Annotated in this window: 52 protein-coding genes and 2 pseudogenes (2 of these 54 running past the window's edge); 26 read left to right on the plus strand and 28 right to left on the minus strand. The window is 71.2% G+C overall.

The genetic code is table 11. The annotated features are described in order from the left end of the window. A protein-coding gene (locus H489_RS31130) for a glutamyl-tRNA reductase (protein WP_017887730.1) crosses the window boundary here: on the plus strand, window positions 1–1259 show its 3' portion. Its footprint begins 64 nt before the window's first position; only the last 1259 of its 1323 coding nucleotides appear in the window; its start codon lies off the left edge, out of view; its stop codon occupies window positions 1257–1259. Window positions 1260–1294: 35 nt separating this feature from the next. After that, window positions 1295–1693, plus strand: a complete 399-nt coding sequence (locus H489_RS31135) for an NUDIX hydrolase (RefSeq protein ID WP_017887731.1) — start codon at window positions 1295–1297, stop codon at window positions 1691–1693. 3 nt (window positions 1694–1696) lie between these two features. On the opposite strand, the gene H489_RS31140 is transcribed toward H489_RS31135, so the two are convergent. Continuing rightward, window positions 1697–1972 (minus strand): hypothetical protein, encoded by a 276-nt coding sequence (locus H489_RS31140; RefSeq protein WP_017887732.1) that lies wholly within the window; start codon window positions 1970–1972, stop codon window positions 1697–1699. Between the two features lie 99 nt (window positions 1973–2071). Here H489_RS31140 and H489_RS31145 point away from each other — a divergent pair, with 99 nt between their 5' ends. From H489_RS31145 to H489_RS31155, 4 genes and pseudogenes are all read left to right on the plus strand, one after another. After that, a complete protein-coding gene (locus H489_RS31145; RefSeq protein WP_017887733.1) occupies window positions 2072–2749 on the plus strand; it encodes a DUF4232 domain-containing protein in 678 nt (225 codons plus the stop codon). 191 nt (window positions 2750–2940) lie between these two features. After that, window positions 2941–4212: an SGNH/GDSL hydrolase family protein gene (locus H489_RS31150; RefSeq protein ID WP_017887734.1), complete on the plus strand. Its 1272-nt coding sequence runs from the start codon at window positions 2941–2943 to the stop codon at window positions 4210–4212. A gap of 228 nt (window positions 4213–4440) precedes the next feature. Beyond that, window positions 4441–4668, plus strand: a pseudogene (locus tag H489_RS0119485) (GNAT family N-acetyltransferase); the annotation flags it as partial. Between the two features lie 60 nt (window positions 4669–4728). Then, entirely contained in the window at window positions 4729–6099 is a 1371-nt protein-coding gene (locus tag H489_RS31155; protein ID WP_017887736.1) for a hypothetical protein, read from the plus strand. 130 nt (window positions 6100–6229) lie between these two features. Here H489_RS31155 and H489_RS31160 read toward each other — a convergent pair whose 3' ends face one another. Beyond that, window positions 6230–7168 carry a serine hydrolase gene (locus H489_RS31160; protein ID WP_017887737.1) on the minus strand — a complete coding sequence of 313 codons (939 nt, stop codon included), beginning with the start codon at window positions 7166–7168 and terminating at the stop codon, window positions 6230–6232. After that, window positions 7168–9132 carry a M13 family metallopeptidase gene (locus H489_RS31165; RefSeq protein ID WP_031260081.1) on the minus strand — a complete coding sequence of 655 codons (1965 nt, stop codon included), beginning with the start codon at window positions 9130–9132 and terminating at the stop codon, window positions 7168–7170. Before H489_RS31165 ends, H489_RS31160 begins: the two co-directional genes overlap by 1 nt. Window positions 9133–9213: 81 nt before the next feature. Between H489_RS31165 and H489_RS31170 the strand changes: the two genes are divergently transcribed. From H489_RS31170 to H489_RS31185, 4 genes are all read left to right on the plus strand, one after another. Beyond that, window positions 9214–10551, plus strand: coding sequence for a uracil-xanthine permease family protein (locus H489_RS31170; protein WP_017887739.1), 1338 nt, complete (start codon window positions 9214–9216; stop codon window positions 10549–10551). A gap of 181 nt (window positions 10552–10732) precedes the next feature. Then, window positions 10733–12043: an MATE family efflux transporter gene (locus tag H489_RS31175; protein WP_017887740.1), complete on the plus strand. Its 1311-nt coding sequence runs from the start codon at window positions 10733–10735 to the stop codon at window positions 12041–12043. 83 nt (window positions 12044–12126) lie between these two features. Next, the gene (locus H489_RS31180; protein ID WP_152427293.1) at window positions 12127–13332 is read left to right on the plus strand and encodes a lipopolysaccharide biosynthesis protein; all 1206 of its coding nucleotides are present in this window, start codon (window positions 12127–12129) and stop codon (window positions 13330–13332) included. Beyond that, a complete protein-coding gene (locus tag H489_RS31185; RefSeq protein ID WP_017887742.1) occupies window positions 13329–13754 on the plus strand; it encodes a hypothetical protein in 426 nt (141 codons plus the stop codon). Before H489_RS31180 ends, H489_RS31185 begins: the two co-directional genes overlap by 4 nt. 93 nt (window positions 13755–13847) lie before the next feature. Here H489_RS31185 and H489_RS31190 read toward each other — a convergent pair whose 3' ends face one another. Further along, entirely contained in the window at window positions 13848–15296 is a 1449-nt protein-coding gene (locus H489_RS31190) for a phospholipid carrier-dependent glycosyltransferase (protein WP_017887743.1), read from the minus strand. Window positions 15297–15694: 398 nt separating this feature from the next. Between H489_RS31190 and H489_RS36965 the strand changes: the two genes are divergently transcribed. Next, window positions 15695–17341 (plus strand): hypothetical protein, encoded by a 1647-nt coding sequence (locus H489_RS36965; RefSeq protein WP_152427294.1) that lies wholly within the window; start codon window positions 15695–15697, stop codon window positions 17339–17341. Between the two features lie 263 nt (window positions 17342–17604). Here H489_RS36965 and H489_RS31195 read toward each other — a convergent pair whose 3' ends face one another. From H489_RS31195 to H489_RS31205, 4 genes are all read right to left on the minus strand, one after another. Then, complete coding sequence (locus H489_RS31195) at window positions 17605–17988, minus strand: hypothetical protein (protein WP_152427295.1); 384 nt, start codon at window positions 17986–17988, stop codon at window positions 17605–17607. Window positions 17989–18349: 361 nt separating this feature from the next. Continuing rightward, window positions 18350–19330, minus strand: a complete 981-nt coding sequence (locus tag H489_RS31200; RefSeq protein ID WP_235045688.1) for a RelA/SpoT domain-containing protein — start codon at window positions 19328–19330, stop codon at window positions 18350–18352. Further along, window positions 19330–20367, minus strand: coding sequence for a nucleoid-associated protein (locus tag H489_RS37410; protein WP_152427296.1), 1038 nt, complete (start codon window positions 20365–20367; stop codon window positions 19330–19332). The genes H489_RS31200 and H489_RS37410 overlap by 1 nt, the downstream gene beginning before the upstream one ends. A 267-nt stretch (window positions 20368–20634) precedes the next feature. Continuing rightward, window positions 20635–21768 carry a substrate-binding domain-containing protein gene (locus tag H489_RS31205; RefSeq protein WP_017887746.1) on the minus strand — a complete coding sequence of 378 codons (1134 nt, stop codon included), beginning with the start codon at window positions 21766–21768 and terminating at the stop codon, window positions 20635–20637. A 105-nt stretch (window positions 21769–21873) separates the two neighbouring features. Here H489_RS31205 and H489_RS31210 point away from each other — a divergent pair, with 105 nt between their 5' ends. Next, window positions 21874–23172, plus strand: coding sequence for an MFS transporter (locus tag H489_RS31210; protein ID WP_017887747.1), 1299 nt, complete (start codon window positions 21874–21876; stop codon window positions 23170–23172). 12 nt (window positions 23173–23184) lie between these two features. Here H489_RS31210 and H489_RS31215 read toward each other — a convergent pair whose 3' ends face one another. The 6 genes from H489_RS31215 to H489_RS31240 form a co-directional block, all read right to left on the minus strand. Next, window positions 23185–24708 (minus strand): helix-turn-helix domain-containing protein, encoded by a 1524-nt coding sequence (locus H489_RS31215; RefSeq protein WP_017887748.1) that lies wholly within the window; start codon window positions 24706–24708, stop codon window positions 23185–23187. Then, window positions 24705–25799 carry a DUF917 domain-containing protein gene (locus H489_RS31220; RefSeq protein WP_017887749.1) on the minus strand — a complete coding sequence of 365 codons (1095 nt, stop codon included), beginning with the start codon at window positions 25797–25799 and terminating at the stop codon, window positions 24705–24707. Before H489_RS31220 ends, H489_RS31215 begins: the two co-directional genes overlap by 4 nt. Before the next feature lie 39 nt (window positions 25800–25838). After that, window positions 25839–26963 (minus strand): DUF917 domain-containing protein, encoded by a 1125-nt coding sequence (locus tag H489_RS31225; protein ID WP_017887750.1) that lies wholly within the window; start codon window positions 26961–26963, stop codon window positions 25839–25841. Beyond that, window positions 26960–28144, minus strand: a complete 1185-nt coding sequence (locus H489_RS31230) for a DUF917 domain-containing protein (RefSeq protein ID WP_017887751.1) — start codon at window positions 28142–28144, stop codon at window positions 26960–26962. Before H489_RS31230 ends, H489_RS31225 begins: the two co-directional genes overlap by 4 nt. Beyond that, on the minus strand, window positions 28141–29697 hold the full coding sequence (locus H489_RS31235) for a hydantoinase/oxoprolinase N-terminal domain-containing protein (RefSeq protein ID WP_017887752.1): 1557 nt from the start codon (window positions 29695–29697) through the stop codon (window positions 28141–28143). The genes H489_RS31230 and H489_RS31235 overlap by 4 nt, the downstream gene beginning before the upstream one ends. Window positions 29698–29847: 150 nt before the next feature. Beyond that, window positions 29848–31236: a purine-cytosine permease family protein gene (locus H489_RS31240; RefSeq protein WP_017887753.1), complete on the minus strand. Its 1389-nt coding sequence runs from the start codon at window positions 31234–31236 to the stop codon at window positions 29848–29850. A 175-nt stretch (window positions 31237–31411) separates the two neighbouring features. Here H489_RS31240 and nucS point away from each other — a divergent pair, with 175 nt between their 5' ends. The 4 genes and pseudogenes from nucS to H489_RS38655 all read left to right on the plus strand — a co-directional run. After that, window positions 31412–32107, plus strand: a complete 696-nt coding sequence (gene nucS / locus H489_RS31245; RefSeq protein WP_017887754.1) for an endonuclease NucS — start codon at window positions 31412–31414, stop codon at window positions 32105–32107. 101 nt (window positions 32108–32208) lie between these two features. Next, window positions 32209–32883 (plus strand): HAD hydrolase-like protein, encoded by a 675-nt coding sequence (locus H489_RS31250; RefSeq protein ID WP_017887755.1) that lies wholly within the window; start codon window positions 32209–32211, stop codon window positions 32881–32883. Beyond that, a complete protein-coding gene (locus tag H489_RS31255; RefSeq protein WP_017887756.1) occupies window positions 32880–34160 on the plus strand; it encodes a CynX/NimT family MFS transporter in 1281 nt (426 codons plus the stop codon). The genes H489_RS31250 and H489_RS31255 overlap by 4 nt, the downstream gene beginning before the upstream one ends. 361 nt (window positions 34161–34521) lie before the next feature. After that, a pseudogene (locus H489_RS38655) lies at window positions 34522–35067 on the plus strand (ArnT family glycosyltransferase); the annotation flags it as partial. A gap of 1401 nt (window positions 35068–36468) precedes the next feature. On the opposite strand, the gene H489_RS37415 reads toward H489_RS38655, so the two are convergent. Both H489_RS37415 and H489_RS31270 read right to left on the minus strand, forming a co-directional pair. Next, the gene (locus tag H489_RS37415; RefSeq protein WP_081612319.1) at window positions 36469–37302 is read right to left on the minus strand and encodes an SDR family oxidoreductase; all 834 of its coding nucleotides are present in this window, start codon (window positions 37300–37302) and stop codon (window positions 36469–36471) included. A gap of 73 nt (window positions 37303–37375) precedes the next feature. Continuing rightward, a complete protein-coding gene (locus H489_RS31270; protein WP_017887759.1) occupies window positions 37376–38017 on the minus strand; it encodes a nucleoside/nucleotide kinase family protein in 642 nt (213 codons plus the stop codon). A gap of 54 nt (window positions 38018–38071) precedes the next feature. Here H489_RS31270 and H489_RS31275 point away from each other — a divergent pair, with 54 nt between their 5' ends. The 3 genes from H489_RS31275 (at window position 38072) to H489_RS36970 (ending at window position 39416) form a co-directional block, all read left to right on the plus strand. Next, window positions 38072–38440, plus strand: coding sequence for a VOC family protein (locus H489_RS31275; protein ID WP_031260093.1), 369 nt, complete (start codon window positions 38072–38074; stop codon window positions 38438–38440). Window positions 38441–38514: 74 nt separating this feature from the next. Beyond that, window positions 38515–38703 (plus strand): hypothetical protein, encoded by a 189-nt coding sequence (locus tag H489_RS31280; RefSeq protein WP_017887761.1) that lies wholly within the window; start codon window positions 38515–38517, stop codon window positions 38701–38703. After that, on the plus strand, window positions 38700–39416 hold the full coding sequence (locus H489_RS36970; protein WP_017887762.1) for a hypothetical protein: 717 nt from the start codon (window positions 38700–38702) through the stop codon (window positions 39414–39416). Before H489_RS31280 ends, H489_RS36970 begins: the two co-directional genes overlap by 4 nt. Before the next feature lie 9 nt (window positions 39417–39425). On the opposite strand, the gene H489_RS31285 is transcribed toward H489_RS36970, so the two are convergent. From H489_RS31285 to H489_RS31295, 3 genes are all read right to left on the minus strand, one after another. Further along, the gene (locus tag H489_RS31285; protein WP_017887763.1) at window positions 39426–39866 is read right to left on the minus strand and encodes an NUDIX hydrolase; all 441 of its coding nucleotides are present in this window, start codon (window positions 39864–39866) and stop codon (window positions 39426–39428) included. Window positions 39867–40145: 279 nt separating this feature from the next. Next, window positions 40146–41468, minus strand: a complete 1323-nt coding sequence (locus H489_RS31290; RefSeq protein WP_031260097.1) for a carboxylesterase family protein — start codon at window positions 41466–41468, stop codon at window positions 40146–40148. 110 nt (window positions 41469–41578) lie between these two features. Continuing rightward, entirely contained in the window at window positions 41579–42877 is a 1299-nt protein-coding gene (locus H489_RS31295; RefSeq protein ID WP_017887765.1) for an MFS transporter, read from the minus strand. A 250-nt stretch (window positions 42878–43127) separates the two neighbouring features. Between H489_RS31295 and H489_RS31300 the strand changes: the two genes are divergently transcribed. After that, window positions 43128–43928, plus strand: a complete 801-nt coding sequence (locus H489_RS31300) for a sugar phosphate isomerase/epimerase family protein (RefSeq protein ID WP_031260100.1) — start codon at window positions 43128–43130, stop codon at window positions 43926–43928. Next, the gene (locus tag H489_RS31305; RefSeq protein WP_017887767.1) at window positions 43925–45040 is read left to right on the plus strand and encodes a Gfo/Idh/MocA family protein; all 1116 of its coding nucleotides are present in this window, start codon (window positions 43925–43927) and stop codon (window positions 45038–45040) included. The genes H489_RS31300 and H489_RS31305 overlap by 4 nt, the downstream gene beginning before the upstream one ends. A gap of 127 nt (window positions 45041–45167) precedes the next feature. Here H489_RS31305 and glgX read toward each other — a convergent pair whose 3' ends face one another. The 4 genes from glgX to H489_RS31325 all read right to left on the minus strand — a co-directional run bounded on the left by glgX (window position 45168) and on the right by H489_RS31325 (window position 48731). Beyond that, window positions 45168–47186, minus strand: a complete 2019-nt coding sequence (gene glgX / locus H489_RS31310; protein WP_017887768.1) for a glycogen debranching protein GlgX — start codon at window positions 47184–47186, stop codon at window positions 45168–45170. 59 nt (window positions 47187–47245) lie between these two features. Continuing rightward, entirely contained in the window at window positions 47246–47860 is a 615-nt protein-coding gene (locus H489_RS31315; protein ID WP_017887769.1) for a TetR/AcrR family transcriptional regulator, read from the minus strand. A gap of 133 nt (window positions 47861–47993) precedes the next feature. Further along, window positions 47994–48530, minus strand: coding sequence for a MarR family winged helix-turn-helix transcriptional regulator (locus H489_RS31320; protein WP_017887770.1), 537 nt, complete (start codon window positions 48528–48530; stop codon window positions 47994–47996). Window positions 48531–48548: 18 nt separating this feature from the next. Then, window positions 48549–48731, minus strand: a complete 183-nt coding sequence (locus tag H489_RS31325; protein WP_017887771.1) for a hypothetical protein — start codon at window positions 48729–48731, stop codon at window positions 48549–48551. Window positions 48732–48957: 226 nt separating this feature from the next. On the opposite strand from H489_RS31325, the gene H489_RS31330 reads away from it, so the two are divergent. Together H489_RS31330 and H489_RS31335 are read left to right on the plus strand one after the other, a co-directional pair. After that, a complete protein-coding gene (locus H489_RS31330; RefSeq protein ID WP_017887772.1) occupies window positions 48958–49416 on the plus strand; it encodes an Hsp20/alpha crystallin family protein in 459 nt (152 codons plus the stop codon). Between the two features lie 11 nt (window positions 49417–49427). Continuing rightward, window positions 49428–49754 carry a hypothetical protein gene (locus tag H489_RS31335; RefSeq protein WP_017887773.1) on the plus strand — a complete coding sequence of 109 codons (327 nt, stop codon included), beginning with the start codon at window positions 49428–49430 and terminating at the stop codon, window positions 49752–49754. Window positions 49755–49823: 69 nt separating this feature from the next. On the opposite strand, the gene H489_RS31340 is transcribed toward H489_RS31335, so the two are convergent. Beyond that, window positions 49824–50705 carry a manganese catalase family protein gene (locus tag H489_RS31340; protein WP_031260104.1) on the minus strand — a complete coding sequence of 294 codons (882 nt, stop codon included), beginning with the start codon at window positions 50703–50705 and terminating at the stop codon, window positions 49824–49826. A 112-nt stretch (window positions 50706–50817) separates the two neighbouring features. Further along, the gene (locus H489_RS37820; RefSeq protein WP_139179578.1) at window positions 50818–51024 is read right to left on the minus strand and encodes a hypothetical protein; all 207 of its coding nucleotides are present in this window, start codon (window positions 51022–51024) and stop codon (window positions 50818–50820) included. Window positions 51025–51201: 177 nt separating this feature from the next. On the opposite strand from H489_RS37820, the gene H489_RS31345 reads away from it, so the two are divergent. The 3 genes from H489_RS31345 (at window position 51202) to H489_RS31355 (ending at window position 54018) form a co-directional block, all read left to right on the plus strand. After that, complete coding sequence (locus tag H489_RS31345; protein WP_017887776.1) at window positions 51202–51888, plus strand: SDR family NAD(P)-dependent oxidoreductase; 687 nt, start codon at window positions 51202–51204, stop codon at window positions 51886–51888. Between the two features lie 250 nt (window positions 51889–52138). Beyond that, the gene (locus H489_RS31350) at window positions 52139–53350 is read left to right on the plus strand and encodes a sensor histidine kinase (RefSeq protein WP_017887778.1); all 1212 of its coding nucleotides are present in this window, start codon (window positions 52139–52141) and stop codon (window positions 53348–53350) included. Next, window positions 53347–54018 (plus strand): response regulator, encoded by a 672-nt coding sequence (locus tag H489_RS31355; RefSeq protein ID WP_017887779.1) that lies wholly within the window; start codon window positions 53347–53349, stop codon window positions 54016–54018. Before H489_RS31350 ends, H489_RS31355 begins: the two co-directional genes overlap by 4 nt. Here H489_RS31355 and H489_RS31360 read toward each other — a convergent pair. The 3 genes in view from H489_RS31360 to H489_RS31370 are tightly spaced (each overlapping or abutting the next) and all read right to left on the minus strand, a layout consistent with a single transcriptional unit that may run on beyond the window. After that, entirely contained in the window at window positions 54015–54773 is a 759-nt protein-coding gene (locus H489_RS31360) for a triose-phosphate isomerase family protein (protein ID WP_017887780.1), read from the minus strand. The genes H489_RS31355 and H489_RS31360 overlap by 4 nt on opposite strands. Beyond that, complete coding sequence (locus H489_RS31365) at window positions 54770–56476, minus strand: dihydroxyacetone kinase family protein (RefSeq protein ID WP_017887781.1); 1707 nt, start codon at window positions 56474–56476, stop codon at window positions 54770–54772. The genes H489_RS31360 and H489_RS31365 overlap by 4 nt, the downstream gene beginning before the upstream one ends. Beyond that, window positions 56473–56524 carry the final stretch of an MFS transporter gene (locus H489_RS31370; RefSeq protein WP_017887782.1) on the minus strand. 1340 nt of this gene lie beyond the right edge of the window, so 52 of the gene's 1392 nt are visible here — the last part of the coding sequence; the start codon falls outside the window, past its right edge; the stop codon is at window positions 56473–56475. Before H489_RS31370 ends, H489_RS31365 begins: the two co-directional genes overlap by 4 nt.

Below are 56524 nucleotides of genomic sequence, written 5' to 3' on the forward strand. Positions count from 1 at the left end.
TCGGTGCACCCGCGGCAGCCAGCCGACTCGTCACGGATGCCGGCGTCCTCGACGGTGCAGTGGTCCTCGCGACCTGCAACCGCTTCGAGGCGTACCTGGACATCGCGGGCGACGAGAGCGACTCCGCCGTCTCCGCCACCGTGCAGGCCGTGGCCGCCGCGAGCGACCTCGACGCGACCGAGGTCCTGGACTCCGTCAACGTGCTCGGCGGCAAGGACGTCGTGCAGCACCTGTTCGCCGTGTCGAGTGGTCTCGAGTCCGTCGTCGTCGGCGAGACCGAGATCTCCGGCCAGGTCCGTCGCTCGCTCGAGGACGCCCGGTCGAACGGCACCACCACCTCGGACCTCGAGCGCCTGTTCCAAGAGGCCGCGCACACCTCGCGCGGCGTCAAGACCCGCACCCGCATCGGCGCCGCCGGCCGGTCGCTCGTGCGCCTCGGCCTCGAACTCGCCTCGTCGCGCGTCACCGACTGGGCCCGCACCCGCGTGCTGCTCGTCGGCACCGGCAGCTACGCGGCGACCACCATCGCCGCCCTGCGCGACCGCGGTGCCACGAACATCCAGGTCTTCTCGCCCTCGGGTCGCGCGTCCTGGTTCGCCGCCAAGCACGACCTCGTCGCCACCCGTGACCTGCGCCAGGCCATCGGGGCGAGCGACGTCCTGATCACCTGCACCTCGAGCGAGGTCCCGGTCGTCGCACCGGCCGACCTCGACGACGGGGTCCGCCGCATCGTCATCGACCTCGGGCTCCCCCGCAACGTCGACCCCGCGGCCGCCGGCGTCGACGGCGTCGAGCTGCTCGACCTCGAGACGATCAGCATCCACGCCCCGATCTCCGAGCTGAACGCCGAGTCCGAAGCGCGCGCGATGGTCGACGACGCCGTGTCCCGGTTCCGCGCGCAGGCGATGGAGCAGTCGACGACCCCGGCGCTCGTGGCGTTCCGCAAGCACGTGTTCGACATCCTCGACGACGAGATCGAGCGGGCCAAGCGCCGCGCGGACGCCGACGGCGAGTCCGTCGAGCACACCGAGCGGGCGCTCCGGCACCTGGTCGGCGTCCTGCTGCACCGTCCGTCGGTCCGCGCCCGTGAGCTCGGTCGCGCCGGTCGCGGCGAGGAGTTCGTCGGGGCGATCGACTCCCTGTACGGCGTCCGTCCCGACGCCGAACCGGAGCTGCCGTCGCCCGTCGTCCCGCTGGCCGACCGCACGGCCCTGGACCCGACCACCCCGGGTCGCGACGACCAGGCGGACGCGAGCTGAGCCTCCAGACAGGCGCCCAACCACCCACACTGCGCGTGAGTGCGCTGCTGCTGGTGCGTGACCGACGTGTCCTGATGGTGCGCGCCCGGGCGCGCGACGTGCTCTACCTGCCCGGCGGCAAGGCGGAGCCGCACGAGACCGACGTCGAGGCCGCCGTGCGCGAGGCGTACGAGGAGACCGGCCTGCGGCTGACCGCCGCCGACGTTGAACCGTTCGGCGTCGTGTTCGAGCCCGCCCACGGGCAGGCTCCGGGGACGATGGTCGCGATGACGCTGTTCCTGGTCCGGCCGGGAGGCCCGCTGGACTCCGCCACGCCCGTCGCCTCGGCCGAGGTGGACGAGGTCGAGTGGGTCACCTCCGCCGACGCGGGTCGCTGCCCGCCTGCGGGCGTGGAGACGCTCCGCCGCCTGGTGGCGGCGGAGCTGATCGACTGACCGTCAGGCCTTGTCGGTGTCGGTGTACTCCCCGACCTCGCCGTTCTGTGCCGGCTCGGCCTCGCCGGGGATGTCCGAGTCGACGTACTCGCCATCGGGCCCGGCGCCGTTCGGACGCGCCTCGCCGGGGATGTCGCTCGAGACGAACTCGCCGACGGGCTCCGTCGACTCGACGTGCTCCTCGCCCGGGATCTCGCTGTCGGTGAAGGCTCCGGCGCGGGGCTCGACCCCGTCCGCGCGACCCTCGTCGCCTCGTGCCTGTTCGTGCTTGCCCGTCATGTCCGACCTCCGCTGCTCGGGTTGCTTGCCTCGGAGTGTGCTCGGGGTCCCTGGACGCCGACCGAACCGGATGCGGCGTTCGGTGGTTGCCTGTGCAGCATGCAACGCAGCAGCCGATCCAAGTTCCTGCTCGTCGTGACCGGGCTCGTCGCCGTCGGGACACTGGCGGGGTGTGCCTCGGACGGGCAGCCCGCTGCCACCGAGACGGTCACCGCGCCCGCGCCGTCGCCGTCCGCGTCCGCGCCGGCGTCCGCACCGCAGTCGTCGGACGAGTCCGCCTCGACGGCACCGTCCACCGGTTCCGGGTCGTCCGCCGGTTCCGGTTCTGCTTCCGGTGACCGGTGCCCGGTGTCGTCGCTGGCAGGACGCATCGAGGCCGGCAGCGGTGGTGCCGCCGGCAGCGTCATCGTGCACCTGGTGCTCGAGAACACCGGGTCGACGACCTGCACCGTGCAGGGGTGGCCGGGCGTCTCGTTCGTCGGGGGTGGCACCGGCAAGCAGATCGGTGCGGCCGCGACGCAGGAGAAGAACGCGCCGCACCCGACCGTGACCCTCGCACCCGGCAAGACCGCCGTCGCACCGCTCAAGATCGTCCGGGCCGAGAACTACCCGTCGGGTGACTGCTCGGCGAAGACCCCGGACGGCTTCCGTGTGTACCCGCCCGGGTCGAAGCAGTCCCTGTTCGTGAAGGACACGGACTACAAGGCGTGCGCGTCCGCCGACGCCTCGCTGCTGTCCGTGCAGGCGTTCGTGCCGGAGGGGCAGGCGACGTCGTAGCGGTCGGACGTTCGACGACAGCTGTCGGACGATCCGCGTGCACCGATCCCGGGAGTGGACAGGTCTGTTGCTCACGACGGAACTGACCTATGGTCGTCGTGGGATGGGGGTTCTCTCAGGTTGCCGCAGGTCGGCAGGACCGGAGAGTGCGCTCGTGCCGTGACCACCGCATCGATGCTCTTGGGGGAAACATGACGGATCACAGTTCGAAGAGCGGCCGGGGGATCTCGAGGCGAGGTCTGCTGCAGGGCGCTGCCGTCACGATCGGCGGATCAGCCCTGGCCGGCGCTGCGGCGTCACCGGCGACCGCGGCAGCCACCAAGCCGTTCATCCCGTCGGGACTGACCTACTCCGCGAGCGACCCGCTCGCCGGGTTCTTCCGCAAGGTCGCCGCCGGCACCGCGACCATCGTCACGGCGGGCGACTCGATCACGGAGGCGTTCGGCGCGGCCTCGCCGCAGAAGGGGTACCCGGCACGGGTGCGGGCACGACTCCGCAACGGTGCTGGGCAGGCACCCGGCGGGTTCGACTACGTCCCCGCCCGCTCGCAGTACGCCACGGTCGACAAGCCGCCGACCACGGTGACCTACGTCTCGTACACCGGAGCGAACGGTGCCGCGATCGACCTCCGCTCCGCCACGTACGCAGGCGCGCGGAGCACGAAGTCCGGACTCGGCCGACGAGCCGTCGCGCTGACCGGCACCGGCGTCCGGTCGGCGACGTTCACGCAGCGCTGCACGTCCTTCGTGCTGTCGTGGCGGGCGACGAGCACGCGAGACGCCGTCTCCGTCGCCATCGACGGCACCAAGGTCACCCTGCCGGCGGTCTCCACCGGTGAACAGACCTGGACCAGCCCGAAGTCGGCCTCGGCGGTCCGCACCGTCACGGTGACGTGGCAGAGCGGCGAGCCGTTCCTCGAGGGCTGGCAGCTCTTCGACGGCGACGAGGGCGGTGGGTTCCACGTCCTCGAGGCATCGCAGTCGACCTCGCGCACCGAGGGGTTCTCCCTCGCGTCGTCGGCCGCCAACGGCAACGACACCTGGGCCGATGCGCTCCGTCGCTTCTCGCCCGACCTGATCACGTCGATGTGGGGGACGAACGACTACGGCGTGGTCACCCCCGCGGTGCTGACGCAGCAGACGGTCAACTACCTGGACCTGGTGCACGACCGCAGCCCGGACTCGGCGTTGCTCGTGATCATGCCGTACCAGCTGGGCAAGGCGTCGACCACCGAGTGGGCGAAGTACCGCGCCGCACAGCAGCAGGCGGTGACCACGTTCCGGTCCGCGAACCCGGGTGTCGCGATCGGGTTCTTCGACCTCGGTGCCTACGTGCCACCGTACTTCGGGCAGACCGGCACGACGGGCAACACCTACATGTACGACGGGATCCACCCGAACGACACCGGCTACGACGTCATCGCGGCGATCCTCTACGCCTACCTGACGTCGACACCGGCCTGAGCTGGGGCCCCGTCCGCGTGGTGATCGCGGGCGGGGCGCAGTCCGTGACGAGCGGGAGCTCCGGAACGTGGGCACCGCGAACCGCAGGTACGGACAGGCCAAGGAGCGCCGTCGTGGGGATTCGGGTCGACACGACGGCGCTCACACCACACGTCATCGTGTGCCAGGCGACGCTCGCCCCCGCGCGTCGCCAGCAGCGATGCTCGTCCGGATCCGACCGGGCGTCAAGGAACGATCGTGTACGTGCAGGACGTCCTCGTCATGCCGTCCGCGCACCGGTCGGGCGTCGGTGGTGCACTCCTCGACGCAGCCCTGCAGCGGTACGCCGACGTTCGCCAGACGGTCCTGCTCACCGACACCGAGGCGGGGCAGCGGGCGTTCTACGAGTCGCGTGGCTTCGTCGAGGCCCACGACGTCGAACCCCAGCCGCTGCGCTCCTTCGTGCTCCTGCGCTGAGCGGGGATGGGTCCCGCGACCGATTCCGTGCGGCACCACGGCGTTCCTAGACTCGGACGCATGGGGGCTCGCGCACGGACACGTTCAGCAGGAGCGCTCGCGACCGCGCTCATCGTCGTGCTCACACTCGCCGCGTGCACGTGGTCACCGCCACCGCCGACCGGATCGGAATCGGCACTCGCGAAGCTCATCACCCGGATCGAGCGGTTGCCCGGCGTCGACACGGCCGAGGGCGAGGTCCGTCAGGTCGACGCGAAGGACGACCCGCACAACTGGATCACGTCGCTCGAGGTGCGGGCCGACTCGAGCGACCTCGCCGTCGCCGAACGGATCCGGCACACGGCGGCGCGGGGTGTCAGCGGCACGACGCTGTCGGTGACCCTGGACGTGCCTCGCGGCCGCGCGTCGGCACCGGTCGTCCTCGATCCGATGGACCGCGACGTCGTCGACCTGGCCGGACGGCTGCGTGCGGAGCCCTTCGTGCGCAGGCTCTGGGTGACCCCGTCAGGTTCCACGATCTGGCTCGTGCCGGGCGTCAGCTTCACCGACGCCGTCACGCAGGCCCGTCCGATCGTCGGCGACCACCCGGCCTCGCTGGACCGGGGTGACGTTTCGGTGGGGATCACGGCGACGCACCCCGGGCGAGCACTCCTGCGCACGATCGACGCGTTGGACGGCGACGGTGACCACCACGTCGAGCGCCTGTCCTACTCACCGGGCACGACCTACGCCGACGCTGCGCAGGCCACCACCGACGCCGCCGCTGAGTCCGCCACAGCTGGGGAGGCCGAACGCCCCTCCCTGTCGGTGTCGGGCGGAGGACTCGGCGCCGTCGCCGACGTCCTCGTCCGGACGAAGGACGAAGCCGCCGACGCACACCGCGCTCCGCGCACCGCGTTCTCCGTCGGCCTCGACGGGACGAGTGGCTGGCTCGGACTCCCCCTCGACGCGAAGAAGCCGCAGGACGCCACCGCCCCGGGCACCCCGAGGACGAGCCCCACGCCGGCCCCCTGGGTGCCCGCCGACGTGAGCGACCACGCTGCGACGCTCCGGGCGTTCCTCGAGCGCTCGGCCGACGCCGCCGGGGTCCCCGCGACCGTCACCACGGGCACCGAACAGTGCGCGCCGTCCGGGTCGACCTGGTCGCCCGACGCGACCGGCACCCGCGCGACGGCGTTCAGCATCGTGCCCGTGTTCCAGATCGTCGACGACGCGCAGGGGCCGTTCGACGCCGTGACCGCGCTGTGGACGTCGGAGGGCTTCGAGGTCAGCGGCCGGGCGATGGGCCGGGACTACTGGTCGTCGTCTTCGGATGCGGATCCTGCCACGGCGAGCATCCGGGGCACGGTCGACGGGCTGAGCCTGAGCGCCGAGTCGGTCTGCGTCCCCGGCCCTGACACGGCGACACCGCGTTCCGGCACCCGCCCGTAGCGTCCACGGGTCCGCGGGTCCGCGGGTCTCGGCTCCGCGGACAGTTTCGCCGTCGTGAACCCCGCGAACCGTCCGCCGGACCGAGACTCGGCACGAGCAGCGGCAACAGCAGCGGCAGCGGCAAGCGCGCTCAGCGACGAGCCGGGGCGTGCACCGCCTCGAGCACCTCGGTGCCCATGGTCCGCAGCGCCTCGACCACGGCCAACCGCCGCTGCAACGAAGCGTCGTCGAACGTCACCGTCACGGCGTAGCTGACCGACGAACCGGGCCCCCGCAGGATCCCCGCCTCGGCCCGCACGCCGGTGCTCGACCCGGTGACCGCGACGACCTGCAACCCGTGGTCGAGTGCCCGGTGCGCCAGGGGGTCGAGGCCGAAGGAACCGGCGACCAGGTTCAGGTCGCTCGCCAGGGACAGCCAGCCGAGCACCCGGTTCGACACCGCCTCGTCGACGACCTCGCCGAGTGCCAGGCCGCGCATCACCCACGACAGTTCCCCGGTCGGTGCGACGGACGCGTCGGGGGCGTCGTCCGGCCCGCGGCGGTCCCGCACGCGATCGATCAACGCCGTGCGCTCGATGCCCAGGGACTCCGCGCGCTCGCGGACGGCGTCGATGCCCACCGTCGTCAGCAGCGCGTTCATCGCCCAGGCATCGGCGGTGGCCCCGACCAGGGTCGCCAGGTCGGGTACCTGCATGGTCGGCTCCTGCAGGAACTGCCACAGGCCGGCGCCGGTCGCGGTGTCGCGGGCCATGCGCTGCAGCCGGTCACCGTGCAGGCGGCCGTCCTCGAGCTGGGCGGCGACCTCGATGAGCAGCAGGACGCGGCCCAGGCTCGCGACCGGCTGCACCAGGGTGTCGTCGATCCCGAGCAGTGCCTTGCCGCTCGACGTGTCGATCACCGAGGCACTCACCCCGGCGCCCTCGAGCGCGAGCGCACCGAGGGCCTCGGTGGTGGCGGTGAAGCGGTCGTCGGCCCGGCCGCTGTGCCGCCCACGACCGCGGCCGCCACCCGCTGGGCGGTCGTCCGGTCGCCGGCGGCGCGACGACCGGGCCGCGTCCGACTCCGTCATCACCAGATGGCGACGCGCTCGGCGGGGTCGAGGTACATCGCGTCCTGCTCGGTCACGCCGAAGGTGTCGTACCAGACGTCGATGTTGCGGACCACCTGGTTGCAGCGGAACTCGTTCGGCGAGTGCGGGTCGATCGACAGCAGACGCGCAGCCTCTTCCGGTCGGATCGCCATCCGCCAGGCCTGTGCCCAGCTCAGGAAGAAGCGCTCGGCGCCGGTCAGTCCGTCGACGACCGGGGGCTCCTGACCGTCGAGCGACAGCAGGTACGCCTTCCACGCGATCGACAGGCCACCGAGGTCACCGATGTTCTCGCCGATCGTCAGGGCACCGTTCACGTGGCTGTCGGGCACCTCGGTCGGCACCAGGGCGTCGTACTGGGCGATGAGGGCCTTCGTGCGCTCCTCGAACGCCGCGCGGTCCGCTTCGGTCCACCAGTTCTCGAGCTTGCCGTCGCCGTCGTACTGCGAGCCCTGGTCGTCGAAGCCGTGACCGATCTCGTGCCCGATGACGGCACCGATCGCGCCGTAGTTCGCGGCGGCGTCGCGGTCCGCGTCGAAGAACGGGAACTGCAGGATGGCGGCCGGGAAGACGATCTCGTTGAAGCCGGGGTTGTAGTACGCGTTGATCGTCTGCGGGGTCATGAACCACTCGTCGCGGTCGATCGGCTTGCCGATCTTGCCGAGCTCGCGGTCGACCTGGAACGAGGCGACGGCGCGGACGTTCGCGACCAGGTCGTCGGCGCGGACGGGCAGCGCCGAGTAGTCGCGCCACTTCACCGGGTAGCCGATCTTCGGCGTGAACTTGTCGAGCTTGTCGAGCGCACGGGCACGGGTCTCGTCGGTCATCCAGTCGAGCGCCGTGATGCTCTGCCGGTACGCCTCGACCAGGTTGGCGACGAGGTCGTCCATCTTCGCCTTCGAGGTCTCGTCGAAGTGCTCCTGCACGTAGATGCGGCCGACGGCCTCGCCCATCGCACCCTCGACCAGCGAGACGCCACGCTTCCAGCGCTCGCGCTGCTTGGGCGCACCGGTGAGTGCGGTGCCGTAGAACGAGAAGTTCGTGGCCGAGAACGCGCTCGTCAGGTACGCGGCGGAGCCGCGGATGACCTGCCAGCGCAGCCAGTCCTTCCAGACCTCGAGCGGCTGGTCGTTCAGCAGGTCGGCCAGGCCGGTGATGAACGAGGGCTCGCGCACCACGACGGTCTCGAACGCACCGGCGGGGGCGTCGATGGCCTGCCACCAGGTCTGCAGGTCGACGCCCTTCGCGAGCGCGGCGACCTCGGCCCACGGCAGCTTGTTGTAGGTCTTCTGGCTGTCACGGGTGGTGACGTTGTCCCAGTGCTTCGACGCCAGCGCCGTCTCGAGTGCGACGACGTGCTCGGTGCGGGCGCCGCCGTCGTCGAACCCGGCGAGCGGGAACATCGCCGCGACGAACTCGCGGTACTTCTCGCGGATGTCGGCGAACCGCTCTTCGCGGTAGTACGACTCGTCGGGCAGCCCGAGGCCGGACTGCTCCAGGAACACGACGTAGGACTCGGGGTCGCCCGGGTCGTTGTCGACGAAGAGTTGCAGGAAGCTCGGCAGGCCGAGGCGCTCGAAGCGGCCCACGGCGGCGATGACCTCGGGCACGGAGTCGATGGCGGTGATCTCGGCGAGCAGGTGCTCGATCGGCGCGGTGCCGAGCTCCTCGAGGCGCGCTTCGTCGGTGAACGAGGTGAAGAGGTCACCGACCTTGCGCTCCTCGGTGCCGGGGGCGGCCTGCTGCGAGCGCTCGATGATGTCGCGCACGGCGATCTCGGCGGCTTCGGCGAGCACCGTGAAGGAGCCGTACCGGGCCTTGTCGTCGGGGATCGGCGTCGCCTCGATCCAGGTCCCGTTCACGTGGCGGTACAGGTCGTCCTGGGGGCGCACCGCTGGGTCGAGTTCGTCAGTGTGGATGCCGGAGGCACGTGCGACGTCGGTCATGCGGTCCACGATAGCCACCGACCCCATGGGGCAGGTCGATCCGGGTCGTCACCGGCACACGGCTGCCGGTACGGTCATCGCATGGGACTTCCGTGGAAGCTGCACGGCGACGGCAAGACCGTCTCCGCGACGACGATCGTGGCACCCGACGAACGGCTCACCTGGCCCCGGACGATCGGCCTCGGTGTGCAGCACGTCGTCGCGATGTTCGGCGCCACGTTCCTGGTGCCCCTGATCACCGGCTTCCCGCCGTCGACGACGCTGCTGTTCAGCGGCATCGGCACGATCCTGTTCCTGCTCATCACGGGCAACCGCCTGCCGAGCTACCTCGGCTCGTCGTTCGCGTTCATCGCCCCGATCGGTGCGGCGACCAAGATCGGCGGCATCCCGCTCGCCCTGTCCGGCATCATCGTCGTCGGTGCGCTGCTCGCGATCGTCGGGCTCGTCGTGCACCTGGCCGGTGCCGGCTGGATCGACCGGCTGATGCCCCCGGTGGTCTCCGGCGCGATCGTCGCCCTGATCGGCTTCAACCTGGCTCCGGCGGCCCGCGACAACTTCACGGCGGCCCCGGTCATCGCGCTCATCACCCTCGCGGCGATCATCCTGGTCACGGTCCTGTTCAAGGGCCTGATCGGCCGGCTGTCGATCGTCATCGGTGTGCTCGTCGGGTACATCGCGGCGCTCATCGGTGGCCAGGTCGACTTCTCGAAGGTCGACGCAGCACCGTGGATCGGTCTGCCGGAGTTCACCGCTCCCGCGTTCGACCCGTCGCAGCTCGCGATCTACCTGGCGTTCGTGCCGGTCGTCCTGGCACTGGTCGCCGAGAACGTCGGCCACGTCAAGGGCGTCGGGCAGCTGACCGGCCGTGACCTCACGCCGCTCACCGGTCGCGCGCTCTTCGCCGACGGCATCTCGACCGTGCTGGCCGGCGTCGGCGGCGGCTCCGCCACCACCACCTACGGCGAGAACATCGGCGTCATGGCCGCCACCCGCGTCTTCTCCACCGCCGCCTACTGGGTCGCCGCGATCGCGGCCGTCCTGCTCGGTCTGTCGCCGAAGATCGGCGCCGTCATCTCCTCGGTGCCGGCCGGCGTACTCGGCGGCGCCACCACCGCGCTCTACGGCCTGATCGGCGTCATCGGCATCCGGATCTGGGTCGAGAACCGCGTCGACTTCTCGAAGCCGAAGAACCAGCTGACCGCCGGCATCGCCCTGATCATCGGAATCGCGAACTTCACGTTCACCTTCGGCCAGGCCAGCTTCGGCGGCATCATCGTGGGCACCATCGCCGCGATCGTCGTCTACCACGTGATGGACGTCATCGGCCGGGTCCGCGGCACCGACGAGCCCTCGACCGAGGCCGCCGACCCCGCACACGCCGCCACCGGCGCCGTCCCCGCGGAACCGCGCGCCGACTGACGCGAGTCGTCGGCCGGAACGCGCGTCCGGCCTGACGACGTGGGACCACCGGACTGGAGGCCCGTGGCGGCGCCGCCACTGGCCTCCAGTCCGTCACGGGGTCGCGCCCACCCGCCTGGTGACCACGACGGGTCGGCATCGCCGACAGAATGGGTCGGTGCACCGACCGACGCGACCCGCTGTGACCGCTGAGCGGCGCGCGGTCGACCGCGACATCGTGCGGCTGGCGGTGCCGGCGCTCGGAGCGCTCGTGGTCGAGCCGCTGTTCCTGCTGACGGACACTGCACTCGTCGGGCACCTCGGGGCGACGCCGCTGGCGGCCGTCGGGCTCGCGAGCGCCGTGCTGTCGACGGTGACCGGGCTGCTGGTGTTCCTGGCGTACTCGACGACCCCGGCCGTGGCACGGGCGCTCGGTGGTGGCGACCGTCGCGGAGCCGTGCACGCGGGCATCGACGGGATGTGGCTCGCGCTCGTGCTGGGGGTGGTGCTGGCGCTGGTCGGGTGGCCGCTCGCCGGGCCGCTCGTCGACCTGTTCGGCGCCTCGGCCGAGGTGTCGGCCGCCGCGACCGCGTACCTGACCATCTCGCTGATCGGGCTGCCCGGCATCCTGGTGGTGACCGCCTCGACCGGGCTGCTGCGTGGGCTGCAGGACACGAAGACCCCGCTCGTCGTCGCGACCATCGGGTTCGTCGCGAACGGGCTGCTCAACGCCGTCCTGATCTACGGCGCCGGCTGGGGCGTCGAGGGATCCGCCGCCGGCACCGTCATCGTGCAGTGGGCGATGGCCGTCGTCTACGTGCGCATCGCGGTGCGGGCCGCTCGGTCGTCGGGGGCGCCGCTGCGACCCGGCGCCTCGGGCGTCGCACGAGCACTGCGGTCGGGGGCGTGGCTGTTCCTGCGGACCGCGTCGCTGCGGATCGCGATGCTCGCGACCGTCGGCGCAGCTGCCGGGCTGGGAACCACCGGGCTGGCGACGACGCAGGTCGGGCTGACCGTCTTCTCGACGCTGGCGTTCGCGCTCGACGCCCTGGCGATCGCCGGGCAGGCGCTCGTCGGGCACGGGCTCGGCGGGCGTGACCCGGAGCGGGTGCGACTGGTGACGCGACGGCTCGTGCTGCTCGGGATCGCCGGCGGTGTGCTGCTCGGGGTGCTGACCCTGGCGGTGAGCGGCGTGCTCGGGCCGGCGTTCTCGGACTCGCAGGCGGTGCGGGACGCCCTGCCCGTCGTGCTGGTGCTCATCGCCGTCGGGATGCCCGTCGCCGGGTACGTCTTCGTGCTCGACGGGGTGCTGATCGGCGCCGGCGATGCGCGGTACCTGGCCATCGCCGGAGGCGTGAACCTCGTCGTGTACCTGCCGCTGCTCTGGTGGGCCGGCGGCACGCTCGCGGGGCTGTGGGCGGCCTTCGCCCTCGGGTACATCGGGGTCCGGGCGGTGACGCTCGGGGTGCGGGCGCACCGGCGCGGCTGGGTGGAACAGGCGTTGGCGCGGTGAGCGGGTCTTCTCCGGCTGGGCCCGCTTCGACCGCCGGGTCTGATTCTCCTGCGGCGCCGTCGTCTTCGGTGGCCTCGTCCGCCGTGCTCGCCACGGTCGGCATCGGGGTGCAGGGCGTCGCGAAGCTGCTCGTGACCGTCGTCGTCGGGCGGGTGTTCGGCACCGAGACCCTCGGGCAGACCACGGCGCTGCTGTCGCTCTCGGTGTTCGTCGCGCTGCTCTGGCCGAACGCCGCGGGCAACACTGCATCGCGGTTCCTGGCGATCGCGCTGCGGGGTCGGCGGTCGGACGCCGCAGTGAACCGGCTGCTCGGGGTCTCGATGTTGGTGTCGAGCGTGGTGCTCGCGGCGGTCACCGTGCCGATCGCGCTGGCCTGGGGCAACGGCCCCGGCATGGTGCTCGGTGGTGCCGCGGTCGTCGTCGGCTACGGCCTCTACTGCTACGCCCGCGGCGCGCAGCTCGGCTACGACCGGGCACCCCGGGTCGCGCTGTGGGACTCCGTGACGAGCGTCCTGGCGCTCGGGCTGCTCGTCGTGGCCTGTGTCGCGCGGCTCGAGCCCTTCGTGCTGCTGCCCCTGGCCATCGGGTACACGGTGTTCGCGATCGCCTGCTGGCCGCGGGGCAACGGCTTCGCGCCTGCTTCGCGCGAGCCCGCCGCCGGGGTGCTCGGGTTCGCAGCGTGGAACGTGCTGGCGGTGGTGACCTCGAACGGGTTGCTGCAGTTGACGATGATCTCCGCGCAGGTGACGTCGTCGGCGCACGACGCCGGTGTCTACGCGGCCGCCTTCACCCTGGCGACGCCGGCGTCGATGCTCGGGCAGGCGTTGGGGCAGGTGCTCGTGCCGGCGTTCGCACACCGGACCGATGGTGGATCGTTGCGCTCCCGCGGTGCGCTGCTGCTCGTCGTCGGGTTCGCTGCGGCATCCGCCGTCGTGTTCGGCCTGATCGCTCTGCTCGCCGGGTGGTTCCTGCCGATCGTCTACCCCGCCGAGGGTGCTGCTGCTGTCGCTGACCTGCGGTACCTGATGGTCGCGGTGTGGGTGTTCACCGTCGGGCTCGTGCCGGCGGCGTTGCTGCTCGCCGCTGGACGCTCGCGCCAGGTTGCCCTTGCCTCGGTCGCCGGGTTCGTCGTCGGGGCTGGGCTCATGGCGGTGCTCGGACCCGTCGCAGGTGTCGCGGGCGGCACCACGGGGTTCTTGGTCGGGAGTGCGGTTAACCTGGTCGCGGTGGTGGGGCTCGGGGTGCGCACCAGCGCCGTGCCTCGACAATCCGTCGGGAATGTCGCATGAAGCTCGCACGGAACCACTCGCGGACCCCGCTGCTCACGAGCATCGGGATCGTCGCCGCGGTCGCGTTGGCCGGCTGCTCCGGACACAACGTCCCGACCGATGTCGGAGGCGAACCCTCCGACGCCTCGGAGACCGCCGCGAGACAAGCAGCGGTCGAGGGTCTCGAGGAGCACGACGAACACCGCTTCGTGTCGGCGGTGGGACAGGATCAGCGTTCCGGCGCGGTCACGGCGTGGAAGGTCTGCGAGCCGCTCCTGACACCGGGTGCGAAGGTCACCTCGAACGATGCGGTGATGACGACCATCGTCGGCGTCTTCGTGCACCCTGCCGACAAGCGGGCGAAGGACTGCTGGGTCACGCTGTCGTGGACAGAAGGTCAGGGGTGGAGCATGACGGCTGAACTGTCCGCCGCCGACGACTAGGCCGCACTCGCTTCGTGCGCGGGAGCCCGTGGCCGTGGCCGTGGTTCGGCGAGCTCCCTCGACCCCGCCGGTCAGGGGGTCGATGCTGCGCCGCTACGGGACCAGTTCGAGCACGCCGTCACGCTCCCGGATCGAACCGTGCTCGGGGATCCACACCTGGAGCTCGTCGACGGTGAAGTGCTCGAGCTCGTCGTGGTGGGTGCGGAGGAACGACGCCACCCCCGGCTGCATCGGGAACCGCCCATCCACGCCCTGGACGACTGCAGTGACGTCGTCGGCGTCGCGCTCCCAGGTCCCACGGGGCGGTGGGAAGTACGGCTTCCACGCGACGATGTTGTACCCGCCGAACAGGATGGTGCCGTGGTCGACGCCGCGGGCGCGCAGCTCCGCGTCGAGCCGAGCGATGCCGGCGACACGAGCCTGCGCCACGGCGGCGCCGAGCCGGACGACGGGGGCGACGGCCAGTGCGAGCACCAGGCCCACAGCGGCCACACGGAACAGCGCCTGCCGCCGGCCGGGATGCCTCGCCGGCCAGCCCGCACGCCCGAAGCCGATCCCGGCGAGGGCGATGAGGAGCGGCATCCACGCGTAGTAGTAGTGCCCGAGCGCGACGTGGGACGACGTCAGGAACACGACCTGGGCGCCCAGGCCGATGGCCAGGTACGCCACCAGGCGGTCCGGACGGAACACGAACGCTGCGACCAACCCGATGACCAGGACGAGGACCAGCCACCGACTCGTGCCCTGTGCGAAGTACACGAAGTTCGCCCACCACGGGGCCGACTGGTACTCGTGTCCGAGCAGCCTGATCGTGTGTCCCGTCGCGCTGTGCTCCGACTGGAACTGGAGCATGTGCACGAAGCCGCGACCGAGTCCCACCGGCGCGTACAGCAGGACGAACGCGACGATGAAGGTGCCGGCAGCGATGAGTCCGCCAGTCAGCAGGTCCGACCACCGGCGGAACAGCATCGGCAACGCGATGATCGCGAGCACGACCACGGCCGGCGTCACCTTCGAGGTCACCGCGAGTGCGAGCAGCAACCCGGACGCGGCAGCCCAGAGCCAGCGCCGGCGGTCGACGCCGTTCACCCACCGCCACGCCGCGTACATCGCCGCCACCGCGAAGAACATCATCACCGGCTCGAGCAGGGCCGTGCGGTCCATCCTCGTCGCCACACCCGACCCCGGATCCGCCCAGGCGATGCCGTTGGCCCGTGGGGTCAGCCACCAGAGCGCAGCCGTGATCAGCGCCGCCCAGAAGCCGACGGACCGCCGGAACCACAGGAAGAAGACCAGTCCGATGCCGAACGAAGCGGTCGCTGCGACGTAGCGCGGGCCGAGCGGTCCAGGCCCGCCGAGGGCGAGTTCGGCGAGCCCGAACAGGTACTTCGCGGTCGGCGGGTGCTCGAGGTTCCGGATGAAGACGCCGTGGACGTACTCCCACCCGGAGACGACGTACACGTCCTCGTCGACGTCCACACGCTGCCGACCGACGTGCCAGTACGCGAACACCAACGCCACACCGACCACGATCACGAACATGACGACGCGCAGGAGCTGTTGGCGATCAAGCGATCGTCGAGTGCGATGAGGAGCCGTCACGACCGTCTAGTCTTCCACGCACGCCGACCGCAGCAGCCACGCCACCCCCGACGGACGGACCCGTTTGCCGACCGGCACGACTGCTCGAGCGGCCGGATCAGCAGGGCCGTCCGCGACGCGTACGTCGCCGCTCACCGACCCCACCCCCGACACGATTCAGCCGGCCATTCCTTCGGGTGACCGGCCGTTCTCGCTGATGCTGACGAAGCGATTTTCTGTGGAAGCAGCAAGGTTCGCGGCGCGCCGGGAGAACCGGCTACTCTCCAGCCGAGACGACAGTTCACACCGAGGGGCGGTGTGGCTCGTCCGTGAAGTGGGGAAAAGTGAATACTCCGTTCGTGCTGCCGAGATCGAGAACTCTCTGGCGGTCGCTCGTCCTGATCGTCATGGTCGTCGCGCTTGCACTCGCCTCGATCGTGGCGATGTCGCCACCTCGAGCCGAGGCGGCTGGCGCTTGTGGGACGGCCTGCGACGACATCTCTGCCGACCCGGCAACGCTCGCGAAGCAGCTCGGGGGCTTCGTCACAGCGGGTACCTTCACCGCGACCGCGAACGGCGCCGGCAACACCAACGATCTGTACCGAAACGAGATCCTCCCGATCGCGAACGGGAACCCGACGCCGGGCTGCCAGCTCGACACTCGGGTCCTCCAGACACTCGTCATCGTGACCAAGAAGTTCGGATCGTTGCGGGTCAATGACCTGAACCGTCGTTGCCCGACGATGACGCACCCCGTCTCTTGCGCGAGCAACGAGAGCTCCCTGCACTGCATCGACCCGAGTGTCGCGATCGACTTCGGTTCCGTCGGCGGGTCCACTGTTCAGGGTCCTGACGCACGCACGCACGAGTTGCTGGACTTCCTCGACACCTTCGTCCCGTCCGGCACGCAGGCCGGGCAGTCACAGTGCAGGTCCACCTGGTCCTTCACGAACATCACCCGCCAGTTCGCAGACACCTGCAACCACCAGCACGTCGACTTCAGCAACGTGACCAGCCCGCTGTCGATCTCACCGTCGTCGTACTCCAACGGCACCGCCGTGGCGGTGCGTGCGAACACCGGCACACTGTGGACGTGGACCGGCAGCGCCGGCACCCCGGGCTTCGCCGCGAACTCGGGCCGACAGATCCAGGACGGCACCTCCCCCGCACTTGCACGGGACGGCTCGAACGCCGCAGCCGCCTACGTCGACCCCAGCGGGACGCTCTGGACCTGGAAGGGCAAGGCCGGCACGACCGGCACCGCCGCTTCGGCCGGGGTCGGCGTCAAGCCAGGCACCAGCCCGGACATCGTCTCGCTCGGCGATGGAAACTTCGCCGTCGCGTTCCAAGCGAACACCGGGGATCTCTGGACCTGGAAGGGCACCGCTGGCTCAACGGGCTACGCGCAGTCCACCGGACAGGGCATGAAGGACGGCACCAATCCGTCCATCACCACCGTCGGCAGCGGCGTGTCCGTCGCCTACCAGGCCGAAAGCGGAGGCCTCTGGACCTGGTACGGCCCGGCCGCGACCACCGGCACCGCCAAGAGCGCAGGCCTCGGGATGAAGGACGGGACAAGCCCGGCGATCACACGGGTCAACGGGTCCACCGTCGCCGTGTCCGCGCAAGCGAACACCGGCAAGCTCTGGGTCTGGAGCGGCACACCGCGGACGACGGGGCTCGCCGTGCAGACCGCTGTCGGCATGAAGGCGGGCACCAGCCCGTCGATCACGCTCGTGGGGTCGGAACTCGCCGTGGCAGCGCAAGCGAACACCGGAGACCTCTGGACGTGGCACGGAGCTCCGGGCGATGCCGGGTTCGCACACTCGGCGGACGTCGGTATGAAGACCGACACCAGCCCGTCAGCAGTGACCGAGGGCGACCACCTCGCCGTCGCAGTCCAGGCGAACACTGGCTCGCTCTGGACGTGGACCGGCGACGCCGGCACGGACGGCTTCGCTTCCGCCGGCAACGTCGGCATGCGGAACGACCCCGGGATCGGCTGAACCCGAAACACCGGACCGAAGAAACGCCCTGTCTCCACGCGCTCGGAGACAGGGCGTTTCCCGTCCAACCGCGCCCCCGCTCGACCTGGTCGGTGAGCTCCGCCGCGATCAGGCCGTCCGCGACTTCCAGGCCTGCGGCCCCGCCATCGAAGCGTGACTCCGCCGCGCTTCGGACGCTGGCCTGGGCGGCCCATGCGACGAGCAGGGTGCGCCGCGCCCATGCAGGTCCCGTTCCCCGACGGACCGGACGGGTGGCTCGTCGGTCAGGACTTCGGCGCGACTCCGAAGGCCGAAGGGCTCCTGCCGATGGCGTGCAGCAGCCCGCGGACCTCCCACGACCCGGCTCCGACCTCGACCGCGTGTTCGGCCGACGTGTCGATGCGGCCAGCGGTTGTCCGGTTGTTCGTCCGCGTCACGCCTTTCCAGAGGACGAGTTTCCCGCAGTCCTCCGTGGTGATGACGACCCGCGCATCCTGGCCACCGATGCCACGGTTCGACGATCCGCGGGTGATGCCCTCGGCCGACGTGACGTGGCAGCGGAGCGTGAGCCGGTGGCCGAGGTGGTACGAGCGCAGCGCGGCCGGAGCGATCAGCCCGGCCACGACGGTGACGATGATCACGCCGATCCCGACGACGAACCGGACCACGGCACGAGCCCGTGCGCGAGCCGCGGCCGTCGTCGGTGCGTTCAGCGCGCGATCAGCTCGACGGCCGGTCATCATCGTCCTCTCGCCGGGTGGCCAGTCCATGTTGCCGGACCGCTGGCGTCAGAAGCTGTCCCTCTGAGACGTCCGCTCATGTCAAACCGCCTTCGACTCGGAGCCACGAGCGAGCGATCTCGACCGCCTCATCCCCAAAGCGTGATGGCGACAGCGCGCATCCAACAGCGTGGTCGTCCACAACACCCCGGGCTGTGCCGGAGCCCCATCTGCCACCGCGAACAACGAACGCAGCACCGAGCCGATATGACGCTCTTATGTCGGCTCAAGACAACCGGCCGTTCAAGGGTCAGACACCTTGAGGCAGGACAACACCCGCGCTTACGCAGGCTTTTCTGATCACATCTTCGAAGTCGGTGTTGGCGATTGCGTTAGCCAGCAGATATGGCTTGGATTCCGCTCGTTCAAGGACAGCAAGAATCTCGGGCTGCGAGTAAAGCCAGTCGCGGGAGTCCACATAATCTGCAGCCTCAGGAGCACGCTGCTTCAGCAACAGACTAATCCTGGACCTATTTGACTCACAGAATTTATGCACCAGATCCTCCACGGGGTCAGCGCCCGAAGGATAGGCACTCAACAGGAGATTCATTAAGACTACGTCCGCGGAAGGGGGCGTGATCTCCCCGCTCAGATCCTCGTACTCCTGTTCCAGCGCTTCGAGAGCGAGCGCCGGCCTGTACATAGGCAGTTTCCTCCTCTTACGAATCATCCGCTGAACCTCGTCGTCAAACAGTTCAACTAGAACGGTAAGCCTGTCAATTACTCGCCGCATCTTGCCGGGAGGTTTCACAAGCCCTTTGTACAGCAGCTTATGCGACACCACTGACCATGCATCCTGAGCACGGGTTCGTAGCTGCACCTCAGCCAGGATCAACTCTTCCTTGTCATCGACAACACTCGCCGCCGACAAGATGAAGTGGATACCGGGATAGAACAGCTGGTCATGCTTGCCTCGCTTGACGGTGCGTTCAACGATGTGCCACGGACCTCGCTGTATGAGCCCGTCTGCGGTGCGGACGTCCTCCTTCGTCGAGCAGACGATTCTCAGGCCAATTTTGTCCTGGATAGAGGTCCAAGAACGGGGGTTCGACGGGTCCGCACGTGCCTTCCGAATGAGGCTGCGTGCCGTCTTCACCCGCCCCGATACCACGTAGTCGCTCAGAAGCGGTGACACGACCTCCTTGAGGTCGCGCTCGTAAGTCACGAGCGCCTCATCCAGCGACGGCCGCGCATCTCGGTAGCGCGATCCGAGGTCCTCGGCGTCCGCCATCACACTGGCGGACGTGACAGGCGGTAGGAGTCCGCCTCACCCTTCACAATGATTCGGGGACCGTCCTCCGAAGTCGGGTCAACAACCACAGTTCCGTTCTGCATGGCCTCGCTGGAGGCAGTGATCGTCACGCCTGACGAAGTCTTCACTTTCAAGCCCCCAATCTGGCCCCTCACCAACCGAGTGTCTTTTGAAAATGTCGACGAACGAATTTGACTCGGGAGACTCTGGGAGAAATCATCTCGGTCCTCGGCATCCATGAATTCTTGAATAAAGGAACTCGGTGTTAGTTGAGCAGAAGGACTTTCAAGCACGGCAACGGCCGCCGTCGCATACCGCGCACGCTTCTCTTCCGGCATTCCAGGCGTGTTGATGAACTTGGTGACGGCCTTGACGAACTCTTCCGTCTGCACTTCCGCGCGATGCTTTAGTTCACATCCAAGAAATTGCTGCAGAAAGTAGTCAGCGAAAGAAACGCCGTTCTGCTTGTCCACCATTAGGCCAACAAGCTGATCCTGAGCATCAATCCAGAATAATCCGATCTTATAGACGCGAGAGTTCTGCCCCATGATGAGTTCAGTGAGATGTTCTACCTCAAAAACAACGTTCTCGCCGTTCGTCTCATGGTTCAAGCGGACGCCTTCCTGGTGCTCAGCCTTCAGAATGACGAAACGATCACCGGTACTAGCTTTAGCGAGGGCTGCCATAAATACGCCAGCGGAGCTACCATTCGTCTGCTTGCGATGCATCCAATCGGCGATTTGCTTCGAGTTGTCAGCAAGGAGGTCGGGATTTTCAAGTGCAGCTCGCACCAGATCTGGTACTGGGCTGCCGTACGTGTCGGTTGCGACAATCTCTCGTGCGAACGCGAATGCTGGCTGCAGCATTTCTTCCCGGATGAAGCGATCCGTCGCGGGGTTCAGTGGCGTCGGAGCGGAGGAATATAACGGCTCAGCCCCGCCCTGATCCTGCCGGCGACCGCGAGGGATCTCATGCAGCATTGTCTGCTGAAGAGTCAGTGGTTCTACAGTCGGCACGATGATCCTCTCCCGCCTCGTCCGTGAGGCATGCTCGATGCAACTGTATCGAGTGCGCTGGGCGCGAGCGTCTCCACGGTCACGCGCGCCACCCCCGAACCGCGTCAAATTCGACGGCGATCCGTTTGCCGCTCTGGGGTATACCTCAACGCCACGGCGTCGGAAGCACCGACGAGTGTTGTTCTGGGCTACGTCACATCGCTTTCGCCATAGAAGCGTGCAACGGCCCAGACCTGATGCCACACGCAGCCAGGCGCAGTGCTTTCGTCAGCCGGGGCTCGGAGCTGGCGGCGGCCCCGTCGTGTCCCCCACCCGCAACTCCGACGTGAACGACGCCGGTTGCGGCTCCGCACCCTCGAGCATCGCCAGGGCAGCACGGGCGGCGGCCTGGCCCTTCTGCACGAACGGCTGCACCAGGGTGGTCAGATGCCGGATCGGGGTGCGGTGGAGCAGGCTGTCGTCCACGGTGATGCCGTCGAATCCGACGACGCTGACGTCCTCGGGGACACGGAGTCCGGCGTCGAGCGCGGCCGAGATCACACCGACGGCGATCAGGTCACTCTGGGCGATGACGGCGGTGGGGCGGGGGCCTTCGGCTGCGAAGAGCTCGGTGCCGGCGAGACGCCCCTCTTCCACCGAGCTGCCGGCGGTCTCGATCGCGATGGCGTCCGGGTAGACCTGGCGCACACCACGCAGGCGTTCGAGCGTCGTGAAGGCGATGCCCTCGTCCTGCCGAGCTGCGTCGATCGGCCCCCGGCGGCGTGCGGCATCGAGGGGAAGGGTCACGACGGTCACGTCCTGGTGCCCGAGCCCCTGCAGGTACTCCGCAGCACGGCGAGAGGCATCCCGGTTGTCGAGCTGGACGGGGACAGCGCCCTCAATCTCGGCCGCCTCGATCGCGACGACCGGGATCTGCCGACGGCGCAGCACGGCGACGGCGGGGTCGATCCGGACGTTGCACCCGACGAGCACGACGGCGTCCATCGGGGCATCCACCAGCGGGCCGGCGCCCTGCTCGTCGTCGAGCGGACTCCGGACGAGCAGCAGTGAGGCACCGGCGGCACCGGCGACCTCGGCGATGCCGTCGAGCGTCAGGACGTTGACCGGGTCACGGAACGCATCGCTCAGGCGCTCGTCCATCACGACGCCGATGACGCCGGAACGACCTCGGCGCAGCGAACGGGCACGGGGATCGGGGCCGCCGTAACCGAGGTCGGCGGCAGCGGCGAGCACGCGGGCCTTGGCGTCCTCGGACACCGGGCCGAGACCGCTGAACGCGAGCGAGGCCGTCGACGGCGCGACACCGGCGGCACGGGCGACCGCGGCGAGCGTCGGGCGCGACGGACGGGTGGCGCCGCCGCGGGAAGGCGACGCGCCGGGTCCTGTTGCCGGTTCGTCCATCGCCCGTTAGCGTAGCCGGAACGAGCAGTCGAATCGATTCGACAACCGCAACACCAGCACCAGAACGCGCAGCACCGAGCGCGTCGCAGCACGATGGGAACCACCATGACGACGCCGTCCACCCGCACCGTCCCGACCACCAAGGCCTGGATCATCGCGGTGTTCGTGGTGTTCACCCTGTCCGGGCTCGACATCGCGACGTGGCTGGGCCGGATCCCGAGCGTCCGCGACTCCCTCGGGGCGAGCACGTTCGAGATGGGCCTGCTCGTGCTCGGCATGGCCGTCGGCTCGATCGGCGGTCTGACCTTCGCCGGGCACATCGTCGCGAAGCTCGGTGCGAGACGGGGCGTGCAGGTGGCTGCGGCGTGCCTGGCGGTCGGCATGATCTTCGCCGGGGTCGCGGTCACGCTCGGGTGGGGCTTCGCCGCCATCTGGATCGCGCTCATCGCGTTCGGCTTCGGCAACGGCCTGTGCGACGTGTCGATGAACGTCTCCGGCGCCGCCGCCGAGAAGGCCGGCGGACGCACGATCATGCCGCTGTTCCACGCCGCGTTCAGCCTCGGCACGCTCGCCGGTGCGGGCCTCGGCGCCCTGGCCGAGAAGCTCGAGATCCCGGTGTCGGGGCACTTCATCGTGCTCGTCGTCATCACGAGCGCCGCCATGCTCGTCGCCGTCGCGAAGTTCCAGGACGAGCACCTCGTCGAGCAGCCGGTGTCGACCGACACCAGCCCGGTCGCGACCCCGCTCACCCGCTGGCAGGTCTGGGCACAGCCCTCCACGCTGCTCATCGGCGTGATCGTGCTCGGCATGGCGCTGGCCGAGGGGTCCGCGAACGACTGGCTGCCCCTCGCGATGATCGACGGCCACGGGCTCGACAACGCCGGCGGTGCTGCCGTGCTGACGGTGTTCCTGGCCGCGATGACCGCTGGCCGCGTCGCCGGCAGCCCGCTGATCGACAAGTTCGGCCGCGTGCCGATCCTGCGCATCAGCGCCGCCGTCGCAGTGGTCGGCCTGGGCATGCTCATCTTCATCGACAACGTGCCGCTCGCGATCGTCGGCGTCGTGCTCTGGGGCCTCGGTGCCAGCCTCGGCTTCCCGATGGGCATGTCCGCCGCGGCCGACGACCCCCGCACCGCGGCCGCCAAGGTCAGCGCCGTCGCGACGATCGGCTACGTGGCGTTCCTGGCCGGGCCCCCGCTGATCGGGTTCCTCGGCGAGCAGATCGGCCTGCTCGGCGCGCTGCTGATCGTCTTCGTGTTCATCATCGCGGCCGGCCTGGCTTCGGGTGCGGCCCGCGAGACCGGTGCCGCCGCCCGCCCCGCCCGCGGGACCGACACGAGCACGACCGAGCACGAGCACGACACCGCGACCAGCGAGACCGAGAACGCCAGCGACCGCAGCTGACGCAACGAGCCCTCAGCCGCCGTCCCCGGCCCGCGCCCGCGTCGCCAGGTGCAGGGCGAGCCGGGTCTCCGGGTCGGACAGGTCCACCGCGAGCAACCGCTCCACCCGCGCGATGCGGTCGGACACGGTGTTCCGGTGCACGCCGAGCACCGCGGCGGTCTCGGCGATCGACGACTCCGCGTCCAGGTAGGCGGCGAGCGTCGTCAGGAGCGCCCCGCCACCGCGTTCGAGCGGCGCGAGCAACTGCCGAGAGGCCGGCAGGAACGTGTCCGTCTGCGTCCACGCGAGCAGCAGCTGCGCGAGCCCGAGCCGGTCGACGTGCACGAAGTGCCCGGACTCCGGACGGCTCGCGGCCAGGCGGGCGGCGTCGCCGGCCTCGCCGAGTGTCCGGACCAGCCCGGCAGGGCCCGCCTGCAGACTGCCGACGCCCACGTTGGTCTCCACGGTGGTGCGGAGCGTGTTCTGCGCGCGCCGCAGCCGACCCGCGATGTCGGCCACTGCCTCCCGGCCGGGTTCGTCGGGTTCCGACAGCCACAGCACCCAGCCGTCCGCCTGTTCGACGACGACCGCGTCGAGTCCCTCGGCGCGCACCGCGGCGTCGACCTGCTGGCGGAGCGCGACCAGGTCGACGCCCTGCCGCGCGACCACGCGCGCTCCGACGTGCCAGGCGTCCAGCCGCCACCCGGCGGCGATGGTCCGCTGCACGAGCTGCGGGGCGGGCGCCCCGTCGGCAGCGCGGAGCTCGTCGAGCATCGCCATCCGGTAGCGGGCGTCGCGCTCGTCGTCGAGCCGGGTGAGCAGCAGCCGGTGCCCGACGGCGACGGCGGCGACCTGCAGGGCGCTCGCGACCACCTGCTGTTCGGCGGCGATCGGGACGGACAGACCGACGGCCAGCCAGGCGCGCGGTCCGATGCCGGTACCGACCGGGATCGCGACGAGCGTCTCGTCGACGCCCTCGGCGATCAGCACGTCGCTCGTGCCGGCGCGGCGGACGAGCACGGCGCGGGCTGTGTCGTCGACGGCGGCTCCGCGGAGTGCCAGGCCCGACGCGTCGAGGAACCGCACCGGGTGGCCGAGCGACCGGTCGAGCCGGGCGAACAGGTCGTCGAGTTCGGGGCCGGCGTCGAGCGCGACGCGGGAGGCGTCGAGGGCGGCCCGGGCCGCCGCGCCCATCCCGGTGCCGATGAGTTCGTGCAGGCGGACCGAGGTCGCCCACGGGTCCGGGGTCGCGAGCACGGCGACGCCGAGCCGGTCGGCGAGCGTCGTGCTGCCGGGGCCGAGTTCCAGTGCCCCGTCGACGACGAGCAGGGTGGTGCCGGCCGCGGACGCCCGGCGCAGCAGCACGTCGAAGCGCGCGTCCGCGCGGTCGACGGGGGTGAGCAGCACGACGACGTCGTCGCCCTGGGCGAGCGACCGGCCGACCTGGTCGGGGGTCCCCACGACCCCGCGGACGCTCCGGACCGCGGTGCTGCCGGGGCCGACGAGCAGTCGGGTGCCGGGCGGCAGGAGCGGCAGCAGGTCGCCGACGGCGTTCACGCGAGCACCTGGCGCACGGCCTCGGGCACGACGTCGGCGTCGATGCCGAACGCCCGCGGTCCCATGTGCGCGGTGCGGTCGGGGTCCGCCCACCACCACGGCGCCGACGGCAGTACGAGCACCGCGAGCTCGTTGCCGACCCGCGTGCGGTCGGTCGCCACCGGCGCGAGCGAGCGCGCGTCGACGACGGTGATGACGCTCGGCGTGCTGGCGACGGGCAGGCCGTCGACCAGGCAGTGCACGTACTCGCTGCCCGCCTCGACCCGGGCGACCGCACCGGTGCCGGCGTCGCGGATGGCCAGGCTGCTGCGGACGAACGCGAGCGCGTCCCCCTCGCGCTGCACGTCGATGACCCGGCCCTGGGCGACGATGCGGCCGCCGATGAGCGCGGCGAGTTCCGCCGCGTCGCGTGCGCCGCCGGCTGCGCGTCCGATCCGGAGGGCGCGCTGCACGCTGCCGACGACGGCCCGCTCGCGCAGCAGCGCCACCGGGACCGGGCCGATCGCGAAGGCCGCCCAGCCGCCGCTGTGCGAGACGGCCTCGCGCCAGACCGTCTCGACGTCGTGGGGGTGCCGGGCGTCGACGACGATCCGCAGACCGCTCGTGGTGGCCGCGGCGGCCGTGACCGTCGTGGTCGGGCCGACGAAGACCGACAGCTGGTCGATGCGCGGGACCGCGCGGCCGACCAGGTCCGCGTCGACGAGCGGCAGTCCGGCGGCGTGGGCGGTGAGGGCCGCGGCCGGTCCGGTCACGCCGCCGATCTGCGCGGCGACGACGGCGTCGGCACGGGTGCCCGTCCAGCGTTCGACCGCCGCGAGCGCGGCCGGCAGCTCCTCGCCGCTCGGCATCTTCTCCTCGAGCACGGTGGTCGACCCGATCAGCCCGACGGCCACCACCGAGCCGAGCGCGGGGTCGTCGAGGTCGACGACCGGCACACTGCGGTCGCCGAGTGCGAAGCGGAGTGCGCTGACCATGTGGTCGACGCGGCCGCCACCGCCGCAGCCGAGCAGGGCGGTGCCGCGTCCGAAGACGGTCGCGTCGTCGGCCTGGAGGCCCGTCACACCGCCGCCCCGCCGCTCACCCTGGTCCATGGGTCCATTCTGCTGCCGTGGTCGGCGCGCGGCCGTCGGTCAGCCGACCGCCGGGGCGGCCGGGCGGACGTGCTCGTGCAGGTCCTCGACCGGGACGAACGGCTCGTCGAGCCCGAAGCACGACGGCCCGAACACGGCGAGCGCCTCCGGGGTCCGCATCAGGTCGGGGGTCGAGATGCCGATCACCCGGACGCGCTGCCCGAACCGCAGGCGTTCGGTGGTGATCGGCTCGGCGGTCTCGGCGTCGAGGACGCAGATCAGGTCGGGCACGACGGCGACGAGCTGCCCGTCCCGCCGGGCGACGAGGTTCTCGTTCTGGAACCGGAGCTCGAGCTCGGAGCCGTCGGTCCCCTGCACGGTGGCACGACCGCGGGCGAACCCGTCGACCGTGCGGCGCTCGACGTCGACGACCTTGCCGTCGAACAGCTCGCGCAGGTGCGTGTAGATCGTCGTCCCGAGGGCCTCGGCGAGCGCGTCGATGGGGTCGCGGTGGGCTTCGCGGGCGACCCGGATGGCCCGACCGACGGCGAGTGCCAGGGAGAGCGTGCGCGGGACGGCGGTCTCCCGCACCTGGCGGCCGGACATGGCGTACTCGGCGATGTAGGCGACGCCGCCGAGCCGGATGGTGACCCCGCGGGCGAGCCACTCCATCTTCTTGTTGTCCGTGCCGGTCTCGATGATGACGCCGTGACCGTTCTCGTCGCTGATCGCCAGTGGACTGCCGGGGACCCCGTAGACCGAGAACGTCTCCATCTGCAGCTCGGGGAACGCGCGGCCCATGCCGTCCGCGTCGACGACGGGCAGGCCGCCGGTGGCGCCGACGAGCAGCGGGATCATCGAGTTGATGCCGCCGCACTCGATGGGCATCGTGGCGGTCGCCGTCCGGCCCAGGTGGGCTTCGAGCCGACGGAGGGCGCCGAGGGGTTCCGGTCCGGCGGGGATGCGTTCGAGCACGACGGTCGGTGCGCCCATCTGCGCGGTGGGGATGACGAGGGCGTCGTCGGGGACCTCGGACGGGTCGAGGATCGTCACGGGGCCGTGCTGTTCGATCGCGGCACGGACCAGGAGCATCCCGATGGTGGGGTCGCCTCCGCCGCCGGTGCCGAGCAGCGCGGCGCCGCGGGCCAGGTCGGGCAGGTCGTCGACGTCGAGGATCCAGCTCATCGGTGCGCTCCCGTGTTCGTCTCGCCCGCGCTCGTGGTGCCGTCGTGGCGGACCGCGGGGGTGTCGTAGCCGAAGTACCGCGGGCCGGCCAGGCGCAGACCGTCCGGCGAGTGCCAGCGTTCGTCGGCCGGTGCCGTGACGATCCGGATGCGGGCGCCGAAGCGCAGGGCCTCGGTGGTGATCGGTTCGCCGGTCTCGGCGTCCAACGTGATGATGAGGTCGGGAGCCGTGGTGCGGACCTGGCCGGCCACCTCGACCAGCAGGTGCTCGTTCTGGAACCGGAGCACCGCCTCCAGGCCGGTGTCGCTGCCGGAACCAGCGATGCGGGCCGTGCCACGGGCGAACCCGGTGACGGTCTTGCGCTCGATGTCGGCGACCTTGCCCTCGAACACGACCGTGCCGCCGAGCACCTCGGTCACCGCCGTGACGGGGTCGGCGTTCTCGCTGCGTGCGCGCACCAGCGTCTCGCCGAGCCGGACGCTCAGCGACAGGCTGCCGCGGACGAACGACTCCTTCACCTGCGCGCCGGACATGGCGTACTGCGCCGTGATCGCGGAGCAGCCCATCTCGACCGTCGCCGTGCGGGCGAGCCGTTCCGCCCACCGGTTGTCGACCGTGTCGAAGACGACCGTGTTGCCCTTCTCGTCCGCCAGGGCCATCGGTGTCGCACTGACCCCGGACAGGGTCGGCAACACCATCTGCACCTCGGGGAACGCACGGCCCATGCCGTCGCCGTCGACCAGGGGCAGGCCGAGCTCGGCAGCGGCGACGATCGGCGTCGTCGAGTTCACGCCGCCGACCTCGATGCAGGCCAGGTGGGTGGGGGTCACGTTGAGGAACGCCGACAGGCTGCGGATGGCCTCGGCGAACTGGCCGGCGGACGGCAGCTTCTCGACCATCACCGTGGGAGCGCCGATCATCGCGACCGAGAGCACCACGGCGTCGTCGGGCAGGTCCTCGACCTGGACGATCTCGACCGGACCGTGGGTGCGGACGGCGGCCTCGGCGAGCAGGCGGCCGATGTAGGGGTCACCACCGCCGCCGGTGCCGAGGATCGCGGCGCCGCGGGCGAGGGCCGAGCAGTCCGCCCCGATGGAGGTGATGGGGACCTCAGCGGACTGCTCGGCGGTCTGGGAGTTGGAGGTGGTCCTGGGCGGGGTCGCGGTCTCGGTGGCGCTCATCGGACCAGCGCCCCGAGTGCCAGGTCGCCGACGGCCTTCGCGCGGATCCGCGTCGCGTTGCCCGGCAGGTACGGGATCGGGACCTCGTCGAAGTCGACGATGTCCACCGAGCCGGGGTCGGCGCCGGCCGCGATGGCGCGGTCGACGGCCTCTTGCCGCGCCTCGTCGACCACGGCGGACCGTCGGCCGTCGCTGATCGCGTAGACCTTGTCGACCTCGCCGCTGACCTGCGCGATCGCCGCACCGATGGCGTTGGCGACCGAGTAGTGCTCCGGGCGGTGCACGGTGCCGAGTCCGGGCAGGGTGTCCGGCAGCAGCACCGAACCGCCACCGACCGCCACGACGGGCAGCGGGTCGGACGAGGTGCGCATCCGCTCCACGATGTCGGCGACGCGCTCCGCGATGACGTCGAGCGCGCGGGCGGCGACCTCGGCCGGCACCCCGGCGACGAGCGACGGGTCCCCGATCGCGCCACGGCCACCGCGGACGGCGACGTCGGTGGCGGTCAGGGTGGTGCCGCCGAAGACCAGGCCCTCCTCGGTCAGGCGGTACCCGACGGAGTCCGGGCCGACGACGCTGCCGTCCTCGCGGATGCGGGAGCCGCCGCCGATGCCGACGGACAGGACGTCGGGCATCCGGAAGTTCGTGCGGATGCCGGCGACGGCGACCTCGCCCGTGGCCTCACGCGGGAAGCCCGCGGTCAGGACGCCGACGTCGCTCGTCGTGCCACCGACGTCGACGACCGCGCAGGTGTCGAAGCCGGACAGCACCGCGGCGCCGCGCATCGAGTTCGTCGGGCCCGAGGCGAACGTCGCGACCGGGTAGCGACGGGCGTACTCGACGTCCATCAGCGTGCCGTCGTTCTGGCTCAGGAAGAGCGGTGCGTCGATGCCACTGCCCGTGACCGACCCGGACAGGCCGTCGACGATGCGGTCGGCGAGCTCACGGAGCGCCGCGTTGATGATCGTCGCGTTCTCGCGCTCGAGCAGGCCGATGCGACCGATCTCGGACGACAGCGAGAACGCCACGTCCGGCCCGAGCTCGGCGGCCATGATCTCCTGCGCGCGCTGCTCGAACTCGTCGTTGATCGGGGAGAACACCGACGAGATCGCGACGGAGCGGATGCCCGCGGCCGCGATGACACCGGCGTGCCGCTTGAGCTCCTCGGGGTCGAGCTCCGAGATGACCCGGCCGTCGAACTCGTGGCCGCCGTGGGCCAGGAACGGCTGCGCGTGCACGGCCGACACCAGGTGCGCGGGCCAGTCCGTGAACGGCGGCAGCGAGGCCGTCGCCGGCAGACCCAGGCGGACCGCGGCGGTCGGGGCGAGGCCGCGTGCCTCGACCAGGGCGTTGATGAAGTGGGTGGTGCCGATCATCACGCCGTCGATGTCCGTGGGGCCGAAGGCGTGCTGTTCGCGCAGACCGTCGAGCGCGGCGACGATGCCCGAGGTGACGTCGGGGGTGGTGGACCGCTTGACCGCCGCACGGACGGAGCTGCCGTCCATCAGGACGGCGTCCGTGTTGGTGCCGCCGACGTCGATGCCGATGCGCATGGGGGTTCCCTTCGGTGGTGCGGGTGCGGGTGCGGTGGTGCGGGTGCGGGGTCTTCGCGGGCGGGGTGCTGCTGGTTGATGGGGACCGGCCGCGCCGTCGCGCGGATCAGGGGTTCGGCGACGCGACCGGCCGTTCGGGGAGCGCCCGGGTCAGGCGGCGGGGGTGGCCGGTGCTTCGGCGACCGGGACCTCGGTGGCGGCCGGCGTGGACTCGGTCCGACTGACACCGACGCCGCGGATCAGCCCGGCCTTGCCGGCGACCACGTAGAGCACGAAGGCGATGACCACGGAGTTGATCGACGGGATGCCGACGGCGACGAAGTACCCGATGAGCGAGGCGACCGCCCAGATGACCAGGGTGGCCGGCACCCAGGTGGGCGAGGTCGCCGGGATGTTCTCGGCGTCGCTCAACTCGCGGCGCCAGCGCTTCACGACGAAGTACTCCGCCACCATGATCCCGGCGATCGGCGGGAAGACGACCCCGAGCACGGACAGGAACGGTGTCAGGGCCCCGAGGAACCCGACCGCGGCGAGCACCGAGCCGACGACGCCCATCACGAGCGTCACGAGCCCGCGGTTCACCTGCTTGCCGAACACCGCGTCGATGAAGTTCGTGACACCGAGGCTCGAGCTGTAGATGTTCCAGTCGTTGATCTTGAACGTGCCGAGCAGGATCACGAGGATGCCGACCCAGCCGACGCTCGACGTGATCACACGGGTGATGTCCGCGGAGCCGACGGCGTGGGCGAGCAGGACACCGGCCAGGCCGATGACGTACTCGCCGAGCGTCACACCGAGCAGCGTCTGCTTCACGACGTCGCCGACCGAGCGGTTGAAGCGGGTCATGTCCGGCGTGATCACCGCACCGACGATGAACCCGCCGGCCACCAGGGTGGTGCCGGCCACGAAGCTCAGCTCCGGACCGGCCGGGGCACGCGCGGCGAGCTCGGCGATCGAGTGCCGGCTCAGCTCGACGATGACCGCCCAGCCGACGAGCACCAGGAACAGCGGCACGGTCACGTTGGCCAGCCACTGCATCGAGTGGAACCCGCGCAGCACGATGGCGGTGATGAGCAGCCCGAACACGAGCGACCACGCCCAGGCGGGCAGGATCGGCAGGATCGAGACGAGCCCGGCCGCCGAGACGCCCGACTGGATGCCGAACCAGCCGATCAGGCTCAGTCCGATCGCCAGTCCGACCAGCGCCGAGCCGGCCTTGCCGAACCCGGTCCAGCGGGCGATGACCGAGGTGTTCAGGCCCTCCTTCACGCCGATCACGCCGACGAGCACCGAGACGATCTCCAGGATCACGGCGCCCAGGGTGATCGCCCAGAAGGCGTCCCAGAAGCTCATGCCGAAGCCGAGCGTCGCACCGAGCAGGAACTGGGACAGGGCCGAGATCTGGCCGAAGCGCTGCACGGCGACCTGGAACCAGCCGTAGCGTGCGGACATCGGGACCCGGCTGAGCGAGTAGTCGTCGACGGCGACCGACTCGGAACGGGGGGTTCGTGGTGCTGACACTGCGGTCTCGCTGGCCATCGTGGCTCCTCGGGGAGGGGTGTCGGCGTGGGCCGATCGGGGTGTCAGCCACGGTAGGGCGGCATGGGATTGCGGTACATGTGCAGAACGTCGTTACCGGCATGTGAATCCGTGCGTGCTGCACAGCCAGCGCGCCCGGTCCGGGCGACGACATCGCGCCGGTTAGGCTTCCGGGGTGCGTCTCGTCATCGCCCGGTGCTCCGTCGACTACGCGGGCCGGCTCTCAGCCCACCTGCCGCTCGCGACCCGCCTGCTCATGCTCAAGGCGGACGGCTCCCTGCTCGTGCACTCCGACGGCGGCAGCTACAAGCCGCTGAACTGGATGAGCCCGCCCTGCTCGATCGAGATCACCGAGCCGGACGAGGAGCAGTCGGTCGCCGGCATCACCCAGGTGTGGACGGTGACGCAGAAGAAGACGCAGGACAAGCTCATCGTCTCCCTGTACGAGGTCGTGTCCGACGAGACCCACGACCTGGGCGTCGACCCGGGCCTGGTGAAGGACGGGGTCGAGGCGCACCTGCAGCAGCTCCTGGCCGAGCAGATCGAGCTCCTCGGTGACGGCCACACCCTGGTCCGCCGCGAGTACATGACGGCCATCGGGCCCGTCGACATCCTGGCGCGCGACGACGCCGGGGCGAGCGTCGCCGTCGAGATGAAGCGCAACGCCAACATCGACGCGGTCGAGCAGCTCACCCGCTACCTCGAGCTCATGAACCGCGACCCGCACCTGCGTCCGGTGCAGGGCGTGCTGGCGGCGCAGACGGTGGCACCGCAGGCACGCACCCTCGCCGAGGACCGCGGCATCCGCGTCCTCGTGCTCGACTACGACGCGATGCGCGGCATCGAGGGCGGCCACACCCGCCTGTTCTGAGCCGCGTCGGCCCGTCCGGCCTGGAGGCACGGCGCACCCCCGCCCCGCTGCCGACGGAACCCGGATGGTCGCCGCCACGTCCCGGCTAGGGTGGGCAGGACATGACCAGCCCGTTCTCCGCCATCCTGTTCGACCTCGACGGCACCATCAGCGACTCCGCGCCGGGCATCCTCGAGAGCCTGACGCACACCTTCCGCACCGTCGGCGTCCCGGTGCCGGACCGCGACACCCTGATGTCGTTCGTCGGTCCGCCGATCATGGACACGTTCCGGATCGCCATGGGCATGGACGACGAGCTGGCCGACCGCACCCTCGCCGTCTACCGCGAGCACTACTTCTCGCACGGGGCGCTCGACTCCGCGATGTTCCCGGACATCGACGTCGTCCTGCGCACCCTGCACCAGGCAGGGCTGCCGATCTCGACGGCGACGAGCAAGCCGGAGACCCCGGCGACCTACATCCTCGAGCACTACGGGCTCACCGGGGACATCGACATCATCACCGGCGCGAGCGACGACGAGGTCCGGTCGAGCAAGGCCGACGTCGTCGAAGAAGCACTGCGACGCCTCGAGGCCCACGGCTTCGACACCAGCCGCCCGGTGCTGATCGGCGACCGGAAGCACGACGTCGAGGGCGCGACCGTGCACGGCGTCCCGGTCGTCTTCGCCGAGTGGGGTTACGGCTCCCCCGACGAGGCCGAGGGCACCATCGCCCGCGCCGCCACCCCGCTCGACCTGCTGCCGATCCTGCTGCCGTCCGCGACGCCGTCCGCATGAACGACGACGTCGTCCGGCGGGGCCTCCGCGGCGCCGCCTGGTTGCTGCCGGCGGCCATCGTCCTCATCGCCCTGAACTTCCGCGGCCCGATCGTCGCGACCGCCCCGGTCATCGGGGACGTCCGAGCCGACCTCGGCCTGACCGCGACGATCGCCGGGCTGCTGACGACGATCCCGGTGCTCTGCTTCGCCCTCGCGACGCCGTTCGCCAGCTGGGTCATCGCGAAGGCCGACCCCGAGCGCGCGGTGTCCCTGTCGCTCGTCATCGTGCTCGCCGGCACCGTCGTGCGCTCGATGCCCTCGTCGGCGGCGCTGCTGATCGGCACCGCGGTCATCGGCATCGGCATCACGATCGGCAACGTGGTGATCCCGGTGGTCATCCGGCGGGACACCTCGCCGGAGCGCGTCGGCCTGGTCACCGGCGTCTACACGTCGGCGCTCAACGTCGGGTCGATGATCACGTCGCTCGGCACCGCTCCCCTGGCGGCCCTGTGGGGCTGGCCGGTCGCCATCGCGATCTGGGCGGTCTTCGCGCTCATCGCCGCCGCTGCCTGGACCTACGCGGTCGGTGCACGGGCCGCCTGGCGACGCCCGGTGCCGTCCGACCACGACGGACCACTGCCGATCACCGGTCCGATCGACCAGGTGCTCGACACCGGGGCGATCCGCACCGCGCGCGCCGCCGAGGCCGCACGGGTCGCCGCCGCCGAACCGATCCGGCCGGCACGACGGCTCATCACCTGGGGCCTGACGCTGGCGTTCGGCGGCCAGGCGTTCTCGTACTACGCCCTCACCGCGTGGATCCCGACCCTGCTGCACGACGAGATCGGCTTCTCGAAGGCGTCGTCGGGCGCGAGCTCGTCGGTGTTCCAGATCCTGGCCGTCGTCGGGGCGCTCGGCGTCCCGCTGCTCGCGACCCGGTGGCGTCCGGCGGCGATCATCGCCCTGGTCGGCACCCTGTGGCTGGCCATGCCGCTCGGGCTGCTGTTCGCCCCGCAGCTCTGGCTGCTGTGGTCGGTGCTCGGCGGCGCGGCCCAGGGCGGCGGCATCACCGTGATCTTCATCGTCATCGTGCGGATCGTCTCCAGCGACGCCGACGCACGCCGGATGTCCGCGTTCGTGCAGGGCGGCGGCTACCTGATCGGGTCCGCGGGGCCGCTGCTCGCCGGGGCGCTGCACGGTGCGACGGGTACCTGGACCGCACCGCTCCTCGTCGTGCTCGTCGCGGTGCTGACCCTGGGTGTCGTCGGGACGTTCGCCGCGCGACGGGTCTCCTGAGCGCGGAACCGCCCGCCGTCCCGCCCGCCCGCCGCCCGGCGTCCTGACCCCGAACCCGAGCGCCGGCTGAGACCCCGCTCCGGCTCGACCCCCGAGGCGCTGACCGACGGGGGCCGCACCCGCACGACCCCTCAGCGCGCGGACCGGCTTCGCGGCCAGCTGGCGGCACGGTCCCGGCCCATCGTCATCCCGGACGGCCAAGGTCCGGAGAGTGGACATCCGACGACCCGCCCGGTGGCGGGACCAGCCGCTCGCGGCACGGCTCACCCTGCTCGTGATCGCGGGCGGCATGACCGTGCTGCTCGCCTGGAACCTGGGCCGTGGTGGGGACTTCGGCTTCTACCAGGCGTCGGCGCGGTCGATGTCCGAGTCGTGGCCGGCGCTGTTCTCCGGCGCGTTCGACCCCTCGGCGACGGTGACGCTCGACAAGCTCAGCGGCTTCGCGGTGCCGCAGGCGCTGAGCCTCCGGTTGTTCGGGCACTCCACCGCAGCGCTCGCGTTCCCGCAGGTCATCGAGGGGCTCGTCACGCTGTGGGCCTGCTCCCTGGTCGGACTCCGCTGGGCCGGTGTCGGGACGGGCCTCGTCGCCGCCGCGGCAGCCGGGTCGACGCCGATCTTCGTGTCGATGTTCGCGCACCCGATGGAGGACGGCATGGTCACCGCCGCGCTGGCGGTCGCCCTGCTCTGCTGGCAGCACGCGGCACTGACCGGGCGGTGGTGGCCGCTCGTCACCGCGGGCCTGGCGGTCGGCGTCGGGTTCCAGGCGAAGATGGTGCAGGCCTGGTTCGTCCTGCCGGCGCTGCTGCTCGGCACGCTGCTGGCCTCGGCCCGGCACGACGGCCGTCCCTTCCGCTTCGGCACCCGGGTCATCCGAGCCGGAGTGCTCGGGATCGTCACGGTCCTGGCATCGGTGTCATGGGTGACCGCGCTGGCGCTCACGCCGTCGGGTTCGCGGCCGTGGGCGGACGGCTCGACGACCGACAGTCCGCTCGCCATGGTGTTCGGGTACAACGGCATCGACCGGTTCCTGCCCGGCGCGGTGCCCGGGTCCGTCCGGTCGTTCACGGTGCCGTTCGGCCCGCACACCTGGCGCGGTGGTGCGGCCGGGTTCGGCAAGCTGCTCGAACCGCACCTGGCGTCGCAGGTGGCCTGGCTCCTGCCCGCGGCGGTGTTCGGCGTGGTGGTCGCGGCCGTGGTGCTGGTCCGACGGCGAGCGCGGAGGATCACGCCGGCGTCGACACGCACAGCCCACGACACCGCCGGCACCCCCTTCGGGCACGCGTTCGACACCCGTGCCGGAGCCGCCACCCTGGCCGTCCTGGTCGTCTGGCTCGGTACCGCGGCGCTCGTGCTGTCGGTGGCCGCGGTGCCGCACACCGCCTACGTCGCGGCGATCGGCGTCCAGCTCGCCCTGCTCGCGGCCTTCGGGTGGCGCGGTGCGGTCGGCCTGGTCCGGGCGCAGTCCCGGGCACTCCGGGCGCTCCCCGTCGTCCTCGCCGTGGCGCAGCTCGGCTGGGTGGTGTTCCTCGCCCAGGGCACCGCGATGCCACGCGTGCTCGCCGGGCCCGCGATCACCGTCGCGACGGTTGCCGTCGTCGCCAGCGTGGCGGCGCTGTGCTGGCGACCCCGCTGGGAGGCGACCCGCGGGCCGGGCTGGCACCGGGCCTCCCGGACGACCATCGCGCTCGCAGCCGGCCTCGCCCTGGTCGCCGGACCGGCCGCGTTCTCACTGCAGGCGCTCGACGCAACACGCGACGGCAGCGGCGTCGACGCATCCGTCGGGCCGTGGCCCGCGCGCTGGCCGATCCCGGCCGGCACCCCGGACGTGTTCCACGTGTCGAGCCCGGACCCGTGGGGCGGATCGACCCCGTACCCGCGTGCCCTCAGTCGGCTCGTCGCGACCGCGCGACGCCTGGAGGGGTACCGGCACGACGAACCGCTGTTCCTGACGGACACGTGGCACATCTCCGCGCCCGTGATCGACGCGACCGGGCTGCCGGTGCTGACGGACGGCGGGTTCTCGGGCACCGTGCCCGTCTTCACGACGCACCAGATCCGTCGCAGGATCGCCGACGGACTGCGCATGCTCGTCGTCGAGGCCCACGCGCCCCGCACCGACCCGGTCCTGCGTGCCGCGCTGGCCGGCGGCTGCCGAGCACTGTCCCACGGCACCCGGCACGCACGCCTGCCGATGCAGCCGCGCCGGGCGAACGGCATCACCTGGACCGTGTGGCACTGCGGGCTGCCCGGCCCGTCCGTCGGACCCGGAGTGCACCACGGCCACCACAGCCACCGCGGCCACCACGCGTCAGCGCGCGGCGAGCACCTCGCGCAGGGACATCGGCGTGCGTCCCGTGATGCGTTCGACGTCGCCGGACACGTGGGCGAGCGCACCCTCGGCGATGGCCGTGTAGGTGCTCACCCAGGCGTCGGCCTGCCACGGCTCCGGGTTCCACTGCGCACGTGATGCGTACGCCTCGTCGAGGGTCTCGGGGTGGTAGCTGACCGTGCGGCCGCGGACTTCGGACACGATCGCGGCCGCCTGGGCCAGGGTGATCGCCTCGGGGCCGGTCAGCTCGTACGTCTGGTCGCGGTGCGCGTCCGGGTCGTGCAGCACCGCGGTCGCGACGCGGGCCACGTCGGCCCGGGCGACCGCCGCCATGGCGCCGTCGCCGGCCGGGCCGCGGATCACGCCGTCCTCGCCGACCAGGTCCTCGACGAAGTCCAGGTAGAAGCTGTCCCGCAGGAACGTGAACGCCATCCCGCTCTCGCGGATCGCCTGCTCCGTCGCCCAGTGGTCGCGTCCGAGCGTGAAGGTCGCGTCGGGAGCCGCGCCGAGGAACGACGTGTAGACGACGTGCCGCACGCCGGCGTCGGCCGCCGCGGTGACGAAGGCCCGGTGCTGGTCGAGGCGGTCCTGGGCCTCGGCGGCGGACACCATGAGCAGCACGTCGACGCCCTGGAGCGCCGTCCGGCTCGCGTCGACGTCGGCGAAGGTCGCGACCGCGACCTCGGTACCGGGCAGCTCCGGCGCACGCGTGGCGTCGCGCACGAGCATCCGGAACGGCACGCCGTCCGCGGCGAGCGCCGCGCTCACGGCGCCCCCGATGTTGCCGGTGGCTCCGGTGATGGCGATGGTCATGGTCGCTCCTCGTGTCGGTGTCGGTTCGTCGTCGTGTGGCGGTGGTCGGCGGTGGGGTCGCGTCGGTCGGTGGTCACGTCCACACCGTCCTGGAGGCCCGGATCACCGTGGGTGCGACCCTCGCCGCGTTCACGCCGTCCACCTGGACCGCCCACGCGCGCGCGGCGTCGTGGTCGCGGCCGTGCCGCATGTGCCGTCCGACCAGGCGGTCGAGCCGGACGTCGTCGTCGACGGCGCAGAACCAGGTCTCGGTGAAGAGTACGGGGAGCGCCGACCACGGAGCGGTGTCGTCGAGCAGGTAGTTGCCCTCGGACACCACGAGCCGGGTGGCGCGGGGCACCGCGATGCTGCCCGCAACGGGTTCGTCCACGCGGCGGTCGAAGTCCGGTGCCCACACCACGTCTTCGTCGGCGGCGACGAGCCGGCGGACGAGTGCGACGTAGCCGTCGGCGTCGAAGGTGTCCGCCGCACCCTTGCGGTCGTGCCGGCCGAGGGCGTCGAGCGCCGCGTTCGACAGGTGGAAGCCGTCCATCGGGACCTGCACCGCCGTGCCCGCGCCCAGGCGTTCGTCGACGGCGGTGACGATGCGGCGGGCGAGCGTGGACTTGCCGGCACCCGGTGCTCCGGCGATCCCGAGCACGGTGCGGTCGCTGCCTGCGGCCAGCTCGACCGCGCGCTCGACGGCTTGGTCGACGGTCGTGCCGGAGTCGCTCACGGCTTCATCCTCGCAGAGCGCACCGACGCCGGACCGCGGTGGTTCACTTGCCGCATGGTCGATGCGACGACGGCGTTCAGCGGGTACTCGGTGCGCGACGTGCCCGAGGCGAAGGCGTTCTACGAGGACGTCCTGGGGATCGAGGTCACCGAGGACCACGGCATGCTCTTCCTGCAGCTCGGCGGTGGCCACCAGGTGCTCGTCTACCCGAAGGGTCCGGGTCACGAACCGGCGGCCTTCACGGTGCTCAACTTCCCGGTGCCGGACATCGACGCCGCGGTCGACGAGCTCACCGCGAAGGGTGTCGTGTTCCTGCAGTACGAGGGGATGACCGACGACCGGGGTGTGAACCGGCAGGGCGGGCCGCTCATCGCCTGGTTCACCGACCCGTCGGGCAACGTCCTCAGCGTCATCGAGGAGTGAACATGTTGCATTCCGAAAGCTCGCGTCGGCGCTGCTGATCGTCCTACCGTCCTCTCACCGACGAGAGGACGGCCATGACGAAGGTGCTGGGACGGCAGTGGACCCGCGAGGAACTCCTGGCGGAGCGGGCGCGGGTCCGCGCGGAGTGGAACCTCGACGATCGGGAGTTCGCCCCGACCGAGCAGTGGCGCGACCTGTTCACCGACGAGTACCTCACGCAGAACTGGCTCGACAGCATCTCCGCCCTGCTGGGTGAGCGATGAACGAGCAGGCCGCGTCGGCGGCGCGGCGCCAGGCGACGATCGCGCAAGCGCTCCTGGACGGAGCCCTGCCCGAGCACGGTGCGTCGATCGACTACGCCCTCGACGAGCGCAGTGGAACCTTCATCATGCAGTCAGTCGCCGCGACCGGAAGGGGTACCCCGGTCCGTTTGACCGTGGGCGATGTGCACACCGCGGACCTGGCCCCGTGGATGCGGTTCCGATGGGTCGATCACCTCGATGCTCTCGTGGTCAGCGAGAGCAGGTACGCCGTTCTGCTCGCGGACGAACGGCAACCACTCGTCCGCTTCGAGTTCCAGGAGGCGTTGACGGCCACGCCCCGGTCGCACTGGCACTTGCACGCCGAGCGCGGAGCGTTCAGTTCGCTGCTCGCCCGAGCGCGCGATCACGGCTCGGGCCGACGGGATGCGGCACGGTTGTCCTCGTTGCACTTCCCGCTCGGCGGCCCGCACTTCCGGCCGAGCCTCGCCGACGTGGTCGAGTTCGTCATCGTCGAGTGCGGCGTGGACGCTCTGCCGACGTGGCGGGACGCGGTGCAGGGGTTCCGCAGTCGTTGGCGTCGCGCAGAAGCCGAGGCAACCGCTCGGCAGTTCCCGGCAGAGACGGCGCAGTCGCTCCGCAACCTCGGGTGGGGTGTCCAGCCCCCGGAACCCACCGCGGTCCCACCGCAGTTCGCGGTGCTGCGCGTGGGATGACGCCAGCGGTCAGCGGGACAGGGCACCCGCCCAGCCGAGGGCGATCGGCACGAGCAGGCCGTGGCGGTGGTGCGGGAGCTCGGCGACGGGGATCCACCGCGACTCGTCGGTCGAGCCGTCGAGCTCGTGCCGCAGGGCTCCCCCGGTGATCGTCGCCCGGAACACCACCTGCACGGCCTTCATCGGACGGCCGTTGGCGTGGATGCGGCGCTCTGCGGGGACGATGTGGTGCCGGACCCCGAGCAGGGCACCGACCTGGGCCTCGTACCCGGTCTCCTCGCGGATCTCGCGCACGACGGCCTGCTCGACGGTCTCGTCGAACTCGACCCCGCCGCCCGGCAGCGTCCACGTGCCCGCGTCGGGCTGGCGCAGCTTCGCCAGGAGCACGCGGTCACCGTCCGTGATCACGCCGTAGGCGGCGAGCCGGGTGTCGTAGTCCGTGTACTCCATGGGCCGACCATGCCAGGTGGGTGCACCGACGTCTGCCAGCCGCGCCGGGCCTCCAAGCCGTGGACCGGGGTCCGGGGTCCGGGGTCCGGCGGACGCTCCACCAGCCCGCTGACCGGTCACGACCCCCCCGCGGTCCGCACGCCGGGCGGTCACAGACCGTCGGCCCCGCCGCCCGCAGACGACGGAACGTGACCACGCGACGCACCCCGTGCGGTGTGTCGCGACCACCCCGCGGGCCGGGAGGCGCGAGTCGCCGCCGCCACGGGCCGTGCCCGCGGGTCAGCCGCGGTCGAAGGTCAGGGTCTCGTCGTCGGGCGCACGGACCTCGCCGGTGCGGGCGAAGTCGGCCCAGATCGCCCGGAAGGCCCGGCCGCGGCGCTCGACCTCGGGCCAGTCGCGCTCGGGGACGAAGCGGGTGCCGGCCCAGGCCTCGCGCCCGCCGAGCAGCAGCGGCAGGTCGCTCATGTGCACGGCTCCGGTCGGGGCGCTCGTCACCCCGCGGTGCAGTCGGTACGAGGTCGCGCGGCCACCCGCACGTCGGTGCCGCTCGGTGAACCGTCGGGCATCGCGCCCGTAGATGACGTCGGACAGCGGGCGCACGACCCACCACCGCAGGGCCGACCGCAGCACGCGCGAGCGGGTCACCCGGCGCAGCCCGGGCACGAGCGGCACGTACATGCCGGCCTCGTCCGAGCCGGACCCGATCAGCACGTCGACGTCGGGTGCGACGCGGCTCCACGCGGCGTCCAGGTCGCGCTCGGCGGGCAGCGGGGCGAACCCGTACTGGGTGCCGAAGGGCATGCCGGCGGCCAGACCGTAGGGTGCGGCGGCCCGGGTGCCGAGCGCCTGGCGGTCGAGCAGGTCGTCGAGCGGGGTGTCGGCGTGCACGCTGCCCACCGCCCGGACCATGGCCCGGTTCATCCGCGCACGACGACGGGACAGCCCGAGCGGTGCGCTCTGGATGATCGCGCGGCGGAACAGCCCTTCGGCGCCGGCGCTGATCATCAGGTGCGCGGCCGCGTCCCCGCCGGCCGACTGCCCGAAGACGGTGACCAGGTCGGGGTCGCCGCCGAACGCCGCGATGTTCGCGCGCACCCAGCGCAGCGACTCGACCAGGTCGAGGAGCCCGAGGTTCGCCGGGATCGTGTCACCGTCGCCGAGGAACCCGAGGACGCCGAGCCGGAACGTGACCGACACCACGATCACGCGCTGCTCGGTCACCAGGTCGCGGGCGTCGTAGATCGGCAGGTCACCGCCGCCGATGACGTACGAACCGCCGTGGATCCAGACCATCACGGGCAGCTGCTCGCCCGGACGGACGTCGGCGGGCAGCGTGATGGAGAGTCGCTGGCAGTGCTCGTCGACCTCGATGCCCTGGATCGGGTTGAGCAGCAGGTCGACGAACTCCTCGTGCGGCTGCGGCGCGACCGGCGACGGGGTGGACGCGTGCAGCTCGCCCTCGAACGGTGGCATCGGCTGCGGTGGGGCGAACCGTTCGGCCTGCGCGTACGGGATCCCGAGCACCCGCACCACGTCCCCGTCGACCGTCCCGATGATGCGGCCGGCGGGGGTGTCGAACGGGGCTGGGGCGGCGGCGAGCATGGGGATCACGCTATCGGGGGCCGCTGACGCAACCAGGCAGACGGACGGGAGGCCCGTGGCGGCGTCGCCACGGGCCTCCCGTCCGTCTTCTGGTCGCGTTACGACGGGCGCTACCGCACCCGCTTGATGGGGATCACGACGAGTGCGCCGATGAGGGCGATCGCACCGGCGGCCCAGCACATGAGCTCGTAGTTGTCGGCTGCTCCGTCGGACCCGACCTTCAGGAAGAACAGGGCGATCGCCGGAGCGAGCGACTGCGGCAACGCGTTCGCGATGTTGATGACACCGAGGTCCTTGCCGGGCCGGTCGGCGTTCGGCAGCACGTCGACGACGAGCGCCGTGTCGATGGCCGAGTAGATGCCGTAGGCGAAGCCCATGATGATCTCGGCGACGTAGAAGCCGGTGACCGTGTCGGCGTGTGCGAGCGCGACGAGCCCCACCGCGAACATGGCCGTCGATCCACCGACGAACACCTTGCGCCGACCGAGCTTGTCCGAGGCCCAGCCGGACAGCGCCGCGCTGATCAGCAGCGCGATCGTGTAGAGCAGGACACCGAAGGCGACGGCGGCCGTGGCGTCCTTCGGCTTCTCGATGCCGATGTGCTCCTGCATGTAGAGCAGGCGGTACGTCGTGAACATGAACGTCGCCAGGATGATGAGGAAGCGCGACCACCAGGCGAACGCGAAGTCCGGGTTCTTGACCGGGTTCGTCCAGAACGACGCGACGAGGTTCAGGAACGTGAACTTCTTGAGCGTGTAGGTCGGCAGGTCGTCCCGGGCCACCACGGCGTACACGGCCACCAGGATGATCGCCAGGATGCCCGGCGCGATGAACAGCACGGGCAGGTTCGCCACGAAGAAGACCGACAGGTACGTGCCGGCGAGCACGGCGATGTTCTGCGCCAGCGCGATGATGCTCGAGGACCGGCCACGCTGCAGCTGCGGCACGTTGTCGGCGAAGCTCGCGAGCAGGGTGGCGAGGGTGGCGTTCGCGGCGAGCTGGGCGAGCAGCCAGGCCAGCGTCAGGTTGAGGACGTCCGGCGAGTAGGCGATCCAGGCGAGGGCGATCGCGAAGACGACGACACCGCTGAGCAGCCAGGGGCGACGACGGCCCCAGCGCGTGCGGGTGCGGTCGGACAGGGCGCCAGCCAGGGGGTTCATGATGAGCGCACCGAACGCGCCGATCGGCAGCACCGAACCGATGACGTTCGCGGCGTCGTCGCCGACCAGGGCCTGCGCCTTGAGCTGCATGCTCACGTAGACGGGGGCCATGAGCGCGACGAAGAGGCCGAACTGCCCGAGGAACAGGGCGATCTGGTAGCCGATGCCCACCTTCACCGTGCTGACGGGCTGGGTGATGCCCTCTTCCGGGTTGAGCAGTGCCGGGCTGCCGGGTTCGGGTGTGCTCATGACGCCTCCTTGAGTCGATGAAAACCTTGCTCGGCAAGGTTTTTCCGACGCGAGCATACATCGACAGGTGTCGTCTGCAACACCGGGCACGTCACGGGCCGTGACGGGCAGACGATCCGGACCGCGTCGCACGGGGCAGCAAAAACTACACACCGGGTGGTTTTTGGGGTAGCGTCGTCATCGATCTCGCCGCGGAGCATCGCTCCTCGACGGGCCGCGACACCCAGACAGGATCGAAGGAGCCTCTGCAATGCCCACCACTTCTGTGCAGCTGTACTCGCTGCGCGACGCCATCGCCGAAGACCTCGACAAGGCCATCGCCCGTGTCGCCGAGATCGGGTACGAGAACGTCGAGCCCTACGCGTTCGTCGAGCGCGCCACCGACCTCGAGCGTGCGTTCGCGGCCACCGGCCTCAAGGCTCCGTCCGGCCACGTCGCCGTGATCGACGCCGAGGACACCGCGCCGATCTGGGACGCCGCCGAGCGCCTCGGCATCCACACCGTCATCGACCCCTTCATCCCGACCGACCGCTGGCAGACCGCCGACGACGTCGCGAAGATCGCCGAGCGCGTCAACGAGCTGACCGCCGAGGCCGCCGGCCGTGGCCTGCAGTTCGGGTACCACAACCACCAGTGGGAGTTCACGAACAAGGTCGACGGCCGCACCGTCTACGACCTGTTCGTGTCGCAGCTGTCGCCGGAGACCGTCCTCGAGGTCGACACCTTCTGGGCGACCGTCGGTGGCGCCGACGCCCCCACCGTGCTCACGGGCCTGGGCGACCGCGTCGTCGCGATCCACGTCAAGGACGGCAAGGTCGACGGTGACATCCGCACCGCGCTGCCCTCGTCCGAGAGCGCCCTGATCGTGCCCGAGGCACTGCAGCGCGCCTTCGAGAACCAGACCCCCGCCGGCCAGGGCGACGTCGACGTGGCCGCCATCCTCGCCGCCGCACCCGAGGCCATCCGCGTGGTCGAGTTCGACGCGTACAAGGGCGACGTCTTCGAGGGCATCACCGAGTCCCTCACCTGGCTCAAGGACAACGACAAGTGAGCCGCGTCGGGATCGGCATCATCGGTGCCGGCAACATCTCCACGCAGTACCTCGAGAACCTGACGAAGTTCGCCGACGTCGAGGTCCGCTTCGTCGCCGACGTGCTGCTCGACCGCGCTGCTGCCCAGGCGGCGGAGTACGGCGTCGCCGCGTCCGGCACGGTCGAGGAGCTCCTCGCCCGCGACGACATCTCGATCGTGATCAACCTGACGATCCCGGCCGCACACGCCGAGGTCGACCAGCAGATCATCGACGCCGGCAAGCACGTCTGGAGCGAGAAGCCGATCGCCACCGACCACGCGTCGGCCGCGGCGGTGCTCGAGTCGGCGAAGGCCAAGGGCCTGCGCGTCGCGACCGCTCCGGACACCGTGCTCGGCGCGGGCATCCAGACGGCGCTCCGTGCCATCGCCCGCGGCGACATCGGTGAGCCGCTCTCCGCGACCACGCTGTTCCACGTCCCCGGACCCGAGGCGTGGCACCCGAACCCGGACTTCCTGTTCGCCACCGGTGCCGGTCCCCTGTTCGACATGGGCCCGTACTACGTGACGACCCTGGTGCACGCGTTCGGCACCGCCTCGCGCGTGCAGGCCGTCTCGTCGAAGTCGCTCGACCGTCGCACGATCGCGTCCGGCCCCCGCGCCGGCGAGACGTTCCCGGTCGAGGTCCCGACGCACCACGCGGCCCTGATCGAGTTCGCCGGCGGGCAGTCCGCACAGTCGACGTTCTCGTTCCAGCACGCCCTGCCCCGCATGGGCTTCGTCGAGATCAACGGCACGCTCGGCACGATCTCGCTGCCCGACCCGAACACCTTCGAGGGCTCGTCGCAGCTCTGGCGCTACGGGCAGGACGAGCCCGAGACGCTCGAGGCGGTCGGCTCCACCTGGGGTCGTGGCACCGGTGTCGTCGAACTCGCCCGCGCCATCGCCGAGGACCGCCCCGAGCGTGCCTCCGGCGCCGTCGCGCTGCACGTGCTCGACGTCCTGCTCGGCATCCGTGACGCGGCCGAGTCGGGGTCCGCCGTCGACATCACGTCGACCGTGGACGCGATCCCGCCGCTGCCCGAGGACTTCGACCCCGCGGCAGCCGTGCTGACCGCGGGCGCGAACGCCTAGGAGCGCCGCGCGCACCACGAGCACCACTTCGTGAGCAGGAATGGTCGGGTCCCCACCGGGAACCCGACCATTTCTGCTCACCAAGCGAAGCCGCGCGAGCGAGCCCGCGCGAGCGCCGCGCCCCGCGTCAGACCAGCGCGGTGAAGGACGCGTCGCGCACGAGCAGCGTCGCCGCGTCGCCCACCACGGCCTGGTCGGGGTCGCTCGACAGCCCGAGCGACCAGTTGCCGCCGCCCGGACGCTCCGGCAGCGTGAACTCCACCGTGGTGCCCGACGCGTTCAGCAGCACGGCCACGGTGTCGTCCCCCTGGTGCAGCACGAGCGTCACGGCCCGGTTGCCGCCGTCCGCCCAGTCGCCGTCCTCGAACCCGGCGGCATCGGCGCGGAGCACGCTCACCGTCGACTCCGAGTCACCGGGCGCGGTGCGGAACCACTCCGGACGCAGCGCCCGGTGCTGCCGACGGAACGCGATCGCCGCCGTGGTGAAGGCGAGCAGGTCCTGGTCGGCGGCGGCCCAGTCGAACCACGAGATCTCGTCGTCCTGGCAGTACGCGTTGTTGTTGCCGCCCTGCGACCGGGCGAGTTCGTCGCCACCCAGGATCATCGGGACGCCGGCGGAGAGCAGCAGGGTGCCGAGGAAGTTGCGGCGCTGCCGGTCGCGGTAGTCGTTCACCGCGCCGTCGTCGGTCGGGCCCTCGATGCCGCCGTTGAACGAGGTGTTGTCGCTCTCGCCGTCGTTGTTGTCCTCGCCGTTGGCCTCGTTGTGCTTGTCGGCGTACATCGTCAGGTCGGCCAGGGTGAAACCGTCGTGGGCGGTCACGAAGTCGACCGAGCAGAGCGGTGAGCGGCGCGACCCCTCGTAGACGTCCGGGCTGCCCAGGACCCGCTGGACGGCGTCGCCGAGCGCACCCTCGTCACCACGCCAGAAGGCGCGCAGGTCGTCGCGGTACTTGCCGTTCCACTCGGACCAGTCGGCCGGGAACCCGCCCACCTGGTAGCCGGCGGTGTCCCACGGCTCGGCGATCATCTTGACCTCGCGCAGCACGGGGTCCTGATGGATGATGTCGAGGAACGCGGAGTGCTTCTCGGCCTCGCCGTCCTGGCGGGTCAGGGTCGTGGCCAGGTCGAACCGGAAGCCGTCGACGTGCATCTCCTCGACCCAGTAGCGGAGCGAGTCCATGATCAGGCCGAGCGCTGCCGGGTGTCCGACGTTCAGGCTGTTGCCGGTGCCGGTGGTGTCGAAGTAGTTCGCCTCGTCACCCTCGACCAGCCGGTAGTACGACTGGTTGTCGATCCCCTTGAACGACAGCGTCGGGCCCATGTGGTTGCCCTCGGCGGTGTGGTTGTAGACGACGTCCATGATGACCTCGAGCCCCGCGGCGTGCAGGGCCTTGACCATCGACTTGAACTCGGCGACCTGCTGTCCGGCGGTGCCCGAGGACGAGTACTCGTCGTGCGGCGCGAAGAAGCCGATGCTGTTGTAGCCCCAGTAGTTGCGGAGCCCCTTGTCGAGCAACGTCGAGTCCTGCACGAACTGGTGCGTCGGCAGCAGCTCGACCGCGGTGACGCCGAGGTCGGTCAGGTGCTTGAACGCCGCCGGGTGGGCCATGCCGGCGTAGGTGCCGCGGATCTCCTCGGGGACGTCCGGGTGCTGCTTCGTGAAGCCCTTGACGTGCACCTCGTACACGACGGTGTCGGCGAGCGGGGTCCGCAGCAGGCTGTCGCCGTCCCAGTCGAAGGACCGGTCGGCGACGACGGACTTGGGCATCGCGCTGGCCGAGTCGGTCTCGTCGATCTGCTCGGGCTCGTTCATGTCGTGACCGAAGAGCGCCTGGCCCCACTCGTACTCGCCGTCGATCGCGGTGGCGTAGGGGTCGAGCAGGAGCTTCGCGCCGTTGTGGCGGAGGCCGTTCGCCGGGTCCCACGCGCCGTGCACGCGGAAGCCGTAGCGGGTGCCGACCCTCACCCCGGGGACGACGTCGTGGAAGGTGTAGCCGGTGCGGTTGCGGAGCTCGGTGCGGTGCTCGGTGCCGTCGTCGTCGAAGGTGCAGAACTCGACGCGCTCGGCGGTGCTCGAGAACAGGGCGACGTTGGCGCCCCCGTCGACGAGCGTGACGCCGAGCGGGGTGCGCGTGGAAGTGGTCATGCTGCCCTTCTACCGGCCGGTCGCTGTGCCACCGGCAGTCTGGGCGTACCCCTGGCCGCTCAGCGCACCGGCGGGACCAGCTGCTCCAGCAGCCGCAGCACCCGTTCACCGTCGACGGCGTCGGGGTCGAGCAGCCACTGCACCTGCAGCCCGTCGGACGCCGCGATGCTCAGGCTCGCCAGGTCGACCGGGTCCAGGTCGGTGCGGATCCGTCCGCTCGCCTGGTCCGCCTCGATGAGCACGGCGAGTTCGGCGCGCAGCCGGGCGAAGCGTTCGCGCATGAAGTCGCGCGTGGCCGGGTGGCCTTCCTGCACCGCGTCGGCGGCGAGGGTCGTGTACAGCTGCACCAGCCCCGGCACGGCACGGTTGCGCGACGCGCTCTCGCGCATGTCGCCGATCGCCGACTTCATCCGGTCGGGTGCGCCCTGCTCGCGGACCTCGTGCTCCCGGTAGACGGCGAGCAGCAGTTCGTCGCGGCTCGGGAAGTAGTGGCGGAGTGCCGCGTGCGTGATCCCGAGGGCCTCGGCCACGGAACGGAGCGACGAAGCGTCGACCCCCTGTTCCGCGACCATGCGGATCATCTCGTCGAGGATCTGGGTGCGCCGCTCGGCGCCCTTGCGGTACCCGCCGCGGCGCGGCTGGGCCGCGTCGGCGTCGTCCGCGGGGTGGGTCATGCACCCAACTTACCGTTGGAAGGTTTTTACGCCACCGTCGGACGGGAGGCCCGTGGCGGGCGCACCACGGGCCTCCCGTCCGCATCGCGGTCGCGCCGCACCCGTCGGGTCGCGTCAGCCGGGCGCGCTCGCGTCAGTCCTGGTCGTCGACCGTGTACTCGTCGACCGGCGCGGGCGAGCCCGCGGCGAGCGCGTCGACGATCTTCGTGAGCGAGTCGGCGAGGACGGCGTTGTCCGCGTCGGGCAGCTGCTCGAGCACCTGGACGACGGCCTCGTGGAACCGTGCGTACGAGGCGTCGATCTTCTCGGTGGCCTGGTCCGTGGGGGCGAGCACCTGCGCACGGCGGTCCGTGGGGTGCGCCGCGCGGGACAGCAGCCCCTTCTGCACGAGCCCGTCGACGATCTTGGTGACCGACGCGTTCGAGACGGCGAGCATGACGGCCAGGTCCTTCGGGCCCGTCGTCCGGCCGTCCCGGTGCGCCTGCAGCAGGTACCGGACGGCGAGGAACTCGTTCTTCGTCAGGCCGCTCTCGATGCGGGCGGACTCGATCTGCTGGTCCTCGGCGTGCTGCAGGCGGAGCAACGCGTCGACGGCGGTCTTCGCGGCCCGCGACTCGGGTTCGCGGGTGTAGAGGTGGACGTGCTCTCGACGGACGACGGTCAACGGCATGGGGTCATGCGCTCCTTGCTATACGGCAGGCGTGGTGAAGAAGTCCGCGTAGGACGGCTCGGAGCGACCGGCGAGCAGCGAGGGGTCCTGGATGCGACGCGCGACGTACGCGTCGATGACCGCCGGGTCGGTGAGGCCGACGCGCGTGTGGCTGCTGCCGATCGTCGCGACCCGAGGCATCCCGGAGTACGTGCTGTGCATGTCCTGTCCCGCCCTTCTTGCTTGCCGTGTGTCCCGTTCGGACGGCTGAACTCTTTCACACAGTGAACGGTCAGTTCAACGAACCATTCGCGCTGTGTACGTTTTGCGCGCTGCGTGGTTCTCGGCGTCCTCTGAGCGTTCTTTTGGCACTCGCCAGGGTCGAGTGCTAAAACGGTGGCAGTTGAGTCGAGGGGACTCAACGAGAACCACGAAGGAGTTGATTTCGATGACGATGAACTTCGATCCGTTCCGCGAGCTCGACCGACTCGCGGGTTCGCTCCTCGGCACCGCCGCCGGCCCGCGCTCGATGCCGATGGACCTGTACCGCACCGGGGACCACTACGTCCTCGACGTCGACCTGCCCGGCATCGACCCGGGCTCCGTCGACATCGACGTGGACGGTTCCGTCCTGACCATCCGCGCCGAGCGCACCCTGGGCGCGCCCGAGGGCTCGCAGTGGCTCACCCGTGAGCGCCAGCCCGGCACGTACGTCCGGCAGCTGACGCTCGGCGACGGCCTCGACGCCGAGCGCATCACCGCCGGGTACGACAACGGCGTGCTCAGCGTCACGATCCCGGTCAAGGAGTCCGCGAAGCCGCGCAAGATCGCCGTCACCGTCGGTGGCGGGTCCGAGCAGCTCGCGGTCGGTTCCGGTGCCGCCGGTTCCGGCACCGCCGCCGAGTGAGGAGCTGAGCGATGACGTCCGTCCTGCTGCACGCGGTGGTCGCGGTCCTCGTCGTCACCGCGGCGCTCGCACTGACGAGCCTGGACCGGCGCACCGCCGTGCTCCTCGGGGCCACCGGCAGCCTGACCGGCACGTTCCTGGCCTGGCTCGCCGCTCCACGGCTCCTCGAGCAGTCGCTCCTGGCGCCCTGGGTCGCGTCGGTGCTCGGCACGGCCCTGCTGATCGCAGGGTGGAGCGCGGTCCGCGCCTACTCGGGCATCTTCGAGGCACCGCGCGACGAAGAACCCGAGACGGGGGCGCTGATGACCGTGGGCGGGTCCGCCCCGTCGGTGCGGTGACCACCTGACGGACAGGAGGCCCGGTGCACGTCGTGCGCCGGGCCTCCCGTCGTTCCGTGGGTTGCGGGACTACTCCTTGTGCAGCGTGTCCTGCACCAGGCCGGCCGTCTTCTCGACGACGTTCGGCAGCTCGGTGGTGCCGTACAGCCGGACGTCGGGGTGGGTGGGCGGGGGCATCGGGACCGAGGTCGTGGGGCCGTCGTGGTACGAGTACTCGCCCTTGCCGTCGAACGAGGGGCCGCTCGCCCACGGGCCGTTCTTCGCCTCGGCACCGTCGGAGAAGTTGAGGTACTGGTAGCTGACCTCCTGGTTCTCCTTCGACTGCGGGAAGTTGCTCGGCACGGGGAAGCCCTCGACGCCCTGCTCGCGCAGCTCAGCGGCGGCGGTCGCCCACATGTTCTGGTGCATCGTGTCGCGGGCGATGAGGAAGGACAGCAGGTCCCGCACGCCGTGGTCGTCGGTCATGTGGTAGAGCCGGGCGGCCTGCACACGGCCCTGCATCTCGGCGTTCTCGTTCGCCGTGAAGTCGGCGAGCAGGTTGCCGCTGGCGGTGATGTACGAGCCCTGCCAGGGGTTGCCGTTGCTGTCCACTGGACGGGCGCCCGCACCGGCGACGATGGCGTGCTGGACGTCCGTGCCACCGACGATCGCGGCGACCGTGGGGTCGTCCTGCACCGCGTCCTCGGTGATGCCGAGCGGGGACTTCTCGAGCAGCTGCGCGATCATCGTCGCGAGCATCTCGACGTGGCCCATCTCCTCGGCGCCGATGCCGAACACCATGTCGCGGTACTTGCCGGGGATGTGCATGTTCCACGCCTGGAACTGGTACTGCATGGCGACGGAGATCTCCCCGTACTGGCCACCGAGCACCTCCTGCAGCTTGCGGGCGTAGACGGCGTCGGGCTTGTCGGGCGTTGCCGTGAACTGCAGTTCCTGCTTGTGGAAGTACACGTGGCTCTCCTTCACTCCAGCGGGTGCCCGTCGATCGAGCGGGTCCGTGTGCGATGGTCGGCGCGACCGCCTCAGCGCCGCCTCAAGGAAAGCCAGATCGCGCAGACGGGCGTCAGCGTCCTCTCCCGCGTCGACGCAAGGCGACGACCCCGGCCCACACCGTGCAGCCGGTGAACCCGAGAACGAGCACGGACACGACGGGGATCGCGAACCCGTCTCCGATCGACTGCTGTCCGCGGAGCCAGACGACGACGAGGAGCAGTACCAAACACCCTGCGGCGATGATCGTCGCGACATTGCCAGCTGATCGTGAGCCCATGTCCACCTCGTTCCGTTGCGATACCCACCGCATGCACACCTGACGGCTTGCTTGTGATTCCTCAAGAGTAAGTTCGTTGGACGAAGATCTGACCACCGGAGCTCCTGCCCCCATCGGGTGGGGGCTCCGGTGCGCGACGGGCGGGCAGACCGCACCGTCCCGGCATAGCGTGGCCGCGTGGACCTCGAACTCAAGAACCGTGTCGCACTCGTCGTCGGAGGCAAGGGGTACATCGGTACCGCCGTCGCCGACCGCCTCCGCACCGAGGGGGCGACCGTCGTCGTCGCTTCCCGCAGCGCCGAGGACTCCGACGGCAGCGTGCCGATCGACACCGCCTCGCAGGAGTCGGTGGACGTTGGCATCGCCGCCGTCCTCGAGCGGCACGGGCGCATCGACGTGCTGGTCGTGACCGCTGCCCCGAGCGCGAGCACCCTCGACCCGGCCCGGAAGTCCGACCCGGAGCAGGTCCTCGACGCGATCGACGGCAAGGCGCTCGGGTTCCTCCGCGTCGCGAACGCCGTGCTCCCCGCCCAGCGCGAGGCCGGATTCGGTCGCGTGGTCGTGGTGAGCGGGCAGAACGCCTACTTCTCCGGCAACATCACGGCGTCGCTCCGGAACACTGCGGTGAGCGTCATCGCAAAGAACCTGGCCGACGACGTGGCGGGCACCGGGGTCACGGTGAACGTCGTCAACCCCGGGACCGTGACGGACACCCCGTCCGCCGAGGTCCGCCCAGGTGGCCCCGGCGACTCGACACCGCAGCAGATCGCCGACCTCGTCGCGTTCCTGTCGTCGCCGCTGAACGCGGTGTCCGGCGAGTCCGTCTCGATCGCGCACCGGCAGCTGGGATCCGTCGTCGTCTGATCCCCGAGTACCGGGTGATCGCCCCTCGCTTCACCCGCAGGGACGAAGCGCTTCGCCCCTGCGCCCGATGCCCCGGCGACTCCGCGCCACGAGTCTGGTGACATGGAGTCCTCGACGAAGCACACGATCGCCACGCTGCTGCTCTGCGCCGCGATCGTCACCACGACCGTCATCGCCCTCGCCGCCATGACCGCGGGCGCGTGACGTCGGTCCGCGCTGCACGGCGTGGGCGGCATGCGATGATCGAGCCGTGACCGAACGGGGCAGGTTCCTCCGGCCGCTCGCCACCCGGTCGATCGTCGTCGACGTGGCCTGGGCGGTCCTGGCGGCGTTCGTCTTCCTGCTGCCCATCGACCTCGAGCTCGAGCACGCGAGCCTCGCCGCGGTGCTGTCGGCCTCGGTGGCGATCGCCCTGCGCCGCATCTCCCCGTCGGCCGCGATGGCGATGGTCGTCGTCCTCGGGGTGATCCAGGTCGGCGGCGGCGAGCGCCCGTCGCTGGTGGACCTCGCGATGTTCGTCGTGATCGGGACCGCCGCGGTCGTCGGCACCCGCACCGAGGTCGTCGTCTCCGGTGTGCTCGCGGTCGTCGCCGGAGCGGGTGCGACGGTCTACCTGGCGTCGACCGGCTTCCGGTTCCTCGTGCTCATCAACGGTCCCCGCGACCAGGCGTTCCTGGCGATGGCCGCCCCGGTGACCGCGCTGCTCGGGGTCTGGGCGGGCGGTGTCGCCGTCCGGGCCTTCCGCTCCCGCGACCGCGAGTCGGAGCGCCGTGCCGATGCCGAGGCCGCAGCCTCACGTGCCGAGGCCGTCGCCACCGAGGCCGAGGCCACCGCCACCCGCGCGATCGACGTCGCTGAGTCCGAACGCATCCGCGCGGACATCGCCCGGGACGTGCACGACGTCGTCGGCCACTCGCTCGCGGTCATCATCGCGCAGGCCGACTCGGTGCCGTTCCTCGACGACGAGGCGCGCATCCGAGCGGTCAGCGCCACCATCGCGAGCACCGCCCGCAGCTCCCTGGTCGAGGTCCGACAGGTCCTCGGCCACATCGACGGCTCCGCCGAGGCGACCGGCCCGGGCTCGCTCGAGGAGATCGTGCAGGGCATCCGCGACGCCGGGGTCGACGTCGACCGCACGGTGCGCGGGGTCCCGCTGGCCCTGCGCCCGGACACCGGCACCGCCGCCCGCCGCGTGCTGCAGGAGATGCTCACGAACGCCCTGCGCCACGGCGCCCCCGGCAACCCGGTCGTCGTGCGGGAGACCTGGCGGAACGCCGACCTGGTGCTCGAGGTCGAGAACGTCGCCGGTGACGGCACCACGGCCGGCTCGGGCCGCGGGATCGACGGCATGGACTCGCGCCTCGGCGCCCTCGGTGGGTCGTTCGACGCCGCCGTGCTGGACGACGTGTTCACGGCACGCGCCCGCATCCCGTTCGACGTCCAAGGGGGACCCGTCCGATGACCGGACCGATCAGGATCCTGCTCACCGACGACCAGGCGCTGTTCCGCGCGGGGCTCCGGGTGGTGCTCGATGCCCAGGACGACATGCGTGTGGTCGGTGAGGCCTCCGACGGGGCCGAAGCGCTCGCGCTCATCCCCGAGGTGCGGCCCGACGTGGTGCTGCTCGACATGCGGATGGCCGGCATGGACGGCGTGGAGACCGTCCGGCAGCTCTACTCCGGCGCCGTCCCGGGTCCGCTGCCCCGCGTCGTCGTGCTCACCACCTTCGGGCTCGACCCTGCGGCGGCGACCGCGATCCGGCTCGGCGCCAGCGGGTTCCTGCTCAAGGACACCACGCCGCCGTTCCTGTTCGCCGCGGTGCGTGCCGTGCACGAGGGCAGCTCGGTCATCGCCCCGAACGACCTCGCGCAGCTGTTCGGCACCGACGTGGCACGGGCCCCGGCACCGCAGCCGCCGGAGTTCGCGACCCTGACCGAGCGGGAGCGCGTCGTGTTCGGGTGGGCGTCCCGTGGCCTGTCGAACGCCGAGATCGCCACGAAGGAGTACGTCACCGAGTCGACGGTGAAGACCCAGATCTCGAGCATCCTCGGCAAGCTGTCACTGCGCGACCGGGTGCAGCTCGTCGTCTACGCCCACGACCACGGGCTGGCGGGCACCCGCGAGGACTAGTCCGCGGCGACCTCGTCGAGGATCGCCTCGACCGCGGCCGGGTCGTGGGCGAAGCGTCCGAGGAACAGGCCGCTGATCCGCCCCTGCCCCCGGGTGAGCAGACCGGGCCCGGCGCTGCCCCCGTAGAGCACGGTGCTGCCGTGCAGCTCGGGCCGCGTGGCGAGGTGCTGCTCGATCCCGGCGAGCACCGCCACGATGTGGTCGTCCGGTGCGGGTACCGGGGCGCCGATCGCCCACACCGGTTCGTAGGCGACGGTCAGGGGTCCGGCGAGCCCGTCGGCGACGGCGGTGGAGACGGCCCGGTCGAGCTGCGCGGTCACCGCCGCCACCGCTTCCGTCGGATCGGAGGCCCGGTCCGGCTCCCCGACGCAGACCAGCGGACGCAGGTGGTTCCGGAACGCCGCGTGCACCTTCCCCGCGATCGTCGCGTCGTCCTCGTGGAACAGGGAACGCCGTTCGGCGTGCCCGATCTCGACCAGGTCGACACCGATCTCCCGCAGCTCGGCGCCGGAGACCTCGCCGGTGAACGCGCCCGCGTCGGCCCACGACAGGTCCTGCGCGGCGAGCTGCACACCGGTGCCGGCGAGCAGGTCACGCACCGGGACGAGCGCCGGGAACGTCGGCGCCACGAACAGCGTCGCCGCTCCCGACAGCGTCGCGGGGTGTCGCCGGGCGATGTCCGCGACCTCGGCCGCCCACGACAGCGTCCGGGCGTGCGAGAAGTACGTCTTCAGCGACACCCCGACGGTGATCACGGGGCGACCGTCTCCACGACGAGGGCGAAGGACAGCGCACCGGGGTCCGCGGTGCCGACGGCCTGGTCGGCGTGCGTGCGCGCCCGGCCCATCTTCGGCACGAGAGACTCCGTGCCGTCCGCGGCTTCGCGGGCGGCACGGACGGCGTCGCCCCAGGCCTCGGCGAGCGCCGCCCCGGCGTCGAGCCGGGTGCGGAGCACCTCGTCGAACGGCACCAGGGCGTCCACCATCGTCTTGTCACCGACGGTGGCGCCGAACGCGAGCACGGCCTCGGTGGCCGCGCGGACCCCCTGCGCGACGGTGGCACCCGACGGACGCGAGTCGTCCCCGACCACGCGACCCAGTGCCTCCAGGGCGGCACCCCAGATCGCACCGGACGTGCCGCCGGCCTTGTCGGACCAGGCATCCGCGGCGACCAGCAGGACGGTGCCGGCACCGGCACCGCGGCTGACCGCGTCGGCGGCCGCGACGTCGGCGGCGTGCGATCCGCGCTGCATCCCGATGCCGTGGTCGCCGTCACCGGCCACGGCGTCGATGCGCCCGAGTTCGTCGGCGTGCTCGTCGAGGACGGCGCGGACCGCGGCGAACCCGGCGGCGACCTGCTCGGCGACAGCGCGTGACTCGTCGGTCGCCGGGCCGATGCCGACGCCCTCGGCGTCCGCCGCCACGGTGGACGGGTCGACGCGCTGCTCGGCGACCGCACCACCCTTGCGGTAGGCGGGGGTGTCCGCGGGTGCTGCCCAGAGTTCCTCGAGCTCGTCGTCGAGCCAGAACAGCGTCAGGGAGACCCCGGCCATGTCGAAGCTCGTGACGAGTTCGCCGACCTCGGGCTCCACGATGACGACCCCGGCGTCCGCCAGGCGCCGCTGCACCGAGCGGTAGACGACGAAGAGCTCCTCGTACTTGACCGAGCCCAGGCCGTTCAGGATCGGGACCACCCGCTGGCCCTCGAGTGCCACGCCGTCGGGCAGTTCGTCGAGCAGCCGGCACACCAGCAGCTCGGCCAGGCCGTCCGCGGTGGGCACGTCCGTCTCGTCGATGCCACGCTCGCCGTGGATGCCCATGCCGACCGCCATCCGGCCCTCGGGGACCGTGAACAGGGGTTCCTCGGCACCCGGCAGCGCGCACCCGGAGAACGCGACGCCGAAGCTGCGCGTCCGGTCGTTCGCCCGCTCGGCGACGGCGGTGACCGTGTCGAGGTCGTCCCCGCGCTCGGCGGCGGCGCCGGCGACCTTGAAGACGCAGAGGTCACCCGCGATGCCGCGGCGCTTTGCGCGGTCGTCGGCCGGGGCGCTCGTCACGTCGTCGGTGACGCGGACCGTCCGAACCGGGATGCCGTCGGCCTCGAGCGTGCGGGCAGCGGCGTCGAAGTTCAGGACGTCACCGGCGTAGTTGCCGTAGCTGAGCAGCACCCCGCCGCCGTGCTCGGCGGCCTTCGCGACGCCGGTGACCTGCTGGGCGCTGGGGCTGGCGAACAGGTTGCCCATCGCGGCACCCGCGGCCAAGCCGTGTCCGACCAGTCCGCCGAACGCGGGGTAGTGCCCCGAGCCGCCGCCGATCACGACGGCGACCGTGCCGTCGGGGCTCGTGGTGGCGCGGGCGACGCCGCCGTGCACCTTCCGCACCCACCGTTCGTTCGCGGCGACGAAGCCGTCGGTCGCCTCGTCGGCGAAGTCCGCCGGGTCGTTGAACAGTCGGGTCATCGCTTGCTGCCCTTCGGGTCGGTGGTGCGGACGTGCGAGGTGTCGAGC

Origin of the sequence: Curtobacterium flaccumfaciens UCD-AKU (assembly GCF_000349565.1) — a bacterium.
In the GTDB taxonomy this organism is placed as follows: Bacteria; Actinomycetota; Actinomycetes; order Actinomycetales; family Microbacteriaceae; genus Curtobacterium; species Curtobacterium poinsettiae.

Bases quoted from the DNA above. Each gene is read 5' to 3' on its own strand.
- H489_RS31325 (WP_017887771.1), bottom strand. From the start codon at position 48,731: ATGCACAGCACGTACTCCGGGATGCCTCGGGTCGCGACGATCGGCAGC.
- H489_RS31230 (WP_017887751.1), bottom strand. From the start codon at position 28,144: ATGAGCGCCACCGAGACCGCGACCCCGCCCAGGACCACCTCCAACTCC.
- H489_RS31150 (WP_017887734.1), top strand. From the start codon at position 2,941: ATGACGGATCACAGTTCGAAGAGCGGCCGGGGGATCTCGAGGCGAGGT.
- H489_RS31280 (WP_017887761.1), top strand. From the start codon at position 38,515: ATGACGAAGGTGCTGGGACGGCAGTGGACCCGCGAGGAACTCCTGGCG.
- H489_RS31290 (WP_031260097.1), bottom strand. From the start codon at position 41,468: ATGCTCGCCGCCGCCCCAGCCCCGTTCGACACCCCCGCCGGCCGCATC.
- H489_RS31225 (WP_017887750.1), bottom strand. From the start codon at position 26,963: ATGAGCTGGATCCTCGACGTCGACGACCTGCCCGACCTGGCCCGCGGC.
- H489_RS31315 (WP_017887769.1), bottom strand. From the start codon at position 47,860: ATGACCCACCCCGCGGACGACGCCGACGCGGCCCAGCCGCGCCGCGGC.
- H489_RS31355 (WP_017887779.1), top strand. From the start codon at position 53,347: ATGACCGGACCGATCAGGATCCTGCTCACCGACGACCAGGCGCTGTTC.
- H489_RS31210 (WP_017887747.1), top strand. From the start codon at position 21,874: ATGACGACGCCGTCCACCCGCACCGTCCCGACCACCAAGGCCTGGATC.
- H489_RS31240 (WP_017887753.1), bottom strand. From the start codon at position 31,236: ATGGCCAGCGAGACCGCAGTGTCAGCACCACGAACCCCCCGTTCCGAG.
- H489_RS31320 (WP_017887770.1), bottom strand. From the start codon at position 48,530: ATGCCGTTGACCGTCGTCCGTCGAGAGCACGTCCACCTCTACACCCGC.
- H489_RS31365 (WP_017887781.1), bottom strand. From the start codon at position 56,476: ATGACCCGACTGTTCAACGACCCGGCGGACTTCGCCGACGAGGCGACC.
- H489_RS31190 (WP_017887743.1), bottom strand. From the start codon at position 15,296: ATGTTCGTGATCGTGGTCGGTGTGGCGTTGGTGTTCGCGTACTGGCAC.
- H489_RS31250 (WP_017887755.1), top strand. From the start codon at position 32,209: ATGACCAGCCCGTTCTCCGCCATCCTGTTCGACCTCGACGGCACCATC.
- H489_RS31295 (WP_017887765.1), bottom strand. From the start codon at position 42,877: ATGAGCACACCCGAACCCGGCAGCCCGGCACTGCTCAACCCGGAAGAG.
- H489_RS37820 (WP_139179578.1), bottom strand. From the start codon at position 51,024: ATGGGCTCACGATCAGCTGGCAATGTCGCGACGATCATCGCCGCAGGG.
- H489_RS36970 (WP_017887762.1), top strand. From the start codon at position 38,700: ATGAACGAGCAGGCCGCGTCGGCGGCGCGGCGCCAGGCGACGATCGCG.
- H489_RS31255 (WP_017887756.1), top strand. From the start codon at position 32,880: ATGAACGACGACGTCGTCCGGCGGGGCCTCCGCGGCGCCGCCTGGTTG.
- H489_RS31185 (WP_017887742.1), top strand. From the start codon at position 13,329: ATGAAGCTCGCACGGAACCACTCGCGGACCCCGCTGCTCACGAGCATC.
- H489_RS31140 (WP_017887732.1), bottom strand. From the start codon at position 1,972: ATGACGGGCAAGCACGAACAGGCACGAGGCGACGAGGGTCGCGCGGAC.
- H489_RS31220 (WP_017887749.1), bottom strand. From the start codon at position 25,799: ATGGACCAGGGTGAGCGGCGGGGCGGCGGTGTGACGGGCCTCCAGGCC.
- H489_RS31205 (WP_017887746.1), bottom strand. From the start codon at position 21,768: ATGGACGAACCGGCAACAGGACCCGGCGCGTCGCCTTCCCGCGGCGGC.
- H489_RS31200 (WP_235045688.1), bottom strand. From the start codon at position 19,330: ATGGCGGACGCCGAGGACCTCGGATCGCGCTACCGAGATGCGCGGCCG.
- H489_RS31300 (WP_031260100.1), top strand. From the start codon at position 43,128: ATGCCCACCACTTCTGTGCAGCTGTACTCGCTGCGCGACGCCATCGCC.
- H489_RS31330 (WP_017887772.1), top strand. From the start codon at position 48,958: ATGACGATGAACTTCGATCCGTTCCGCGAGCTCGACCGACTCGCGGGT.
- H489_RS37415 (WP_081612319.1), bottom strand. From the start codon at position 37,302: ATGACCATCGCCATCACCGGAGCCACCGGCAACATCGGGGGCGCCGTG.
- H489_RS31335 (WP_017887773.1), top strand. From the start codon at position 49,428: ATGACGTCCGTCCTGCTGCACGCGGTGGTCGCGGTCCTCGTCGTCACC.
- H489_RS31170 (WP_017887739.1), top strand. From the start codon at position 9,214: ATGGGACTTCCGTGGAAGCTGCACGGCGACGGCAAGACCGTCTCCGCG.
- H489_RS31275 (WP_031260093.1), top strand. From the start codon at position 38,072: ATGGTCGATGCGACGACGGCGTTCAGCGGGTACTCGGTGCGCGACGTG.
- H489_RS31155 (WP_017887736.1), top strand. From the start codon at position 4,729: ATGGGGGCTCGCGCACGGACACGTTCAGCAGGAGCGCTCGCGACCGCG.
- glgX (WP_017887768.1), bottom strand. From the start codon at position 47,186: ATGACCACTTCCACGCGCACCCCGCTCGGCGTCACGCTCGTCGACGGG.
- H489_RS31165 (WP_031260081.1), bottom strand. From the start codon at position 9,132: ATGACCGACGTCGCACGTGCCTCCGGCATCCACACTGACGAACTCGAC.
- H489_RS31235 (WP_017887752.1), bottom strand. From the start codon at position 29,697: ATGCGCATCGGCATCGACGTCGGCGGCACCAACACGGACGCCGTCCTG.
- H489_RS31145 (WP_017887733.1), top strand. From the start codon at position 2,072: ATGCAACGCAGCAGCCGATCCAAGTTCCTGCTCGTCGTGACCGGGCTC.
- H489_RS31285 (WP_017887763.1), bottom strand. From the start codon at position 39,866: ATGGAGTACACGGACTACGACACCCGGCTCGCCGCCTACGGCGTGATC.
- H489_RS31160 (WP_017887737.1), bottom strand. From the start codon at position 7,168: ATGACGGAGTCGGACGCGGCCCGGTCGTCGCGCCGCCGGCGACCGGAC.